The 56,695-nt window shown below is 34.2% G+C and carries 70 protein-coding genes and 1 rRNA gene (1 of these 71 cut by a window edge); 69 read left to right on the top strand and 2 right to left on the bottom strand.

Annotated features, from left to right (window positions below):
* From DWX29_RS05025 to DWX29_RS04920, 23 genes are all read left to right on the top strand, one after another.
* Positions 1–1,955, top strand: the 3' portion of a protein-coding gene (locus tag DWX29_RS05025) for a DNA-directed RNA polymerase subunit beta (protein ID WP_117908864.1). It extends 1,873 nt beyond the left edge of the window; 1,955 of the gene's 3,828 nt are visible here — the last part of the coding sequence; the start codon falls outside the window, past its left edge; it ends in the stop codon at positions 1,953–1,955.
* Between the two features lie 18 nt (positions 1,956–1,973).
* A complete protein-coding gene (gene rpoC / locus DWX29_RS05020) occupies positions 1,974–5,753 on the top strand; it encodes a DNA-directed RNA polymerase subunit beta' (protein ID WP_118565301.1) in 3,780 nt (1,259 codons plus the stop codon).
* Between the two features lie 216 nt (positions 5,754–5,969).
* Complete coding sequence (locus DWX29_RS05015) at positions 5,970–6,698, top strand: radical SAM domain protein (RefSeq protein ID WP_022089865.1); 729 nt, start codon at positions 5,970–5,972, stop codon at positions 6,696–6,698.
* A complete protein-coding gene (locus DWX29_RS05010) occupies positions 6,692–7,408 on the top strand; it encodes a queuosine precursor transporter (protein ID WP_022089864.1) in 717 nt (238 codons plus the stop codon). Before DWX29_RS05015 ends, DWX29_RS05010 begins: the two co-directional genes overlap by 7 nt.
* A 329-nt stretch (positions 7,409–7,737) precedes the next feature.
* Positions 7,738–7,884: a hypothetical protein gene (locus tag DWX29_RS12650; RefSeq protein WP_158574504.1), complete on the top strand. Its 147-nt coding sequence runs from the start codon at positions 7,738–7,740 to the stop codon at positions 7,882–7,884.
* Between the two features lie 142 nt (positions 7,885–8,026).
* Positions 8,027–8,599: a 2-oxoacid:acceptor oxidoreductase family protein gene (locus DWX29_RS05005; protein ID WP_022089863.1), complete on the top strand. Its 573-nt coding sequence runs from the start codon at positions 8,027–8,029 to the stop codon at positions 8,597–8,599.
* The gene (locus DWX29_RS05000) at positions 8,600–8,911 is read left to right on the top strand and encodes a 4Fe-4S binding protein (RefSeq protein WP_022089862.1); all 312 of its coding nucleotides are present in this window, start codon (positions 8,600–8,602) and stop codon (positions 8,909–8,911) included.
* Positions 8,904–10,097, top strand: a complete 1,194-nt coding sequence (porA, locus tag DWX29_RS04995; RefSeq protein WP_022089861.1) for a pyruvate flavodoxin/ferredoxin oxidoreductase thiamine diP-binding domain protein — start codon at positions 8,904–8,906, stop codon at positions 10,095–10,097. Before DWX29_RS05000 ends, porA begins: the two co-directional genes overlap by 8 nt.
* Complete coding sequence (locus tag DWX29_RS04990; protein WP_117908870.1) at positions 10,098–11,030, top strand: thiamine pyrophosphate-dependent enzyme; 933 nt, start codon at positions 10,098–10,100, stop codon at positions 11,028–11,030. It abuts the gene before it with no gap.
* A gap of 144 nt (positions 11,031–11,174) precedes the next feature.
* The gene (locus DWX29_RS04985) at positions 11,175–11,597 is read left to right on the top strand and encodes a hypothetical protein (RefSeq protein ID WP_022089859.1); all 423 of its coding nucleotides are present in this window, start codon (positions 11,175–11,177) and stop codon (positions 11,595–11,597) included.
* Between the two features lie 181 nt (positions 11,598–11,778).
* On the top strand, positions 11,779–13,194 hold the full coding sequence (locus DWX29_RS04980; RefSeq protein ID WP_118565300.1) for a hypothetical protein: 1,416 nt from the start codon (positions 11,779–11,781) through the stop codon (positions 13,192–13,194).
* A 113-nt stretch (positions 13,195–13,307) separates the two neighbouring features.
* The gene (locus tag DWX29_RS04975) at positions 13,308–14,726 is read left to right on the top strand and encodes a sodium:alanine symporter family protein (protein WP_243053234.1); all 1,419 of its coding nucleotides are present in this window, start codon (positions 13,308–13,310) and stop codon (positions 14,724–14,726) included.
* A 258-nt stretch (positions 14,727–14,984) separates the two neighbouring features.
* The gene (locus DWX29_RS04970; RefSeq protein ID WP_022089856.1) at positions 14,985–15,338 is read left to right on the top strand and encodes a DUF4234 domain-containing protein; all 354 of its coding nucleotides are present in this window, start codon (positions 14,985–14,987) and stop codon (positions 15,336–15,338) included.
* Between the two features lie 271 nt (positions 15,339–15,609).
* The gene (gene rpsL / locus DWX29_RS04965; protein ID WP_022089855.1) at positions 15,610–16,029 is read left to right on the top strand and encodes a 30S ribosomal protein S12; all 420 of its coding nucleotides are present in this window, start codon (positions 15,610–15,612) and stop codon (positions 16,027–16,029) included.
* 255 nt (positions 16,030–16,284) lie between these two features.
* Positions 16,285–16,755 carry a 30S ribosomal protein S7 gene (gene rpsG / locus DWX29_RS04955; protein WP_022089854.1) on the top strand — a complete coding sequence of 157 codons (471 nt, stop codon included), beginning with the start codon at positions 16,285–16,287 and terminating at the stop codon, positions 16,753–16,755.
* Between the two features lie 113 nt (positions 16,756–16,868).
* Positions 16,869–18,986: an elongation factor G gene (gene fusA / locus DWX29_RS04950; protein WP_117908880.1), complete on the top strand. Its 2,118-nt coding sequence runs from the start codon at positions 16,869–16,871 to the stop codon at positions 18,984–18,986.
* Between the two features lie 138 nt (positions 18,987–19,124).
* Positions 19,125–20,312, top strand: coding sequence for an elongation factor Tu (tuf, locus tag DWX29_RS04945; RefSeq protein ID WP_117908882.1), 1,188 nt, complete (start codon positions 19,125–19,127; stop codon positions 20,310–20,312).
* A gap of 339 nt (positions 20,313–20,651) precedes the next feature.
* A complete protein-coding gene (locus DWX29_RS04940; RefSeq protein ID WP_118565299.1) occupies positions 20,652–21,518 on the top strand; it encodes an NAD-dependent epimerase/dehydratase family protein in 867 nt (288 codons plus the stop codon).
* 31 nt (positions 21,519–21,549) lie between these two features.
* Positions 21,550–21,789: a hypothetical protein gene (locus tag DWX29_RS04935; protein WP_118565298.1), complete on the top strand. Its 240-nt coding sequence runs from the start codon at positions 21,550–21,552 to the stop codon at positions 21,787–21,789.
* A 109-nt stretch (positions 21,790–21,898) separates the two neighbouring features.
* Positions 21,899–22,051 (top strand): hypothetical protein, encoded by a 153-nt coding sequence (locus DWX29_RS12645; RefSeq protein WP_158574503.1) that lies wholly within the window; start codon positions 21,899–21,901, stop codon positions 22,049–22,051.
* A gap of 5 nt (positions 22,052–22,056) precedes the next feature.
* Positions 22,057–22,296, top strand: a complete 240-nt coding sequence (locus DWX29_RS04930) for a GNAT family N-acetyltransferase (protein WP_199663675.1) — start codon at positions 22,057–22,059, stop codon at positions 22,294–22,296.
* Positions 22,297–22,343: 47 nt separating this feature from the next.
* A complete protein-coding gene (locus DWX29_RS04925; protein ID WP_243053233.1) occupies positions 22,344–22,955 on the top strand; it encodes an HAD family hydrolase in 612 nt (203 codons plus the stop codon).
* A gap of 208 nt (positions 22,956–23,163) precedes the next feature.
* Positions 23,164–23,796, top strand: coding sequence for a helix-turn-helix transcriptional regulator (locus tag DWX29_RS04920; protein ID WP_117908933.1), 633 nt, complete (start codon positions 23,164–23,166; stop codon positions 23,794–23,796).
* A gap of 458 nt (positions 23,797–24,254) precedes the next feature.
* Here the strand turns inward: DWX29_RS04920 and DWX29_RS12780 are convergent, their stop codons facing one another.
* A complete protein-coding gene (locus tag DWX29_RS12780) occupies positions 24,255–24,941 on the bottom strand; it encodes a DDE-type integrase/transposase/recombinase (RefSeq protein ID WP_199663674.1) in 687 nt (228 codons plus the stop codon).
* A 141-nt stretch (positions 24,942–25,082) separates the two neighbouring features.
* Here DWX29_RS12780 and DWX29_RS04900 point away from each other — a divergent pair, with 141 nt between their 5' ends.
* The 10 genes from DWX29_RS04900 to DWX29_RS04855 all read left to right on the top strand — a co-directional run bounded on the left by DWX29_RS04900 (position 25,083) and on the right by DWX29_RS04855 (position 34,710).
* On the top strand, positions 25,083–25,535 hold the full coding sequence (locus DWX29_RS04900) for a hypothetical protein (RefSeq protein WP_118565294.1): 453 nt from the start codon (positions 25,083–25,085) through the stop codon (positions 25,533–25,535).
* A gap of 199 nt (positions 25,536–25,734) precedes the next feature.
* Complete coding sequence (locus DWX29_RS04895; RefSeq protein ID WP_118565293.1) at positions 25,735–26,064, top strand: hypothetical protein; 330 nt, start codon at positions 25,735–25,737, stop codon at positions 26,062–26,064.
* A 111-nt stretch (positions 26,065–26,175) separates the two neighbouring features.
* Positions 26,176–26,649: a hypothetical protein gene (locus DWX29_RS04890; RefSeq protein WP_118565292.1), complete on the top strand. Its 474-nt coding sequence runs from the start codon at positions 26,176–26,178 to the stop codon at positions 26,647–26,649.
* A gap of 9 nt (positions 26,650–26,658) precedes the next feature.
* On the top strand, positions 26,659–27,540 hold the full coding sequence (locus DWX29_RS04885) for a hypothetical protein (RefSeq protein ID WP_118565291.1): 882 nt from the start codon (positions 26,659–26,661) through the stop codon (positions 27,538–27,540).
* Positions 27,541–27,549: 9 nt separating this feature from the next.
* Positions 27,550–28,842: a DNA cytosine methyltransferase gene (locus DWX29_RS04880; RefSeq protein ID WP_118565290.1), complete on the top strand. Its 1,293-nt coding sequence runs from the start codon at positions 27,550–27,552 to the stop codon at positions 28,840–28,842.
* A 22-nt stretch (positions 28,843–28,864) separates the two neighbouring features.
* On the top strand, positions 28,865–30,109 hold the full coding sequence (locus DWX29_RS04875; protein WP_118565289.1) for a DUF262 domain-containing protein: 1,245 nt from the start codon (positions 28,865–28,867) through the stop codon (positions 30,107–30,109).
* Complete coding sequence (locus tag DWX29_RS04870) at positions 30,102–31,163, top strand: HEPN domain-containing protein (protein ID WP_118565288.1); 1,062 nt, start codon at positions 30,102–30,104, stop codon at positions 31,161–31,163. The genes DWX29_RS04875 and DWX29_RS04870 overlap by 8 nt, the downstream gene beginning before the upstream one ends.
* 824 nt (positions 31,164–31,987) lie before the next feature.
* Complete coding sequence (locus DWX29_RS04865; RefSeq protein ID WP_118565287.1) at positions 31,988–33,001, top strand: virulence RhuM family protein; 1,014 nt, start codon at positions 31,988–31,990, stop codon at positions 32,999–33,001.
* 456 nt (positions 33,002–33,457) lie between these two features.
* On the top strand, positions 33,458–33,934 hold the full coding sequence (locus DWX29_RS04860) for a DNA-deoxyinosine glycosylase (protein WP_118565286.1): 477 nt from the start codon (positions 33,458–33,460) through the stop codon (positions 33,932–33,934).
* 125 nt (positions 33,935–34,059) lie between these two features.
* Complete coding sequence (locus DWX29_RS04855) at positions 34,060–34,710, top strand: 4'-phosphopantetheinyl transferase superfamily protein (RefSeq protein ID WP_118565285.1); 651 nt, start codon at positions 34,060–34,062, stop codon at positions 34,708–34,710.
* 161 nt (positions 34,711–34,871) lie between these two features.
* On the opposite strand, the gene DWX29_RS04850 is transcribed toward DWX29_RS04855, so the two are convergent.
* Positions 34,872–35,732 (bottom strand): class I SAM-dependent methyltransferase, encoded by an 861-nt coding sequence (locus DWX29_RS04850; RefSeq protein ID WP_022088587.1) that lies wholly within the window; start codon positions 35,730–35,732, stop codon positions 34,872–34,874.
* Positions 35,733–36,236: 504 nt separating this feature from the next.
* Between DWX29_RS04850 and rpsJ the strand changes: the two genes are divergently transcribed.
* The 36 genes from rpsJ to DWX29_RS04670 form a co-directional block, all read left to right on the top strand.
* Positions 36,237–36,551 carry a 30S ribosomal protein S10 gene (rpsJ, locus tag DWX29_RS04845; protein ID WP_022088586.1) on the top strand — a complete coding sequence of 105 codons (315 nt, stop codon included), beginning with the start codon at positions 36,237–36,239 and terminating at the stop codon, positions 36,549–36,551.
* A gap of 133 nt (positions 36,552–36,684) precedes the next feature.
* Entirely contained in the window at positions 36,685–37,320 is a 636-nt protein-coding gene (rplC, locus tag DWX29_RS04840) for a 50S ribosomal protein L3 (protein ID WP_022088585.1), read from the top strand.
* Positions 37,321–37,343: 23 nt separating this feature from the next.
* Entirely contained in the window at positions 37,344–37,964 is a 621-nt protein-coding gene (gene rplD / locus DWX29_RS04835) for a 50S ribosomal protein L4 (RefSeq protein ID WP_118565284.1), read from the top strand.
* A complete protein-coding gene (gene rplW, locus DWX29_RS04830; protein ID WP_118565283.1) occupies positions 37,964–38,263 on the top strand; it encodes a 50S ribosomal protein L23 in 300 nt (99 codons plus the stop codon). The genes rplD and rplW overlap by 1 nt, the downstream gene beginning before the upstream one ends.
* A gap of 60 nt (positions 38,264–38,323) precedes the next feature.
* Positions 38,324–39,166 (top strand): 50S ribosomal protein L2, encoded by an 843-nt coding sequence (gene rplB / locus DWX29_RS04825; RefSeq protein ID WP_022088582.1) that lies wholly within the window; start codon positions 38,324–38,326, stop codon positions 39,164–39,166.
* Between the two features lie 14 nt (positions 39,167–39,180).
* Entirely contained in the window at positions 39,181–39,456 is a 276-nt protein-coding gene (rpsS, locus tag DWX29_RS04820) for a 30S ribosomal protein S19 (RefSeq protein WP_022088581.1), read from the top strand.
* 31 nt (positions 39,457–39,487) lie between these two features.
* Positions 39,488–39,874, top strand: coding sequence for a 50S ribosomal protein L22 (rplV, locus tag DWX29_RS04815; protein ID WP_022088580.1), 387 nt, complete (start codon positions 39,488–39,490; stop codon positions 39,872–39,874).
* A 10-nt stretch (positions 39,875–39,884) separates the two neighbouring features.
* Positions 39,885–40,532: a 30S ribosomal protein S3 gene (rpsC, locus tag DWX29_RS04810; protein WP_118565282.1), complete on the top strand. Its 648-nt coding sequence runs from the start codon at positions 39,885–39,887 to the stop codon at positions 40,530–40,532.
* Positions 40,532–40,969: a 50S ribosomal protein L16 gene (rplP, locus tag DWX29_RS04805; protein WP_022088578.1), complete on the top strand. Its 438-nt coding sequence runs from the start codon at positions 40,532–40,534 to the stop codon at positions 40,967–40,969. Before rpsC ends, rplP begins: the two co-directional genes overlap by 1 nt.
* Positions 40,959–41,168 carry a 50S ribosomal protein L29 gene (rpmC, locus tag DWX29_RS04800; RefSeq protein WP_022088577.1) on the top strand — a complete coding sequence of 70 codons (210 nt, stop codon included), beginning with the start codon at positions 40,959–40,961 and terminating at the stop codon, positions 41,166–41,168. The genes rplP and rpmC overlap by 11 nt, the downstream gene beginning before the upstream one ends.
* 54 nt (positions 41,169–41,222) lie before the next feature.
* The gene (gene rpsQ / locus DWX29_RS04795) at positions 41,223–41,477 is read left to right on the top strand and encodes a 30S ribosomal protein S17 (RefSeq protein ID WP_022088576.1); all 255 of its coding nucleotides are present in this window, start codon (positions 41,223–41,225) and stop codon (positions 41,475–41,477) included.
* Positions 41,478–41,508: 31 nt separating this feature from the next.
* On the top strand, positions 41,509–41,877 hold the full coding sequence (rplN, locus tag DWX29_RS04790; RefSeq protein ID WP_022088575.1) for a 50S ribosomal protein L14: 369 nt from the start codon (positions 41,509–41,511) through the stop codon (positions 41,875–41,877).
* A 13-nt stretch (positions 41,878–41,890) separates the two neighbouring features.
* Positions 41,891–42,202, top strand: a complete 312-nt coding sequence (gene rplX / locus DWX29_RS04785) for a 50S ribosomal protein L24 (RefSeq protein ID WP_022088574.1) — start codon at positions 41,891–41,893, stop codon at positions 42,200–42,202.
* A 22-nt stretch (positions 42,203–42,224) separates the two neighbouring features.
* Entirely contained in the window at positions 42,225–42,764 is a 540-nt protein-coding gene (gene rplE / locus DWX29_RS04780; RefSeq protein ID WP_022088573.1) for a 50S ribosomal protein L5, read from the top strand.
* 17 nt (positions 42,765–42,781) lie between these two features.
* The gene (locus DWX29_RS04775; RefSeq protein ID WP_022088572.1) at positions 42,782–42,967 is read left to right on the top strand and encodes a type Z 30S ribosomal protein S14; all 186 of its coding nucleotides are present in this window, start codon (positions 42,782–42,784) and stop codon (positions 42,965–42,967) included.
* A gap of 27 nt (positions 42,968–42,994) precedes the next feature.
* A complete protein-coding gene (gene rpsH, locus DWX29_RS04770; RefSeq protein ID WP_022088571.1) occupies positions 42,995–43,396 on the top strand; it encodes a 30S ribosomal protein S8 in 402 nt (133 codons plus the stop codon).
* 90 nt (positions 43,397–43,486) lie between these two features.
* Positions 43,487–44,029, top strand: coding sequence for a 50S ribosomal protein L6 (gene rplF / locus DWX29_RS04765; RefSeq protein ID WP_022088570.1), 543 nt, complete (start codon positions 43,487–43,489; stop codon positions 44,027–44,029).
* A 17-nt stretch (positions 44,030–44,046) separates the two neighbouring features.
* Positions 44,047–44,409 (top strand): 50S ribosomal protein L18, encoded by a 363-nt coding sequence (rplR, locus tag DWX29_RS04760; RefSeq protein WP_022088569.1) that lies wholly within the window; start codon positions 44,047–44,049, stop codon positions 44,407–44,409.
* Between the two features lie 18 nt (positions 44,410–44,427).
* Complete coding sequence (gene rpsE, locus DWX29_RS04755) at positions 44,428–44,937, top strand: 30S ribosomal protein S5 (protein WP_022088568.1); 510 nt, start codon at positions 44,428–44,430, stop codon at positions 44,935–44,937.
* 16 nt (positions 44,938–44,953) lie between these two features.
* Positions 44,954–45,136 (top strand): 50S ribosomal protein L30, encoded by a 183-nt coding sequence (rpmD, locus tag DWX29_RS04750; protein WP_022088567.1) that lies wholly within the window; start codon positions 44,954–44,956, stop codon positions 45,134–45,136.
* 22 nt (positions 45,137–45,158) lie between these two features.
* Complete coding sequence (gene rplO / locus DWX29_RS04745; protein WP_022088566.1) at positions 45,159–45,599, top strand: 50S ribosomal protein L15; 441 nt, start codon at positions 45,159–45,161, stop codon at positions 45,597–45,599.
* Positions 45,599–46,936, top strand: a complete 1,338-nt coding sequence (gene secY / locus DWX29_RS04740; protein ID WP_022088565.1) for a preprotein translocase subunit SecY — start codon at positions 45,599–45,601, stop codon at positions 46,934–46,936. The genes rplO and secY overlap by 1 nt, the downstream gene beginning before the upstream one ends.
* A gap of 79 nt (positions 46,937–47,015) precedes the next feature.
* Complete coding sequence (locus DWX29_RS04735; protein WP_022088564.1) at positions 47,016–47,660, top strand: adenylate kinase; 645 nt, start codon at positions 47,016–47,018, stop codon at positions 47,658–47,660.
* A 2-nt stretch (positions 47,661–47,662) separates the two neighbouring features.
* Positions 47,663–48,415: a type I methionyl aminopeptidase gene (map, locus tag DWX29_RS04730; RefSeq protein ID WP_022088563.1), complete on the top strand. Its 753-nt coding sequence runs from the start codon at positions 47,663–47,665 to the stop codon at positions 48,413–48,415.
* 23 nt (positions 48,416–48,438) lie between these two features.
* Positions 48,439–48,657 (top strand): translation initiation factor IF-1, encoded by a 219-nt coding sequence (infA, locus tag DWX29_RS04725; RefSeq protein WP_022088562.1) that lies wholly within the window; start codon positions 48,439–48,441, stop codon positions 48,655–48,657.
* A 95-nt stretch (positions 48,658–48,752) separates the two neighbouring features.
* Positions 48,753–48,866: a 50S ribosomal protein L36 gene (rpmJ, locus tag DWX29_RS04720; protein ID WP_022088561.1), complete on the top strand. Its 114-nt coding sequence runs from the start codon at positions 48,753–48,755 to the stop codon at positions 48,864–48,866.
* 329 nt (positions 48,867–49,195) lie between these two features.
* Positions 49,196–49,564, top strand: coding sequence for a 30S ribosomal protein S13 (gene rpsM / locus DWX29_RS04715; RefSeq protein WP_022088560.1), 369 nt, complete (start codon positions 49,196–49,198; stop codon positions 49,562–49,564).
* 25 nt (positions 49,565–49,589) lie between these two features.
* Entirely contained in the window at positions 49,590–49,985 is a 396-nt protein-coding gene (gene rpsK / locus DWX29_RS04710) for a 30S ribosomal protein S11 (protein WP_022088559.1), read from the top strand.
* A 17-nt stretch (positions 49,986–50,002) separates the two neighbouring features.
* Positions 50,003–50,596: a 30S ribosomal protein S4 gene (gene rpsD, locus DWX29_RS04705; protein ID WP_022088558.1), complete on the top strand. Its 594-nt coding sequence runs from the start codon at positions 50,003–50,005 to the stop codon at positions 50,594–50,596.
* A 35-nt stretch (positions 50,597–50,631) separates the two neighbouring features.
* Entirely contained in the window at positions 50,632–51,591 is a 960-nt protein-coding gene (locus tag DWX29_RS04700; protein WP_022088557.1) for a DNA-directed RNA polymerase subunit alpha, read from the top strand.
* A gap of 34 nt (positions 51,592–51,625) precedes the next feature.
* Positions 51,626–52,153 carry a L17 family ribosomal protein gene (locus tag DWX29_RS04695; protein ID WP_022088556.1) on the top strand — a complete coding sequence of 176 codons (528 nt, stop codon included), beginning with the start codon at positions 51,626–51,628 and terminating at the stop codon, positions 52,151–52,153.
* 287 nt (positions 52,154–52,440) lie between these two features.
* Positions 52,441–53,292 carry an energy-coupling factor transporter ATPase gene (locus DWX29_RS04690; protein WP_117908984.1) on the top strand — a complete coding sequence of 284 codons (852 nt, stop codon included), beginning with the start codon at positions 52,441–52,443 and terminating at the stop codon, positions 53,290–53,292.
* A gap of 9 nt (positions 53,293–53,301) precedes the next feature.
* Entirely contained in the window at positions 53,302–54,159 is an 858-nt protein-coding gene (locus tag DWX29_RS04685; protein WP_118565281.1) for an energy-coupling factor transporter ATPase, read from the top strand.
* A gap of 80 nt (positions 54,160–54,239) precedes the next feature.
* Complete coding sequence (locus DWX29_RS04680; RefSeq protein WP_118565280.1) at positions 54,240–55,076, top strand: energy-coupling factor transporter transmembrane component T; 837 nt, start codon at positions 54,240–54,242, stop codon at positions 55,074–55,076.
* 133 nt (positions 55,077–55,209) lie between these two features.
* Positions 55,210–55,950: a tRNA pseudouridine(38-40) synthase TruA gene (gene truA / locus DWX29_RS04675; protein WP_022088552.1), complete on the top strand. Its 741-nt coding sequence runs from the start codon at positions 55,210–55,212 to the stop codon at positions 55,948–55,950.
* Between the two features lie 529 nt (positions 55,951–56,479).
* A 16S ribosomal RNA gene (locus DWX29_RS04670) occupies positions 56,480–56,695 on the top strand; the annotation flags it as partial.

Here is a 56,695-nt window from a genome sequence, read left to right as displayed (position 1 = left end):
AAGAAACATCTCAGTTCCCTAAGAAGAGAATTGATCTTATGGACGTTTCTCCTAGAATGGTATTCTCTGTTGCTACATCAATGATTCCGTTCTTGCAGAACGATGATGCTAACCGTGCGTTGATGGGATCTAACATGCAGCGTCAGGCTGTTCCACTTATGACAACAGAAGCTCCTGTAATCGGTACAGGTATGGAAGCAAAAGCAGCTGTTGACTCAGGTGTATGTGTTGTCGCTAAACGTGCCGGTGTAGTTGAAAGAGCTACTTCAAAGGAAATTACTATTAAGTATGATGATAATGGAGAAAAGGAAACATATCATCTTTTGAAATTCCAGAGAAGTAACCAGGGTAACTGCTATAACCACAGAACAATCGTATTTAAGGGTGATCATGTGGAAGCGGGAGAAGTTATTGCCGATGGTGCATCAACATCTAATGGTGAAATCGCACTTGGAAAGAACCCATTAATTGGTTTCATGACATGGGAAGGTTATAACTACGAAGATGCTGTTTTACTTAGCGAAAGATTAGTACAGGATGATGTTTATACATCAATTCATATAGAAGAATACGAAACAGATGCAAGAGATACAAAACTTGGACCTGAAGAAATCACAAATGATGTTCCGGGTGTAGGTGATGAAGCACGTAAAGACTTGGATGAAAGAGGTATCATCAGAATTGGTGCTGAAGTTCGTGCCGGAGATATTCTTGTTGGAAAGGTTACACCAAAGGGTGAAACAGAACTTACACCTGAAGAAAGACTTTTAAGAGCTATCTTTGGTGAAAAGGCAAGAGAAGTAAGAGACACATCACTTAAAGTGCCACATGGTACTTCAGGTATCGTTGTAGATGCTAAAGTATTTAAGAGAGAAAATGGAGATGAATTAGCTCCTGGTGTAAACGAATCAGTTCGTATTTACATCGCACAGAAGAGAAAGATTTCAGTTGGTGATAAGATGGCCGGACGTCATGGTAATAAGGGTGTAGTTTCACGAGTATTACCAGTTGAAGATATGCCATTCCTTCCAAACGGAAGACCACTTGATATCGTACTTAACCCATTGGGTGTACCTTCTCGTATGAATATTGGACAGGTGCTTGAAATCCACTTTAGTTTAGCTGCTAAGGTATTAGGATTTAACATTGCTACTCCGGTATTTGATGGCGCGGATGAAAATGATATTATGGATACTCTCGAATTAGCTAATGATTATGCTAATATGGAATGGGGAGATTTCAAAGAAAAATATAATGATACATTACGTGAAGATGTAATGTCTTACCTTGAGGAACATCTTGACCACAGAGAAGAGTGGAAGGGTGTACCAATTTCAAGAAATGGTAAGGTAAGATTAAGAGATGGTAGAACAGGTGAATATTTTGATAGCCCGGTTACAATCGGATTCATGCATTACCTTAAACTCCATCACTTGGTTGATGATAAGATTCATGCACGTTCAACAGGTCCTTACTCACTTGTTACTCAGCAGCCACTTGGTGGTAAAGCTCAGTTCGGTGGACAGAGATTTGGTGAAATGGAAGTTTGGGCGCTTGAAGCTTATGGCGCATCATATACTCTTCAGGAAATCTTAACGGTTAAGTCTGATGATGTTGTTGGACGTGTTAAGACATATGAAGCAATTATTAAAGGTGAGAATATTCCACAGCCTGGAATTCCAGAGTCATTTAAGGTTCTTTTGAAGGAACTTCAGTCACTTGCCTTAGATGTTAAGGTATTAGATGAAAATGACGAAGAAGTAGAATTAAAGGAAAGCATTGATTATGGTGAAACAAACATAAATGCAATTATTAACAACGATAGAAACTTTAATTCAAATAAAGAAAATGCCAATGATTTTGAAAAAGCTGGTTATACAACACAGGAATTCGTTAACGAAGAACTTCAGGCAGTTGGCGCATCAGAAGATGTTTCTAGTGACGACAACGAGTAGTAGAAGGGAGATTTGATCATGACAGATAACAACATTAGTGAACAGGTGGCATTTGACAAGATTAAAATCGGTCTTGCATCACCGGAAAAGATCAGAGAATGGTCAAAGGGTGAAGTGACAAAACCAGAGACAATTAACTACAGAACTTTAAAGCCTGAGAAGGACGGATTGTTTTGTGAAAAAATCTTTGGACCTAGCAAAGACTGGGAATGTCATTGTGGAAAATATAAGAAAATCAGATATAAAGGTGTCATTTGTGACAGATGTGGTGTTGAAGTAACTAAAGCCAGCGTTCGTAGAGAGCGTATGGGTAGAGTTGAACTTGCAGCTCCTGTATCACACATTTGGTACTTCAAGGGTATCCCATCAAGAATGGGATTAATCCTTGATATATCACCAAAGGTATTGGAAAAAGTATTGTACTTCGCATCGTACATTGTACTTGATCCAATGGATACAAATCTTGAGTACAAGCAGGTTTTATCTGAAAAAGAATTCAGAGAAGCTTATGAAGAATATGCAGGAAAATTCAGAGTAGGCATGGGTGCTGAAGCTATTAAAGAATTACTTGCAGCTATAGATTTGGATAAAGAAGCTGAAGAACTTAAAGCAGAGTTATTTGAAGCAACAGGTCAGAAAAAGACTAAGATTGTTAAAAGACTTGAAGTTATGGAAGCTTTCAGAAGTTCAGGAAACAAACCTGAATGGATGATTCTTGATGTAGTACCTGTAATTCCACCTGACTTAAGACCTATGGTACAGTTAGATGGTGGTAGATTTGCTACATCAGATTTAAATGATTTATACAGAAGAATCATAAATAGAAATAACCGTCTTAAGAGACTTCTTGAATTAGGCGCTCCGGAAATCATTGTTAGAAACGAAAAGAGAATGCTTCAGGAAGCTGTAGACGCGTTAATCGATAATGGTAGAAGAGGAAGACCTGTAACTGGTCCTGGAAACAGAGCTCTTAAGTCATTATCAGACATGCTTAAAGGTAAGCAGGGACGTTTCCGTCAGAACTTACTTGGTAAGCGTGTTGACTATTCAGGACGTTCAGTTATCGTTGTAGGACCGGAACTTAAGATTTATCAGTGCGGTCTTCCAAAAGAGATGGCTATTGAATTGTTCAAACCATTTGTTATGAAAGAATTAGTGGCAAATGGAACAGCACACAATATTAAGAGTGCTAAGAAGATGGTAGAAAGATTACAGACAGAAGTATGGGATGTATTAGAGGATGTAATTAAAGAACATCCAGTTATGCTTAACCGTGCCCCTACACTTCACAGACTTGGTATTCAGGCATTTGAACCTGTTTTAGTTGAAGGTAGAGCTATTAAGCTTCATCCACTTGTATGTACAGCTTATAATGCCGACTTCGATGGTGACCAGATGGCCGTGCATCTTCCATTGTCAGTAGAAGCACAGGCAGAATGTAGATTCTTATTATTGTCACCAAACAACTTATTAAAACCATCAGATGGTGCACCTGTAGCAGTTCCTTCACAGGATATGGTACTTGGTATTTATTATTTGACAATGGATAAATATGTTGATTATTCAGATGATGAGAAACTTGTTAAGACATTAGAAAAGGCAAAAGTTTACGAAGATGAAGACAGTATCAGAAAAGAATTAAATGATGGAAAAATTGATGTTGATTCAATGATTAAATTCCATGCAGATGACAGAGTTGTAATTTGTAAAACTATTGACGTTTTAGGACGTAGCTTTAGCAATGAAAATCAGGCAATTCTCGCATATGAAAATGGAGAAATTACTCTTCACCAGAAGATTCGTGTAAAGAGAACTGTATACAACAATGAAGGTAAGGAAATTACAGGTGTTGTTGATGCGACTCTTGGACGTTTAATATTTAATGAAATCCTTCCACAGGATTTGGGATTTGTTAAGAGAGAAACAGATGAAGACTTCCTTAAATTAGAAGTTGGATTCCACGTAGGAAAGAAACAGTTGAAACAGATTCTTGAAAAAGTAATCAATAACCATGGCGCAACAAAGACTGCTGAAGTTTTAGATGATATCAAGGCTATGGGGTATAAGTTCTCAACAAGAGCTGCCATGACAGTTTCAATTTCTGATATGACAGTACCTGCAGCTAAACAGCAGATTTTAGATGATGCTGAAGAAACTGTAGAAAAGATTACAAAGAACTATCGTCGTGGTTTCTTAACAGATGAAGAAAGATACAAAGAAGTAATTACAACATGGCAGAAAGCCGATGATGAAATTACAAAAGCCCTTCTTACAGGACTTGATAAATATAATAACATCTTTATGATGGCTGACTCTGGTGCCCGTGGTTCTGATAAGCAGATTAAACAGCTTGCCGGTATGCGTGGTTTGATGGCCGATACATCAGGTAGAACTATCGAGTTGCCTATTAAGTCAAACTTCCGTGAAGGTCTTGACGTTTTGGAATACTTCATTTCAGCTCATGGTGCTAGAAAAGGTATGGCAGATACAGCGTTAAGAACAGCCGATTCAGGATACTTAACAAGACGTCTTGTTGATGTATCACAGGATTTAATTATTCGTGATGTTGACTGTTGTGAAGGAAAGGCAATTCCATTTATGGAAATCGAAGCTTTCACAGACGGCGGTGAAGTAATTGAAAGTCTTGAAGAAAGAATTACAGGAAGATATTCTGCAGAAACAATTTATGATACAGAAGGAAATATCATTGTAAAAGCAAACCACATGATTACACCAAAGCGTGCAGCAAAGGTTGTAGCTACAGGTGTAGACAAGGTTAAGATTCGTACAATTCTTACATGTAAATCACATGTAGGTGTATGTTCTAAGTGTTACGGTGCTAACATGGCTACAGGTCAGTCAGTACAGGTTGGTGAAGCAGTTGGTATTATTGCTGCTCAGTCAATCGGTGAACCTGGTACACAGCTTACAATGAGAACATTCCACTCAGGTGGTATCGCTGGAGATGATATTACACAGGGTCTTCCTAGAGTAGAAGAATTATTTGAAGCTAGAAAGCCAAAGGGTCTTGCTATTATTGCTGAATTTGGTGGAAGAGCTGAAATTAAAGAAAATAAAAAGAAACGTGAAATTGTTATTACTAATGATGAAACAGGCGAATCAAAGACATATTTGATTCCTTACGGTTCAAGAATTAAGATTCTTGACGGTGCAATCCTTGAAGCAGGTGACGAACTTACAGAAGGTAGTATAAACCCACACGATCTCTTAAAGATTAAGGGACTTCGTGCAGTTCAGGATTATATGATTCGTGAAGTACAGAGAGTTTACCGCTTACAGGGTGTAGAAATTAATGATAAGCACGTTGAAGTAATTGTACGTCAGATGCTTAAGAAGATTAAGGTTGACACAGCAGGAGATTCAGAATTCCTTCCAGGTACATCAGTTGACGTTCTTGATTTCAATGAAACAGTAGAACGTTTGCAGGAAGAAGGAAAAGAAGTTCCAACAGGTACTCAGGTAATGCTTGGTATCACAAAGGCCAGCCTTGCTACAAATTCATTCTTATCAGCAGCTTCATTCCAGGAAACAACAAGAGTTCTTACAGAAGCAGCTATTAATGGTAAGGTTGATCCACTTGTAGGTCTTAAGGAAAACGTAATCATTGGTAAATTAATCCCTGCAGGTACAGGTATGAAGAGATACCGTTCTGTAAAATTAGATACTGATGACAATATTGCAAATGCAATAAACGATGATGATGTTTTATCATTCTCAGAAGATGAAGAAATTACATCAGAAGACGTTGTTGCGGTTAGCGAAGATACAGAAGAATAAAAAAATCAAAAGCAATATACTTGCATTTGATAATATAAAAGACAGTTCGTAACCATCCTGTCTATAAACAAAACTAAGGATTTAATTTATGAAAAAAAGAGCGCCTTAGTGTGCTCTTTTTTTCGTTACGAACTATAAAACATCTGCTGTACGAGTGGTGATTATAGTTTAAATAAGTATATTATAAAGTGCTGTTTGATAAAGGAGCAATTAATTATGGTAGAAGGTTTTAATCCTGTAAGATATTCAATTATTAAAGGTAAATGTCCAAGAGAAATAGTAATGCTTGTTGGAAATGGGTGTAAATGGCGTAAATGCAGATTTTGTGATTATCATTTAGACTCAAGCCCTGACAAAGAATTTAATTATAAAATAAATAAAGCTGAACTTGAAAAAGTGACAGGAATGTTTGGTGAACTTGAAGTAATAAATTCAGGAAGTTTTGTAGATCTAGATGGAAATACAATTAAAATGATTAAGGATATTTGCGTAAATAAAAAAATAAAAAAAATTCATTTTGAATGTCATTGGATTCATAAAGATGAAGTTAAAGAATTTAAAAAGGAATTTATGGATTTGGGAGTAGAACCTGTAATTAGACTCGGATTAGAAACTTTTGATTATGACTTTAGAGAAAATTATCTTGTTAAAGGAATAGATGAAAAAAATCCGAAAATAATAGCTGAATATTTTGATGAAATTAATTTGCTTCAAGGAATAGAAGGACAAACAGCCGAATCTATGATTTGGGATATAGAAATGGGCTTAAAGCATTTTAAACGTGTATATGTAAATATTATGACAGAAAATAAAATGCCGATAAAGCCTGATAAAATGGTTATTGAGCAATTTAGAACAAAAGTATATCCACGATTTAAAGATAATGATAAAGTGGATATTCTATTAGAAAATACAGATTTTGGAGTTGGAGAGAATAAATGTTAAATGAAATTTTATTAATAGGTTCAATAATTGTAATTTATGGAATGACGCTTGTATTGTATAGAATTTTTGGAAAACAGGGATTATATACATTTACAATAATTGCAACAATAGGCGCTAATATCGAAGTTTTAATAGTTATTAATGCATTTGGAATGGAAATGACATTAGGAAATGTGTTATTTGCTTCTACATTTTTAATAACGGATATAATAAGTGAAATATATGGAAAAAAAGATGCTAAACTTGCGGTATATTTGGGTATATCTACATCAATTGCTTTTATAATTTTGTCGCAGTGGTGGCTTCAGTATATCCCTGCAGAAAGCGATTTTGCGATGCCTGCAATGAAGACAATTTTTTCAAATACACCAAGATTAATGCTTACAAGTATGATTGTATATGCCATAGTACAGCAATTTGATGTGTGGGCATATCATAAATGGTGGGAATTTACTAAAAAGAAGTTTGGTAATGAAAGAAAATATTTATGGATTAGAAACAATGGTTCAACACTTGTATCACAGTTCTTAAATAATCTATTATTTTCACTTGGTGCATTTTGGGGAATACATTCAACATCAACAATAATAAAAATTGTAATTTCCAGTTATGTGATATTTATTGTAACAAGCCTTGCTGATACACCTTTTGTATATTGTGCAAGATTGATTTATGATAAAAATAAAGAAAAAGATAAATTTAAAAAGTAAAGATTAAATGTACATGTGATGTGAGAAAAAAATAATATAATATATAAAAATGGTGCCTTATAGATTGAAAGAACTTTTAGTTTGAAACAATCTGTAGGGCATTTTTTGTGTGCTGATTATGTACAAAATTCTAAGCAATTAAAAATATTATTTTTACTGAATTACTATATGAAAGATTTTAAGCAATTAACATTAATGCTATTTTTTGATAAAAAAGAGAACTAAATATACCGACAATACAGCAACAGATTATTATTACAAAGTAACATCTTATGTAAATAATCAGGAATCAGGTTTATCAGATCCTATTTTAGAAGATTTGTTCTGTAATGCTTACAGGAAATCCTGGAATTTCTCATGTAGTAAATTATTCAGGGGGAGCTGTAACATATGTGGGACAAAGACAGATTCTTACTTCATACGGTTCAGGTTTGGCATTGCCAACTATTAAATTAATTAACAGTTTAACATATTAAAGCGTTAACTATTGAAAATAATGTGTAATTTGCTTATAATACTCTTTATATGCAGTTAGTTAAAGTGCTTTCGAATTTATTAATTCAATCCAGATAACACATAAATGCATAAAGAACAATTTATGAAAAGGAAAGAAAAAAGATGAAAGATACGCTTGAAATCAGATGGCACGGACGTGGAGGACAAGGTGCCAAAACAGCAGCTTTGCTTTTAGCAGAAGTGGCGTTTAAAACAGGTAAATATGCTCAGGGTTTCCCTGAATATGGTCCTGAAAGAATGGGTGCGCCAATTACTGCTTACGACAGAATAAGTGATTCAGAAATTCGAGTTCATTCGAATATTTATGATCCGGAATTTGTAGTTGTAGTTGATGAAACTTTATTAGAGATTGTCGATGTTACAGCAGGTCTTAAAGAAGATGGAGCAATTCTAATTAATACTGCAAAAAGTAAGGAAGAAATATTACCACTGTTAAAAGGATATAAAGGAAAAGTTTACACAGTTGATGCCAGAAAGATTTCAATGGAAACTCTTGGTAAAAATTTCCCTAATACACCAATGCTTGCAGCTATAGTAAAGGTTACAGGAGTAATCGATGATGAAACATTCTTGAATGAGATGGAAGGTTCATTCAAGCATAAATTTGCAAGAAAACCTGAAGTAATTGAAGGAAATATGCAAGCTCTTAAGGTAGCTTTAAGGGAGGTTAAATAAATGGCAAAGACAGATATAACAAAGTTAGGAACTGATGTAGCATGGCAGGATGTTACAAGAGGTAACACAGTTGTAGGTTGCGGAACAACAAAGCAGTTTGTAACAGGTGACTGGACAAATGTAGCACCTGTTATAGATGAAGAAAAATGCAAACAGTGTTTATTATGCGTACCTTGTTGCCCGGATAGCGCAATTCCGGTAAAAGATTACAAGAGATGTGCAATAGATTATGATCATTGTAAAGGATGTGGAATTTGTGTTAAAGCATGTCCATTTGGAGCAATAAAGATGGAGGTGAAGAAGAATGCCTAAGAAAGTACAGATGTCAGGAAATGAAGCAGTTGCAAATGCTTTAAGACAGATTAATCCGGATGTATTTCCAATGTTTCCGATCACACCATCAACTGAAATTCCACAGTATTTTGCAAATTATGTATCAAATGGATTAGTTGATACAGAATTTATTACAGTTGAAAGTGAACATAGTTCAATGTCAGCAGCAATTGGTGCATCAGCAGCAGGAGCGAGAGCATTGACAGCAACATCATCTGCAGGACTCGCATTTATGTGGGAAGTATTAGGTGTTGCAGCATCTCATAGAGTACCTGTCGTATTAGCAGCAGTTTGTAGAGCTCTTACAGGCCCTCTTAACATTAACTGTGATCATTCAGATACAATGGGAGCAAGAGATTCAGGTTGGATTCAGTTATATGCTGAAACAAATCAGGAAGCATATGACAATATGGTTATGGCTTACAGAATTGCAGAACATAAGGATGTTATGTTACCAATTATGATTTGCCAGGATGGATTTATTACAAGTCATGCCGTAATGAATATGGAATTACTTGATGATGATGTAGTAAAGAATTTCGTTGGAGAATATGAGCCGGAAGATTATTTGCTCAATCCAAATGAAACATATGCAGTAGGACCATATGCCATCACTGATTACTATATGGAATCAAGAAAAGCACAGGCTCATGCAATGGAAAATGCAAAGCAGGTAATTAAAGATATTGCAGAAGAATTTGAAAAAATATCAGGACGTAAATACGGTCTTATTGAAGAATATAGAATGGAAGATGCTGAATATGCAGTTGTTATTATAGGTTCAGCTGCAGGAACAACAAAGGAAGCAATCGACCATATGAGAGAAAATGGTGAAAAGGTAGGTCTTATAAAAGTAAGATCATTCAGACCTTTCCCTGGAGAAGAAATTGCAGCTTCACTTAAAAAATGTAAGGCTGTAGCAATAATGGACAGATCTGAAAGCTTTTCAACAAATGGAGGCCCATTAGGAGCAGAGACAATGCAGGCAATGTACACAGCAAGATGTACAGCTCTTACAATTGATATCATGTATGGTATTGGTGGACGTGATGTTACAGTTGATGACATGATTAATGTATATGATACATTAAAAGACATCGCAGTAACAGGAGAAACAGGTGACGTTTACAGATACATGGGATTAAGAGATAAGGAGGCAAAATAAATGGGTTACAATTTTAAAGAAACAATGAATAAGCCTGAAAGATTTGCTCCCGGTCATAGAATGTGTGCAGGTTGTGGAGCTACTATAACAGCAAGAAACGTTCTTAGAGGACTTCATGAAGGTGATAAGGCAGTTATTTCATGTGCAACAGGATGTTTAAATGTATCGTCATTTATGTATCCATATGTAGCATGGGAAGACAGTTATATACATAGTGCATTTGAAAACGCAAGTTCGACAATGAGTGGTGTTGAAGGTGCATATAAGGCTTTAAAGAAAAAAGGTAAATTAAAAGAAGATTATAAATTCATTACATTTGGTGGTGATGGTGGTACATATGATATCGGTATCCAGTCTCTTTCAGGAGCAATGGAAAGAGGAACAAATATGACGTATGTATGCTACGATAATGGAGCATATATGAATACCGGTACACAGCGTTCATCAGCAACTCCAATGTATGCGGATACAACAACAACACCTGTTGGACCAAAATGTAAAGGTAAAGCACAGTATAGAAAAGATTTAGCAGCAATACTTGCAGCACATGACATTCCATACGTTGCACAGACAACTTTACTTCAGGGATTTAAAGATATGCATGTTAAGGCTGAAAAAGCTATCTATACAGATGGACCAGCATTTTTAAATGTTATGTCACCATGTCCTACAGGATGGAAATATAAAGCTGACGAAATAATGGAAATATGTAAGTTAGGTGTAGAAACTAATTACTGGCCATTATTTGAAGTGATTGATGGCAAATGGATTTTGAATTATGAACCAAAGAAGAGACTTCCAATTGAAGAATTTTTAAGAACACAGGGAAGATTTAAACATTTGTTTAAACCTGAAAATGAACACCTGATTGAAGAATTCCAGAAGGAAGTTGACAGAAGATGGGATGATTTGTTATTCAAATGTAGCAGATAACAGTATGAAAAATGCTGTTGTAAAATTACACAAAATGGTGTAAATTAAGATAGATTAATATTGACATATAAAGGCTGCCAAAAATAGAGAATATAATTTCTGTTTTTGACAGCCGATTTTTCTGAGGGAAAGAATAGGAATAAGATGGAATTTGAATTTAATCGAGAAAAAAGCAGTTTCATAAAAGTTTTAAAAGGAAAATGCGAAAAAAATGCATTAAAGTGCAGTGTTGAAGATAATAAAATAATGATTGAAACATTTGATAATTCAGAAGGAAAGTTAGAAGATGCTATACCGGCAGTTTTTAAAGGAACAATTGAAGCTAAAGAAAATAAAACATCAATTAAAGGAAGATTTACAAACGGATTTTATTTGACAACATTAGTAGCGGTAGCAGCGATATTAATAATTGCAAGATTATCATGGTCAATATATCAGAAACAATTGGACAATATTATTATGTGTGCCATAGCTACTGCAATATTAGTAATTGTTTGTGTAGTTGTTAACATTAAAGGGAAAAAAACAAAAGAAAGAATAATAACTTTGTTGAAACAACTACAATAATGTTAATAAAGTATGAAACAAGGATGGGTATGTTGCCTTTTGAAATCTGTCTGTTATAATGATATGAAAAAAGTATTTGTTGAATTATACAAGAAATGATTTTATTGACTTATACTCGTATAAATACAAAAAATAATTTTATTGACTTATGTCCGTAGAATGGTAAAAGGAATAATTAGTAATGAATAATAAAGTAAGTTCAGCTACAAAAAATATAATAATGGTATGCTTAAGTAACGGTCTGACTATTTTAGTCGGGCTGTTCATGGGATTTATTTTGCCAAAGAATATTAGTGTTGATAGTTATGCAAATTATCAGATTTATAATTTATATATAGCGTATGCGGGGTTCTTTCATTTTGGACTTGTAAACGGAATATATATTAAGTATGGAAAATATGATTATGAAGATATTCCATACAGTAAGTTTAAAGCATTTTTTAAAAGCCTGATAGTAATTCATATAATTTCTGCATTGGCGTTGTTAGCATTTGTTATATTTGCAAGTGGTGGAAATGATATAGATCAAAGAATTGCATATCTTTTTGTAATAGTTAATATTCCGTTGATTAATATTAAATGGTTCTTTTCATCTATAAATCAATTTACAAAGAGATTTGTTATAGACAGTTATCTTACAATAACTCAGAATGTTTTAAATGTTGTAGCAGTAGGATGTATTATAGCATTTCATCTGTACACATATTTAAGTATTTTAATATTCACAACAATAATGAATTTTGTATGTATGAGTTTGTCTATATATCAAAATAAAGAAATTATACTTGCAAAATCAGGAAAAGTTCAGTTATCCGAAGTTGGTGGATTAATAAAAACAGGTTTTTTCCTGATGCTTAGTGAGTTTGTTGGAATTATTATTTTAGGAATAGACAGTATATTTGTACAACAGTTTATGCCTAAATATACATTTTCAATGTATCAGTTTGCGGTTTCAATAGTAAGTCTTGTATTTACAATGGTAACGGTTGTTACAAATCTTGTATATCCATATCTTGTTAGAGCGGATGAAAATAAATATGGATTATATTATACGATGCTTAGTGATGTGGTATCTGTTGTTTCAGCAGCAGCAATGGCGGCATTTTTTGCAGCAAAATTTATCATACAATTATGGATACCTAAATATAATGATAGCATTCCTATAGTCGCAATTTTGTTTGGAACTATAGTATTCAGAATTTTAATAATGTTGGTATGTGGAAATTATTTTAAAGTACTTAAGATGATAAAGGAATACACTGCTAACAACATTATGGCAATTACCATAGGCTTTGCGTTTGATGTAATAGCATTGATTGTGTTTAATGATTCATGGTACATTGCGTTAGCAAGTCTTGCGTCATTTATAGTATGGTATTTAATTACAGATAGAAAATTTATAAAGCATTTTAAATTGAAAGTTAAGGATTGGATGCCAAGATATTTTTATATCGTAGTAAGTTTAGGGGCATTTTATTTCTTTGCAAATCATGATTGGGTAGTAAGTATTTTTGTCTATGGAATATTTACGGTTATATTTGGAATAGCATGCTTTGCAAAATATATAAAAGTAATAAACGAGATGAGAGTAAAATAAACTTGACAATAAACGGATGACAAATTAGTATATTAGTAAGTTCCAAAGGCGGTAACCCGGAGTCGGGTTGCCGCTTTTTGTGTTTATGGTAAAAAATGAAAAAGGAAGGGAATATGCTTATGAAAGGATTTGCAAAGACACTGGGAGATGTTTTGTCAACAATTGACGGAATTGTATGGGGACCAATTATGTTATGCTTATTAGTTGGAACCGGAGTAATTTTAACTATCAGAACAAGAGGATTAGGATGGAGAAATTTAGGTTATGCCCTTAAGTCGACACTTAGTAAAGAAGCAAGAACAAAAAGTAGAGGAAGTGGAGATATTTCACCATTTTCAGCTCTGACAACAGCGCTTGCAGCAACAATTGGTACCGGAAACATCGTAGGTGTTGCTACAGCCATGGTATCAGGTGGACCCGGAGCATTAGTATGGATGTGGTTGTCGGCAGCATTTGGAATTACATCAAAATTTAGTGAATGTATGCTTGCAATTAAGTATAGAGAAGTAAATGCTAATGGGGAAATGTCAGGTGGTCCTATGTATACAATGAAAAAGGCATTTAAAAATAAAAAGATTGGAGCAGTACTTGGCTGGGTGTTTGCCTTATTCGCTGTAATAGCATCATTTGGAATAGGAAATCTTACACAGGCAAACTCGATATCAGAGTCATTAAAATCTACATGGAACATCCCGACAAATGTTGTTGGGGTAATTCTTACAATTTTAGCTTTAATTATAATTGTAGGTGGAATCAAATCAATATCAAAAGTATCACAGGTTGTAGTACCTGCAATGGCAATATTTTATGTAATAGCAGGTTTAGTGGTAATTATAATTAATATAGAAAATGTTCCCGCAGGATTGACAGCAGTTTTTCAATCTGCAATAGGGATACAGCCACTTGCAGGAGGAGTAGCAGGAACAATTACAGCTTCAATGATGAACGCAATGAGATTTGGTGTAGCAAGAGGTGTTTTTTCAAATGAAGCAGGTATGGGCTCAGCTGCCATAACTGCAGCAGCAGCTACAACAGATAACCATGTAAGACAGGGATACATAAATATGACAGGAACGTTTTACGATACAATAGTTGTATGTACTATTACAGGATTATGTATTGCAAGCTCAGGTGTACTTGGAACAACAGATGCATCAGGAGAATTAGTATCTGGAGCTGCCTTGACAATTGCAGCATTTAGTACGGCTTTAGGTAAATGGGGAGCTTACCTTGTTACAATAGGAATTGCATTATTTGCATTTTCAACAATACTTGGATGGGAGTATCATGGAGAAAAAGCATTTGAATATATTTTGGGAACACACAAATACAACATGATTTACAGAATATTATTTTCTTTAATTGCATACATAGGAGCTACAACAACATTACAGATTGTATGGGATTTCTCAGATATAGCCAATGCGCTTATGGCTATTCCGAACTTAATATGTCTTCTTGCTTTAAGCGGTGAAATTGCAAAAGATATGATAGAATTTCAAAAAGTAATTAAGGCAGAGAAAAATAAGTAATAGAATATTATTATTGAAATATGAATAAAATGCAATGTTTTGTATAATAATAAATGAAAAATAGTTTAAATTTTTTAGAAAAGAGAGATAAAAAGTAATAAAACAGGGCCAAATTTATATGCGTTTATAAAATGCAATAAATTTGGCCCTAAAATATAATAGGCATAATTTGTAAATAGATGTTTCAAATGGTATATATGTGTGTTATACTAAATGAGTGAATTTATTTACCAAAAAAGAGAAAAGGAGGAGAAAGGTATGATTCAGAGAAGAAGTATTGCAATGTGCATAATTCTTTCACTCGTAACATGCGGGATTTACGGAATATATTGGTTTGTTGTTTTAACAGACGATGCGAACACATTATTGCCGGATAACAAAGGATTGAACAATACATCAGGAGGTGTAGCATTCTTGCTTTCACTCGTAACATGTGGAATATATGGTCTTTATTGGGCTTATAAGCAGGGTGAAAAGATTGACGAAGCAAAAACAGCAAGAGGAATTATGTCAAGTAACTCAGGAATTATTTATTTGTTATTGACTATTTTTGGATTCGGAATTATTGCAGAAGCTTTAATGCAGAATGAATTAAACAGCATGGCGTTTTAATAATAAATTAAATAGTATGGTGTTTAAAAATGAATTAAATAACATGACATTTAATTTATAAAAAGTTACAATGTATGAAAATATCGAAAGAAATTAACAATTTTTACATTTTTATAAAGAAAAGTATCGAAAATTAATTTTTTAAATGATATGTTGACAAAAAAATATAACACATATATAATGGCATAGTATGCGAACAGGCATATTATGCCTTTTTGCTACAAATAAATGTGATTTACACATAATTCTAATAACAGGAGGTGAAAAAAGGATGCCTACATTTAACCAGTTAGTAAGAAAAGGACGTCAGACTTCAGTTAAGAAGTCAACTGCTCCAGCATTATTAAAGAGCTATAACTCTTTAAACAAGAAGATGAATGATACAGCTTCTCCACAGAAACGTGGTGTTTGTACAGCAGTTAAGACAGCTACACCTAAGAAGCCTAACTCAGCTCTTAGAAAGATTGCCAGAGTACGTCTTTCAAATGGTATTGAAGTAACAAGCTACATTCCAGGTGAAGGTCATAATCTTCAGGAACATAGCGTTGTACTTATCCGTGGTGGTAGAGTAAAAGATTTACCAGGTACAAGATACCATATCATCAGAGGTACACTTGATACAGCAGGTGTTGCTAAGAGACGTCAGGCCCGTTCTAAATACGGCGCTAAGAGACCAAAAGACGCTAAGTAGGAAAGGCTTTTATAAGCCAATCACAGGTTGAATGATTTTAGTGCCGGTTATTAGAATTATTACAGGGCAGAGTTTGACACGAAAGTTAAACTTTGCGGTGTTAGAAATAGAGTCTAAAGCCGTGCGCAAGGACACAACTTATGTGAGTACCGAAGATCTAATCGCAGGAGACTCACAAGTGAGGAAACCTGCAAAATCTAAATTTGTGAATATTTTAGGCAAATTTAGGAAAAATTGATTAAGGAGGGAAGTAACATGCCACGTAAAGGACATACTCAGAAAAGAGAAGTATTAGCAGATCCAATGTATAATAACGTAGTAGTTACAAAGCTTATCAACAACATTATGTTAGATGGTAAGAAAGGCGTAGCTCAGAAGATCGTATACGGAGCTTTTGATAGAGTTGCAAACCAGACTGGTAAAGATGCAATCGAAGTTTTCGAAGAAGCTATGAACAACATCATGCCAGCACTTGAAGTTAAAGCAAGACGTATCGGTGGTGCAACATACCAGGTTCCTATTGAAGTTAGACCTGAAAGAAGACAGGCTTTAGGACTTCGTTGGATTACATTGTATTCTCGTCAGAGAAGTGAAAAGACAATGGAAGAAAGATTAGCTAACGAAATCATGGATGCTGCAAACAATACAGGTTCTTCAGTAAAGAAGAAAGAAGATATGCATAAGATGGCTGAAGCAAACAAAGCATTTGCTCACTATCGTTTCTAATAAAACTGTAAGTGTTACAAGACAGGTTGCATAGCAATAACTGTTTTGTAACAAATATACAGTTTTAATTTTAAATTCATGCAAATGAACAATAAATTAAGGAGGAAAAAACCTTGGCTGGAAGAGAATATCCACTAGATAGAACAAGAAACATTGGTATTATGGCTCATATCGATGCCGGTAAGACTACATTAACAGAACGTATCTTATATTATACTGGTGTAAATTATAAAATTGGTGAGACTCATGATGGCGCTTCCACAATGGACTGGATGGAACAGGAACAGGAAAGAGGTATCACAATTACTTCAGCTGCTACAACATGCCACTGGACATTAGAAGATCATCACAAACCAAAAAAAGGTGCGTTAGAACATCGTATCAACATTATTGATACTCCCGGACACGTTGACTTTACAGTAGAAGTTGAGCGTTCACTTCGTGTATTAGATGGTGCTGTAGGTGTATTTGATGCTAAGGCAGGTGTTGAACCACAGTCAGAAAACGTATGGCGTCAGGCTGACACATACAATGTACCTCGTATGGCATTCATCAACAAGATGGATAAAATGGGTGCAGATTTCTTTTATTCAGTTCAGACAATCATTGATCGTTTGGGCAAGAATGCAATCCCAGTTCAGATTCCAATTGGTAAAGAAGACGATTTCGCCGGATTAATCGATTTATTTGAAATGGAAGCATATTACTATAAAGATGATAAGGGTGAAGATATCGAAATCACAACAATCCCTGATGACTTAAAGGATCTTGCTAATGAATGGCATGACAACCTTGTTGAAAAGATTTGTGAATTAGATGATGACCTTACATTAATGTATCTTGAAGGTGAAGAACCATCAATCGAAGAAATGAAGAAGGTACTTAGAAGGGCTACAATCGCTTGTGAAGCAGTTCCTGTATATTGTGGATCAGCTTACAAGAACAAAGGTGTACAGAAGATGTTAGACGGTGTTATCGAATACATGCCAGCTCCAACAGATATCCCTGATATCACAGGTGTTGATGAAGATGGTAACGAAGTAGTACGTCATTCATCAGATGATGAACCTTTTGCAGCTTTAGCATTCAAGATTATGACTGACCCATTCGTAGGTAAGTTAGCATTCTTCAGAGTTTACTCTGGTACAATGAACTCAGGTTCATATGTATTAAATGCTACAAAGGGTAAGAAAGAGCGTGTTGGACGTATCGTACAGATGCATGCTAACAAGCGTACAGAAATAGATAAAGTATATTCAGGAGATATTGCAGCTGCTGTAGGTTTCAAGTTGACTACAACAGGTGATACAATCTGTGATGAACAGCATCCTGTAATTCTTGAATCAATGGAATTCCCAGAACCAGTTATCGAGCTCGCAATTGAGCCTAAGACAAAGAATGACCAGGGTAAGATGGGTGAAGCTTTAGCTAAATTAGCTGAAGAAGATCCTACATTCCGTGCTCACACAGATCGTGAAACAGGTCAGACAATCATCGCTGGTATGGGTGAACTTCACTTAGACGTAATCGTAGATCGTCTTCTTCGTGAATTTAAGGTAGAAGCTAACGTTGGTGCACCTCAGGTTGCATACAAGGAAACATTTACTAAGGCAGTTGACGTTGATAGCAAGTATGCTAAGCAGTCAGGTGGTCGTGGTCAGTATGGTCACTGTAAAGTTAAGTTTGAGCCAATGGATCCAAACGGTGAAGAACAGTTTAAGTTTGAATCTACAGTAGTTGGTGGTAACATTCCTAAGGAATATATCCCGGCTGTTGGAGAAGGTATCGAAGAAGCTGCACAGTCAGGTATCATCGCAGGATTCCCAGTACTTGGTGTACATGCTACAGTATATGATGGATCATACCATGAAGTCGATTCTTCAGAAATGGCATTCCACATTGCAGGTTCTATGGCATTCAAGGATGCTATGGCTAAGGCAGATCCTGTATTGCTTGAGCCTATCATGAAGGTTGAAGTAACAATGCCTGAAGAATACATGGGTGATGTTATCGGAAGCTTGAATTCAAAGCGTGGACAGATTGAAGGTATGGATGACATCGGTGGCGGTAAGATCGTAAGAGCTTTCGTTCCATTGTCAGAAATGTTTGGTTACTCAACAGAACTTCGTTCTACAACTCAGGGTCGTGGAAACTACTCAATGTTCTTTGAAAGATATCAGGCAGCTCCAAAGTCTGTTCAGGAAAAAGTTGCTTCATCAAGAGCAAAATAATATATTGATTTAGATTATTAATTTAACTTAAAGGCTTGAAAATATTCCCATTATAAAATATAATGGGAACTAAGCCTATGTAAAGACGACCATTAGGTCAGTTATTAAAATATTTTATTATTAGGAGGATTATCAAAAATGGCAAAAGCTAAGTTTGAAAGAAACAAACCACATTGTAATATTGGTACAATCGGACACGTAGATCATGGTAAAACAACATTAACAGCTGCTATTACTAAAGTTCTTTCTGAAAGAGTTGAAGGTAACGAAGCTACAGATTTCGAAAATATCGACAAAGCTCCAGAAGAAAGAGAAAGAGGTATCACAATCTCTACAGCTCACGTTGAATATGAAACAAAGAAGAGACATTACGCTCACGTTGACTGCCCAGGACATGCTGACTATGTAAAGAACATGATCACTGGTGCTGCTCAGATGGATGGTGCTATCCTTGTTGTAGCTGCAACTGACGGTGTTATGGCTCAGACAAAGGAACATATCTTACTTTCACGTCAGGTTGGTGTTCCTAAAATCGTTGTTTTCTTAAACAAATGCGATATGGTAGACGATGATGAATTACTTGAATTAGTAGAAATGGACGTTACAGAAATCCTTGAAGAATATGGATTCGACGGAACTCCAATCATCAAAGGTTCAGCTCTTAAGGCTCTTGAAGATCCATCATCAGAATGGGGCGACAAGATCATGGAACTTATGGACACAATTGATGATTACTTCCCAGATCCACAGAGAGATACAGATAAGCCATTCTTAATGCCAGTAGAAGACGTATTCACAATCACAGGTCGTGGTACTGTTGCTACAGGTAGAGTAGAACGTGGTGTTCTTCATATGAACGATGAAGTTGAAATCGTTGGTGTTAAGGAAGAAATCCAGAAGACAGTTGTAACTGGTATCGAAATGTTCAGAAAGCTTCTTGATGAAGCTCAGGCTGGTGATAACATTGGTGCTCTTTTAAGAGGTATCAACAGAGACCAGATCGAAAGAGGACAGGTTCTTGCTAAACCAGGTTCAGTAACATGCCATAAGAAATTTACAGCTCAGGTTTACGTATTAACAAAAGATGAAGGTGGACGTCATACTCCTTTCTTCAACAACTACAGACCACAGTTCTACTTCAGAACAACTGACGTAACTGGTGTTTGTGAACTTCCAGCTGGTACAGAAATGTGCATGCCTGGTGACAACGTAGAAATGACAATCGAACTTATCCACCCAATCGCTATGGAACAGGGTCTTGGATTCGCTATCCGTGAAGGTGGTAGAACAGTAGGTTCAGGTAAGGTTGCTACAATTGTTGAATAATTAACGTTATCAATGAATAGAGCGCAAGCTCACTATAAATAAAGAAAACCACGGTCGTGTTTACACGAAACCGTGGTTTTCCTTTGTTTATAGGGCTCGCAGGCATTCTATGAATGCCGCGAGCTTATTGATTACGGAGTAATCAATAAGATATGCTTGTGTGAATGATGGGCATTCCCGAAATTTTCGGGGATGCCTTTTCTACGTCATAGAGAGAAATGAGGAGTTAATGGCGTCAAAATGGCGTCACGAGAGGAAATGTATGGTTTTATTCTTGGGAGAATGGTATAATTTTAGGGGAAGATTTGATTGATAAATATGAGTTTGTGGAGAAAAAGGATGAAAATATTAGTAATAGGTGGTACTAGATTTTTTGGAATACATATGGTAAATGAACTTTTAGAAAAGGGGCATGATGTTACTATTGCCACAAGGGGAATATCTTCTGATGAATATGGTGACAAGGTAAAGAGGATTATCCTTGAAAGGACAAATGAAGAAAGTGTAAAAGAAGCATTATCCGGCACGCATTATGACATTGTTATTGATAAAATTGCCTATTGTTCGAATGATATAAAGTATGTGATGGAAGCTGTAGATTGTGATAAATATATGCATATGTCCAGTACATCTGTATATGAACCTAAACATATGAATACGATGGAATCTGATTTTGATGGAATATCAAAAGAGCTTATTTGGTGTGACAGATTTGCTTTTCCGTATGAACAAATAAAACGGCAAGCGGAGTATGCTTTGTGGCAAAAATACTCTAGTCGCAATTGGATTGCGGTAAGATATCCTTTTGCAATAGGCAAAGATGATTATACGAAAAGATTATTATTCTATGTCGAACATGTAATGAAGTCTATTCCTATGAATATAGATAATTTGGACTATCAGATGGGCTTTATAAGTTCCGATGAAGCAGGGAAATTTATGGCTTTTCTGGTTGATAAAGAGGTCAAAGGAGCAATTAATGGAAGTGCTGAAGGAACTATTTCTATAAGAGAGATAATTGATTATGTTGAAAAGAAAACAGGTTCCAAAGCAATTATTGACAAAGGAGGGGAAAACGCTCCATATAACAGGGAACCGGAATATAGTATAAATACCGAAAAAGCACAAGCGTTGGGATTTCAGTTTTCGGTACTTCATGATTGGATATATGAACTTTTAGATTATTATATTGAAGTTACCAAATAAAAATTGATAAAACTGAAAAAGGAGATTGACTATGAAAAATTATAATCAAGTTTATGTTAAAAATAGTTTTGATGCAGCAAAAATTTATTGCAAGGCATTTGGAGCAGAGATTACTAGAGCATTTATAAACAAGAACAACACTGCTTATGAACATCGCGAGTTGAAAAAGGGTGTGGTAATGTGTGGCGATTGCCTAGACATGGAAAAATGTCAGATGGTTGGAATGATTATCTCAAATAACCCCGATGCTCTAAAAAATCTGAGGGGATAGACTACATATCAGTTTGTCGAACTGATAAAAAATTTATTTATGTGAAAAGTGTAAGCGGTGGATGGCAAGTGTAAAAAGTAAGCAATGATTTCATTGAAAGAGGAGTTAGATGGTTAATTATTATTTAAATAAGAAAATGGATGCGATGCAACTGAGCGAACTGCGTAAATTTGTTGGGTGGAATACAATGGAAAGTTCTTTAAATAATCCAAAATTACAGTGTTTTCTTTCTGTGAGTGCTTATGGGGTGACAGACTGGTAGGATATGTGGAAGTCGTATCTAATGGGGTTACTGATGCCTACATACAGGATTTGATGGTTCATCCGGAAATGCAAAATCAAGGGTTCGGAACACAGATGATGAGTATGGTAATCAAAGAGATTAGAGAACGAAATATTTATATGCTTTCAGTAATATACGGAGAAGAAAAACTAAAGGAGTACTATGAGAGATTTGGATTTTTCTCAATGCTTTGTGGACAAATGCAGTTGAGGGATGAGGAGTGAAGGGATATACTGCTTAAAATATCTATATCTCGAAAGGAAGTAAGAAAATGATTAAATGGATATTTTTTGACTTAGGATCAACTTTGATAGATGAAAGTGAATGTGCAGAATATAGAACACAAGAATTGCTAAAGCAACCTAACGCACCAAAGAGAGAGACGTTAGAACATCGCATGATAGAGCTTGCTTCACAAAATCGGTTGCCGTATAAAGATGCTGCTAAAGAATTTGGATTGGAAACGATAAAATGGCCAAAGCATTTAGAAAAAGTATATAAAGGTGTTCCTGAGCTGCTTGAAAAGTTGAGAGACAAATATCATTTAGGTATCATTGCTAACCAAAGTATGGGAACAGAACAGCGTATTATACAATATGGTATTCGCCAATATTTTGATATTATCATATCTTCAGCCGAAGTTGGAATATCTAAGCCTAATCTAGAAATATTTCAGATGGCGTTAGATAAATCAGGGTGTATTCCAGAAGAGACTTATATGATTGGAGATAGACTAGATAATGATATCGAACCAGCATCACAAATTGGAATGCATACAATATGGGTGAAACAAGGCTCTTTTGCTTATGGAAACTTAGAGCTGATACAATATCAGCCTGAACATATAGTAAATAATATTACAGAGATATTGGAACATTTATAGTTTTCGCATCAGTGATTCTATATGATGAAACGAAACATCATTAAAATTAGAATTTGTAGGTGGATCTTTGTGACAACAGGAATTATGATATGTAGTTTGATTTTTTTAGCATATATGGATGCGGTTGAGTTTAGGACAACTACTGCGTTATTGAATTCGCAAATGCACATGATATGATTTTACTATAATGAATCATCAGGAGGTTGCTATGTTATATTTACCAGAAAACTTAAAGAAATACCGTATATTAAAAAATCTTACGCAAGAGGATGTTGCAGAGTATTTGGGGATTACCCCGCAAAGCGTTTCGAAATGGGAACGTGGCGAGTCTTATCCAGATATTACACTTTTGCCGGCACTAGCAAATATATTTGAAACAAGTATTGATTTGTTGGTGGGGATGGATACGATTCGTGCGGAAACAACACGGTACAACATTCATAAAAAAGCTGTTGATTATCAGCGAAAAGGAGATTATGATTCTGCAGAAAAAACTTATCGGGATGCATTACTGATTTATCCCAATAAACCAGGGATGATTCTTGGACTAGCAAGTACATTAGCATTAAAGGGTAATACAGATGAAGCTATCGAATTAATGGAAAGAGGATTGCCTATATCAATTAATGAGAAACAGAAAGCCACTATGCGTGCAACCCTATGTTTCTTATATTTGAAAGCAGGATGCGAGGATAAAGCTAATAGACTTGCATCTGAACTTCCTCATACAAGAGAAAGTCGTGAAGTGATTCAACCACTAATCCAACAAAGTTTGTCTGAAAGTGAAATAAACGAAAATATAAAAAATATCTTGCTTGGTGATGGAAAAGGTATTTGGTGAAAAAAGTTCGTTTCAGATTATAGTGATATTTTAGATAATAAAGACAACTTCAAGTTTTCCGGATTAATGTATGTTATATCTATAGCAAGATGAAATTAGAATAAAATCAGGTAAAATAAACCTTGAGATTCTGTAGTGGTCAAGCATTTTTGTAACACTTTGTTCGATAAATACCTATCTGTAATGAGCTTCCATTGGTGTTAAATAATCATTGTACGAATGAGGACGAACATAATTATACCAATTGATATATTTCATGGTAAGTTCATCCATCATCTCCACACTTGAAAATTAGGTTACATTATAAAAATTGCTTTTAAAAGTGTTATAAAATCTTTCCATTGGAGCATTATCATAAGGACAACCGACCTTACTCATGCTCTTGGTTACATTATTATCTTTACAGAAATTCACAAAATCCCATGAGGTAAACTGTACTCCCTGATATGAATGCAGAATCACTTTAGGATAGTTTTCTTTTTTAGTGCTGTTTTAAGTGTGTTTATTGCTAAGTCCGTATTGATGTAATCACTGTTTAACGAAGCAACAGCCGACCTGTCAAATAAATCAATTATTGAACAGTTGTATCTGAATTTTCCATTTGGCTGACGCATATATGTAAAATCAGTGCACCATACTTTATTTTTGCAGTCGACAGTAAAATTTTGGTTTAAGAGATTGTCAAAGATTTTATTCTTTTTCCCAGCCTTGTATCCCGGTTTGGAATGCATGATTACGGCACATAAATTTAATTCTTTATTCATGTATTTATGCATGGTGGTATTGCTTAATTCATAGCCATAACGTTTGATGAAAATGCGCATAGCCCTATATCCTATAACACGATTATTGTTATAGTACACATATTTTATAAGTTCAAAAATGTGTTCCAAACGTTTGTGATATTCACGCTTGGCATCTTTTTTGTTAAGAAGTTGATTTAATCTTCGTATTTCCTTTGCGTCATTAGACTCGGATGTTGTATTGGTGGTATAAAGGCATTCTTCCCTGTATTCGTTAGCCCACTTGTTAACGGAACTTTTTGCAACATTGAATTCAACAGCAAGTTGATGTATTGATTTGTCGCCTGCCATATAGGCTTTAACTACTTCTTTTTTGAAGTCTTCGCTGCAACGTATTGACATAATGATGTCCTCCTTGTTTGAGTAATATTATAATATATTATTCGAATGAGGTGTTACAAATTTAGTTTACCACTACAAATCCTTAAAAAGACTGCTGAAAAACAAATCGCAGATAAGAAGCTGGAGGAAACATATAAAGAAATGAAAGAAGCTGATGTCGTGGCACAATGGGGAATAAAGGACATAAAGGAATTTGAAAATAAAGTAGCAAAAGGTCCGGAAGAGCCTAAAGGACTGATTAGTGCAAAATCTTACAGAGAAAAGATTGTTATACCGTTTCTTGCAGGTTTAAACAGAATATTTAAAAGAATAGTAAAAATGGCAAAAAGCTGCTTTGCGGAATCCATAGAACTAAAAAAGAAGCTGGAGCAGATGGATGCAGATAGGAAAACGTTGATAAGAGATAATGATGAACTTAAATGGTCTAAAGAATATCTGGAACAGGAACTTGATGAAAAGAATGAAAGGATTTATGAATTGGAAGAATCAGAGTTTATGCTTGGATTTTTTAGACGATTTGTTAAGGATGAAGACTATGAAAAGATTGTGGAGATGGGGAAGGAGGAAAGGGAAAATAACAAGTTTATACGTTAGAGATAAGAGAGTTTAATTATAATATATGTCTTTAATGTGAATACGCTTATAATAGAATTATATTTATTTAGGGGGAGTGTTATGATAAAATGTAAATGTGTTTAGAGTAAGATTATTAAGGCAATAAACAGAATGAAATCTTCAATTAATTAAAGCAAGAAGATGTATAAATTTAATATAAGATTGAAGGAGAAAAAATATGTTAGTAAAAAAAATATGTGTTGTAATAGTGGCTGTAATAGCTATTATTTTATTAATTATTGAATATATTAATCGTACTAGAAAAATGAAGAAATATGATTTAGAAAAATTATATAGATGTAAAGATATGGGAGAAGCTTTATTGAATTTTTTTAGTAGTTTATATATTCCGGCTGTGTTTTATATATTTTCATATAAGTGGAATTCAGGTAATGAATACATAAGGGGAATAATAATTGTTATTTTATTTAGTCTTTTAGTTGAGCTTAATATGAGAATATATATGTATAAAAAGAAAATAAGATATAAAGAAAAGTATGATAGGTAATTATAAAACGGTGTGTTAGTTAGTTTTAAAACAGAACTTGTGTTCGAATGCACTATGTAATATAATTATAACTAATGCAGTTGTATTTCAAAAGGAGTATAAATTTACATTATGAGAACAATGTTATTAAGCTTTAAACCTAAATGGTACAACTTAATTAAGGATGGAAGTAAGATATTTGAATATAGGAGAATATTTCCAGATGAGGAAATAATGGCTTATATGTATGTGAGTAGCCCAATGAAACAAATTGTTGGGAAGATTCATTTAGGGCGAAAGATCGATATAAATACATGGAAGGAAAAGTATAAAGATGACAGTGAAATTTGTAAAAGAATAGACGAGTATTTAATTAGACATAAATATGCAATGCCGGTGTTGTCTTTTCAAATGACTAAGGAGATTGAATTAAGAACTTTACAAGAATTTGATTCAAAATTTGTATGTCCGCAAATGTATTATTATTTAGAAAATTATCCCAAATTGTTTGAATTTATTAAGAAAAATGCTATAGAAATAGGAGAATTAAAGGTAAATTCGTTTGAAGAAATAGATAGAGATGATATATGCAGGAAGAAATATTAGGAGGTTTGTATGGGAGATTTTGGCGATGCAGAAAGAAGAATATTATCATTTATGGTAGAAGGAACCGAATTTGAGTTTGAAGATAGAAAATATGTAGTTGAATTATCAGGAAAACCAACGTGTCATAAAGGAGAGCCGAAGACAGATATTTATGTTTTGGCAAAATCATCATTAGATGAAAAAGAAATAAAAATATCATATAAAAAAGAAAATGCAGATTTTATAGAAAATAAAATGAGCGCTGAAAGAGCAGAGCAATTATTTGGAAAAAATTGGGCAAAGATTATTGAAGATTCAACCACATCTATTATGAATAGATTTGAAGAGAGAATGTTAATATACAAAAACAAATTTAAAAGAACCGAAAAAGGTGCAATAACACTAGGATGGAAATTTGAATTATTAAATAAAATTAGTGGTGATTTGTCTGGAAAAATGAAGTTAACAGAGAATCAAGTAATTGATGTTTATGCAGGGAGTAATTTAGCAGAAGACAAAAGAGATGCTATGGTTAATGGAAAAGTAATCAAGAATAGTGGTGTTGCAAATTATTTATTAATGGATGAGAACATTAATTCGGTACAGGATATAATCGATAAGATGATTCCTATAAAGGATTATGTAAAAATGCATCCTGATATTTATTTTGCTTGCAAAGCACTTAATTATAGATCATTTGCAAAAAAATGGGATGGTAATAGACCACTTTCTGTACAAGTAAATTGGAGTGCTAAACATAATAAATTAATTCCTGAGTTAAGTTTTGACCATCCTTTAACTGTTAAAGGAAATGAGGTTGCGAATAGATTAATACACTATATGAAAACGTTGAATATAGAAAATACAGATGATATTGATGAAGACAATGCAGGAACAGATAGAATAAGTTGAGGAGAAGACATGGCTGTTATTTTAGAAGAGCGTGGTAGAGGTAAATTTAAGCCTGCACCAGAGTATAATGTAAATGAAGTTAGAGAATTACTTAATAAGAAAATAGAAGAAGAGAGAGAAGCATTTGAAAATTGCAGTGAAGAAATTGAATTTGACAAACTTAGCTATGATTCTAAAAAGTGGAATTTAGTATCATTATTTTCAGGATGTGGAGGATTAGATTTAGGATTTGAACTAGCAGGATTACAAGCAGTGATGGGTAAAACTGTAATGGAAGAAGCGTTTAGAGACAAAAGAGTTTTTGATGAAAATATTGATAACAATGTCTTTAATACAATATATGTAAATGATATCTTTGACGAAGCGAGACAAACCTATGCTCAAAATGCTGGAAAATATATTTATATGGATAAAAGTGATATAAGAAAAATTAAAGAATTTCCAAAAGCGGACATTGTTCTGGGCGGATTTCCTTGCCCTGGATTTTCAGAAGCGGGTCCACGATTAGTGGATGATAAAAGAAATTTCTTATACCTTCATTTTATTCGCTGTTTGATGCAAAGTAAACCTAAAATATTTGTTGCCGAAAATGTTAAAGGAATGATGACTCTAGGAAAAGGAGAAGTATTTAAACAGATTGTTCAGGACTTTGCAGCAGCAGGGTATAAAATTTATCATAAACTTCTTAATTCAGCAGAATATGGAGTACCACAAATTAGAGAACGAGTAATTTTGGTTGGAGTAAGAAATGACATAGATTTTGAATATGTTCATCCAAAGCCAACCCATGGATATGGGGTTAATGGATTAGAAGAAGTTGTGACTTTACATGATGCAATTGGTGATTTAGAGGAAAATCCGGGAGAATATTTTGTTGGCTCATACTCAACTATTTTTATGTCGCGTAATCGAAAAAAATTATGGAGTCAGCCAAGTTTTACTATTCAGGCATCAGGACGACAGGCGCCTATACATCCGGGTGGAGAACCTATGGTAAAGGTAGGTAAGGACAAATATATATTTAGTGATGGAGAAGAGAATAATAGAAGATTGTCAGTTAAGGAAATTGCAAGAATTCAAACATTTCCAGATTGGTATGAGTTTAGTAGAGGTACAAGCAACAGAAATGCAAATTCAAAGCTTGATTTAGTTTATAAGCAGATAGGAAATGCTGTACCGGTAAGGTTGGCATTGGCAGTAGCAGAACCAATAGCAGAATTTACAAAAGAACAGTTGGAAAAGAAAGAAAAAGAATGCGCAGTTGTTCGTAATGTTGGAGAAGACAAACGAATGATGGCATAAATTGAGTTTACAAGGAGAAAATATGAATATTGAGTTATTAGATTTTGAAAAAGAAAATTTTGAAGGGAAAGAAAATAAAAAGGTTATGTTGTCTGAGGAAGAAATTAATGAAAAATATGAAATTGGAGAGGCAAGAATTGTTACAGAACAAGGAGCTATTAAATTACCGCTAGTAAAAGATGTTTTTACAAACGGTAAATATGACAGAAAACCGATATATCAAAGACGAATTACTTGGGATAATAAAAAGCGCTCTCGTCTTATCGAATCATTTATAATGAATATTCCAGTGCCACCTATATTCATATATGAAGTAGAGTATGGTAAATATGAGGTGATGGATGGTCTTCAGCGTATTTCGGCAATTATGGATTTTTATGATAATGAATATGCATTAGAAGGTTTAACGGAATGGCCAGAATTAAACACAAAAAAATATAGTGAATTACCTAAAAAAATAAAAGAAGGTATTGACAGACGACAAATATCAGTAGTGTCATTACTAAAAGAATCAGCTAAATCTCAAGAACAAGAGCAAAGAATGAAAAGGATGGTATTTGAAAGACTAAATACCGGTGGAGTTAAATTAGAAGATCAAGAGATAAGAAATGCACTATATAATGGTGAATTTAATAAATTGTGCAAGGAACTTTCGACAAATACAACATTTCGAAAATTGTGGGGAATACCGGTAAGTGTTGATGAAGATAATAATACTAAAGAACTATATCAATTAGATACAGTAGATTCATTGGATGTGGCGGATGAACTCGCTTTAAATAACTTATATATGAGAATGTATGATGTTGAATTAGTATTAAGGTTTTTTGCGATGAGACATGTTAATGAATATTCAGGGCAATTATCTGATTTTTTAGACAAGTGCATGATTTTTGGAAACACTATTTTAGAAGAAAATTCAGATAGAGGAGATGTGCTAAAAGAATTATTTATAAATACGATTGAAATAGCAAATAAAATGTTTGGAGATAAAGCTTTTTGTCAATACAAAGAAATTAGAAATCAATTTAAATGGTCAAAACCACAGAAGATGATTTATGATTCACTTATGTTGGCATTAACAAAATATGATATAAATAGTGTACCAAATAACAATAAACTAATTACACAATATATGGAAAAAGCATATAAACAAAACGAAGAAATGTTTAACGGGAAAAAACAATCAAAAACCGATATATTAAATAGAGCCGACTTTTTCGAAAAAATTGTTCAGAATATATTAGAAGGAAATATGGATGAATAGAATTAACATAAGTAAGGATGAGTATTTAAACAATTTAAAAGATATACGAAATTATATTACATGTATGGAAGAACAACATTCATTAATAGACAATTTTGATAGGGAAAATTTAGATGTGAATATTATAAAACAAAGATTTACAAAAGTGATGAGCACCCCAGTGGTTTATAATGCTGTAATCATAAGTTTGTATGGGTGCTTTGAAAACTATATTGATAAAATTGCTGATTCATTATTAGATTTTTGGGTGGAAAAAGCAGACAGGTATGTCAATTTAGCAAATGAAATTAAGCAAAAACATATAAAGAAAAGTGGAGAGTTTTTGGTGAATTCAAATAGGTTTAAAAATTTTGAAATTAATGAACTAGAGGTAATTAAAAATTTATATTCGTGTTTTGAAGAAGAAAAATTTTCACTTAATAAAGAACTTTTGTTAACGCATAGTGGCAATTTAGGAATAGATCAACTAATAGAGTTGTTTAATGATTTGGGAATAAAAAACTCTAAAGCAAAAATCTTGGGAAAAAAGAAGTTTGTCGAGTATATAAAAAATAAAAATGAATTCTCAGATGAAAAAGCAAAAGAGTACATTAACAAGAAAAAAGGTGGAGATGTTAATAGACTGTTTGAAGAATTAACACAATTAGTTGAACAACGAAATAAAGTTGCACATGGCTGGTGCGTAGATACCAGGCTATCAAATAGTGTGTTGGTCGAACAAATAATACCATTTATGGAAATGATGGGACAAGTTATTTGCGACATATTCGAGGAAGAATTAATCATAATTCTACAAACGTGCGGCTTATTAAATGAAATCGATATGATTATCGATGTGTACAATAATAATATATTATGTATTAATAGTAAAAAATCAAGATTAAAAGTAGGGGAGTATATTTTTGCGTATACGGGGAAGGATTACAATAGATTTAAAATATTGAATATTCAGCATAATGAAAAAGATATACAGAAAGTTGAAGAAGATAATATAGATGTTGGAATTTTTGTTGATGGATATATTAAAAAAAATTGGAAATATTACTATACATAATACATAACTTTGAATAAGTAAGGTGAAAATATTATTTTAATCCACTGTTGAATTTGTGCAGTCGTCAAACTGTCGTCATTTTTCTCTGCAAATAGAAATAATGACAGCACAGGCAACCAAAACAAGTAGGAAATACAACGAAAACTAAATAGAAAACACTAAGCAATGATGAGATAATTTCGTGAAGGTGGTAGAACAGTAGGTTCAGGTAAGGTAGCTACAATTGTTGAATAATTAACGTTATCAATGAATAGAGCGCAAGCTCACTATAAATAAAGAAAACCACGGTCGTGTTTACACGAAACCGTGGTTTTCCTTTATTTATGGGGCTCGTAAGCATTCTATGAATGCCGCGAGCTTATTGATTGCGTAGCAATCAATAAGAGAGGTTGATGCGGAATAGTAGGCATTCCCGAAATTTTCGGGGATGCCTAAATATTTTGTTTTCAACACTACTTAATTTTTACCCAACCATATTGAACCTAAGCGACACTATATAATTGAAAAACAAAAAAGTGCACGTTTGTTTATCATAGGAGGTTAATAGTGAATAAGGCGGATGCAGACAGATTAATAATTAAATATCAGCCGAAGGTTTTGGGATTTGCAATGTCCAAAGTTAGAAATATATCAGATGCAGAAGAATTGATTAGAGAATAAGCAACGATCAACTATAATCTTGAATTTGGTAAACAATCATGTTAATATAATCATACAATGTAAGTGTAACAAGTGTTGCACATGTGGGCTGGTCGAAAGACCCAGGTCCAACCTGATCGGCGGGGAGGCTCCCCGCCATTTATTGTATTAGAGGAGTTTGACAAATGAAAGAATTTCCATTTTTACTTTATAAAACAGAAAAGGAAGATATTTACATTAATGCTTTAATTAAAGATGATTCAATTTGGTTGACGCAGAAAGCAATGGCGGAATTGTTTGGAATAGATAAATCAGGCATTAGTCGTCATCTTGCGAATATTTTTGAAACAGGTGAATTGGATGAAGAAGTGGTTGTTGCAAAAATTGCAACAACCACTCAACATGGAGCAATAGAGGGAAAAACCCAATCTAATTCTACTAATTTTTATAATTTAGATGCAATCATTTCCGTAGGCTACAGAGTGAATTCTATTCGAGCTACTCATTTTCGTATTTGGGCAACAAACGTTTTAAAGGAGTATATGACAAAAGGATTTGTGCTGGATGATGAACGATTAAAACAGGGAAAGACTGCATTTGGTAAAGATTATTTTAAAGAATTACTCGAAAGAGTTCGTTCTATTCGTGCGAGCGAAAGAAGAATCTGGCAACAGATTACGGATGTTTTTGCTGAGTGTAGCATTGATTATGATAAAAATGCGGAGATTACACATCAGTTTTATGCAATGGTGCAGAATAAATTCCATTATGCAATTTCGGGACAGACAGCAGCAGAAATTGTTTATTATAGTGCAGACCATATAAAGGATCATATGGGGCTTACTACATGGAAGAATGCTCCTGATGGTCGGGTATTGAAATCAGATGTAACTATTGCAAAAAACTATTTGGATGAAAAGCAAATTCGTAGTTTGGAGCGTGCGGTGACAGGTTATTTTGACTACATAGAAGATTTGATTGAACGTGAAAATACATTTACGATGGAAGAATTCGCGGCAAGCATAAATGAATTTTTGGCATTTAGAAGGTATGAGATTTTACCTGATAGGGGAAAGATTTCGAGAAAGATGGCAAATGATAAGGCTGAACAGGAATACCAGATTTTTAATAGAACTCAAGTTATTGAATCGGATTTTGACAGGGAAGTGAAGAAGATGATTCAAAAGAATGATGATTGAAAAGAAACTATGTCATTTTAATTGTGGCGGTTAGCGTAGTTTTGTTATATACTAAAGGTGTCGTCAAAGTGTCGTCAAATTTTTCGAAAACTAAAAATAGTGACGATATAAGATATAGAAAAAGCCTATAAACAGGCGATTTGATAAGTCGAAAATTAAGAAAAAAAGTCAATAAGCTCCGTGAATGATGGGCATTCCCGAAATTTTCGGGGATGCCTAAATATTTTGGATAATTAGATTAGTATCATTAAATTAAAGTCGGTAATTTATCCACTAACAGAGGGCAAGTTCCCAAGATTTTTTTATTTTCATTCATTTTATTGCTCCTATAATTTATAATATTAATTGTATATATAGAAATAAAAAATATATACACGCAAATCGGGGATAGCAATGATTGACAAAACATTTTATGCTATAATAAATGATAATTAAAATAAAAAGAAAGAAGACATTATGATTACACATCCAATTGAACCAATATATAATCAAAAATCAAAAATTTTAATATTAGGTAGCTTTCCATCTGTTAAATCCAGAGAAGAAGGATTCTTTTATGGACATCCACAGAATAGATTTTGGAAAGTATTAGCTGCCATATTTAATGAAAATATACCACAAACAATTCAGGAGAAAAAAGAATTTTTGCTTAATAATAAAGTGGCAGTGTGGGATGTAATTCATTCATGTGAAATTACAGGGTCTTCAGATAGTAGCATTAAAAATGTTGAAGTGAATGATTTGACAAGAATATTAAATACAGCAGATATAAAACAGATATTTGTTAATGGAAAGAAAGCGTATTCACTTTATAACAAATATATGAAACAGATAGTGATGAAAGAAGCAATATGCCTTCCATCCACAAGCCCTGCAAATGCTGCATGGAATATAGACAGACTTGTTGAAGCATGGAAAATTATAAATGAGTGATTAAATAAGAAATATATATAGCAATAATTAGAATAGAAAGATAGCAAAATATAATTTATAAAATAATTAGAATTTGAACAAAACAATAATAAACATATAACTTGCAAAAGGGAGTAAATAATTTTATGAAAATATATTACTATAATGTAGAAAAATTATCTGATAAATCAGTATATTCAAAATATTATGAAATGATGGATGAAGATAGGAAAAATAAAATAGATAGAATAAATCAGGAAGATAAAAAAATGCAAAGTCTTGCAGCTGGAATTCTTATACAGCATATAAGAAAAACTGAAAAAGAAGACAGTAAGATATTAATTGACAAATATAACAAGCCTTCATTTGAAGATGGTAAAATTAAATTTAACATATCACATTCAAATAAGTATGCAGTAGCTGCTGTTTCTGCTTATGAAATAGGAATAGATACTGAAGATGTTAAAAGAAAGAATAAGTTTACTATGAAAGAAAGAAGGATTGTTAATACCTGCTTTGCTCCTAAAGAACAAAAATACATTTATGATATAGGAACAGAACAGGGAAAACTACAGAGATTTTTTAGGGTGTGGACTATAAAAGAAGCTTATGTAAAAATGGAAGGGACAGGAATAATAAGACCATTTTATACATTTGAAGTGGATTTCGAAGAGGAAAGGCCAAAAATTATTGCAGACAAAGAGATGATGATAACTGAAATGAAAATTGGAATAAGCAATTTAGTGTCAGTATGTCATAACATAAATGATAGTGAATATACGATAGAGGAATTATAAAATAATAGAAAATATAAAAATAAATGGCAACTAGATGGGTAATTCTTTACTGGTTATAATAGATATTAAACATAAATATATTATAGTAGGAAAATAATAAAGAATAGAAAAAAGTTGAAGTAAAGATTGTTGTAATCCTAACTTCAACTTCTTTGATAAAATTATTTACACCAACGACCAGAGGCTCCACAAGGAAGAACCAGACCATTGCCGCTTACAGGAACTCCAATTTCATCTGAAATAACAGTTCCGCCGAATTTTGATTTAACTTCAGTTGATAACATATATGTTAAAACTGAAGGCGCAAGACCTGTAGTATATGAATTAATTAAGTAAAATAATGGATCGTCAGACAAGACTTCCGTACATAATTTTACAAAATCATAAATGGAATCTTCTATTTTCCAAATTTCACCACCAGGACCACGGCCGTAAGAAGGTGGATCCATTATGATTGCATCGTATTTGTTGCCACGACGTATTTCTCTTTTTACAAATTTAGTGCAATCATCAACTAACCAACGAATAGGTGCGTCTTTTAATCCGGAAGAAACAGCATTTTCCTTTGCCCATGTTACCATGCCTTTAGAAGCATCAACGTGAGTGACAGAAGCACCCGCATTAGCAGCAGCTAAAGTTGCACCACCGGTATAAGCAAATAAATTTAATACTTTAATTGGTCGACCGGCATTTTTAATTTTTTCAGAACACCAATCCCAATTTGTTGCCTGTTCAGGAAATAAACCTGTATGTTTGAAACTAAATGGTTTAAGGTTGAATGTTAATTCTTTATAATTAATAGACCATTGTTCCGGTAAATCAAAGAAATCCCATTGACCACCGCCTTTTTTACTTCTATAATAATGCCCATTTAATTTATTCCAACGTTTATCTTTCTTTGGAGTATGCCAAATGACCTGAGGATCAGGTCTAACTAATATGTAATCACCCCAACGCTCTAGTTTTTCGCCGTCTGAAGTATCAATTACTTCATAATCTTTCCAATTGTTAGCAATCCACATAATTAATATAAAATCCTATCTTTAAAAATTTTAATCATTGTATTATAATGACCAATGGTTATATATTACAATTTGAGAAAATAAAAGTCAATAAAAGCAGAAAACTACCTATTATATATAGAAGAAAGAAATTAAAGAGTAAATTATGAGATTTAAATTTAAAAATGAATTTTGAAATGATAGTGTAGAAAAAGTATTGATAAATAGCCAAATTAGGTAAAATAAAATTTTTTGAAAAAATGGTTGCAATTTATATTTTCATGTTGTATACTAATTCATGCTGTGACATTGATAGCGTTGAAACGAGAGGTTGCTACAGTAATGTAGGTTTTCCGCGGAGCGAATGTCAAGTTAGGAAACTGGCGACAAGTCACTGTACTAAAAACGAGTCCACCATAGAAGTGGAAACACGTGGGTAAGTTGTGAATAATCACAAAACACACGGAAAGGTTGTACAGTCACCGCTTGTCGTGCTAATAGTACGAAAAGGAGGCGGCTTTTTTTATGGCACAAGTAATGAGAATCACATTAAAGGCTTATGATCACAAATTAATCGATCAGTCAGCTGCAAAAATTGTTGAAACTGCAAAGAGTTCAGGAGCAGAAGTTAGTGGCCCTGTACCACTTCCAACAAAGAAGGAAGTAATCACAATTCTTAGAGCTGTACATAAGTACAAAGACTCAAGAGAACAGTTTGAACAGAGAACTCATAAGAGACTCATTGATATTGTTACACCAACACAGAAAGCAGTAGATGCTTTGGCAAGATTAGAAATGCCAGCAGGTGTATATATCGACATTAAGATGAAGAATAAATAATTCATCGCAATTTACTTATTTTAATAGGTAAAAAACGAAATAGTGAATTATCCTTGAAGGTTTAAATAGATTGAACTGTTCTAGGATGATCGCGGTGGCGCGATCCGCTGTAGATTAACAGGAGGTAATTAATATGAAGAAAGCTATTTTAGCTACAAAGGTTGGAATGACTCAGATTTTCAACGAAGATGGAAGTTTAGTACCAGTAACCGTTCTTCAGGCTGGACCATGTGTAGTAACACAGGTTAAGACAGTAGAAAATGATGGATACAGTGCTGTACAGGTTGGATTCGGTGAAAAGAGAGAAAAGTTAGTCAACAAGCCAATGAAAGGTATGTTTGACAAAGCTGGAGTTCCTTACAAGAGATTTGTAAGAGAATTTAAGTTTGAAAATGCTGAAGAGTATTCAGTGAAAGACGAAATCAAGGCAGACATCTTTACTGCTGGAGACAAAGTTGACGCATCAGCAATTGCAAAGGGAAAAGGATTCCAGGGTGCAATTAAGAGACATGGTCAGTCAAGAGGACCTATGGCTCACGGTTCTAAGTATCATAGACATGCCGGATCAAACGGTGCATGTTCAAGCCCAAGCAAGGTGTTTAAAGGAAAGAAAATGCCAGGTCATATGGGTGCTAAGAAGGTAACAACACAGAACCTTGAAATTGTTAGAGTTGATGCAGAAAACAACTTAATCCTAGTAAAGGGCGCTGTACCAGGACCTAAGAAAGCTTTAGTAACTATTAAAGAAACATGTAAGTCTGGTAAGTAGATTTTGGAAGGAGGAACACGCAGATGGCAAAAGTATCTGTTTTAAATATGGAAGGTAAACAGGTTGATGAAATCGAATTAAACGATGCCGTATTTGGTGTAGAAGTTAAAGAAAACTTAGTGCATCAGGCAGTATTGAGTCAGCTTGCTAATGACCGTCAAGGAACACAGAAAGCTAAAACTCGTTCAGAAGTTAGCGGTGGCGGAAGAAAGCCTTGGAGACAGAAGGGAACTGGTCATGCAAGACAGGGTTCTACAAGAGCTCCACAGTGGACAGGCGGCGGAGTTGTATTCGCACCAGTTCCAAGAGATTATTCATTCAAGATGAATAAGAAAGAAAAAAGAGCAGCTCTTAAGTCAGTATTGACAGACAGAGTTAATGAAAATAAGTTTATCGTAGTTGACGACATTAAGTTTGAAGCACCTAAGACAAAAGATTTTGTAAAGATGATGAACAACTTAAACGTAAGTAAAGCATTGGTTGTATTAAAAGACAACGATGTAAATACTGTAATGTCAGCTAAGAACATCCCTACAGTAAAAACTGCTTTAACTAACACAATTAATGTTTATGACATTCTCAAATATGATGTTGTAGTTATCGATAAGGCAGCTGTAGCAACAATCGAGGAGGTGTATGCATAATGGCAGATATCAAATATTATGACGTAATCCTCTCTCCAGTAATTACTGAGAAGAGCATGAACGCTATGGCAGATAAGAAATATACATTCTACGTACACACAGATGCAACTAAGACTCAGGTTAAAGAAGCAGTTGAAAAAATGTTCGAAGGAACAAAGGTTGCTAAAGTTAACACAATGAACTTAGAAGGAAAGAAACGTAGAAGAGGAATGACAATTGGAAAGACAGCTAAGAAGAAAAAAGCTATCGTTCAGTTGACAGAAGACAGTGCAGATATTGAAATCTTCGCTGGTTTATAAGAATAATAAGTAAACGCAAGAAAAGCGTGATAACAAATTGAATTCGAAAGGAGAATAAAAATGGGAATTAAGACATTTAACCCATATACCCCTTCAAGAAGAGCTATGACTACTCTTGATAATGCAGAAATTACTAAAGCAACTCCTGAAAAATCTTTAGTAGTATCTCTCAAGAAAAATGCTGGTCGTAACAATCAGGGTAAAATTACAGTAAGACATCATGGTGGTGGTTCAAGAAGAAAATACAGAATCATCGACTTCAAGAGAAATAAAGTTGATATTCCTGCTACAGTTATTAGCATCGAATATGATCCAAATAGAACTGCAAACATCGCATTAATCAGTTATGCAGATGGTGAAAAGGCTTACATCCTTGCTCCTAACGGACTTAAGGTTGGAGCTACAGTTATGAACGGTGAAAATGCAGAAGTTAAAGTTGGTAACTGTTTACCACTTTCAGCTATCCCTGTAGGTACAGAAGTTCATAACATTGAATTATATCCAGGTAAGGGCGGACAGTTAGTTCGTGCAGCTGGAAATGCAGCGCAGTTAATGGCTAAAGAAGGAAAGTATGCAACACTTAGACTTCCTTCAGGAGAAATGAGAATGGTTCCAGTTATTTGCCGTGCAACAGTTGGTACAGTAGGTAACATTGAACATGGTCTTGTAAATATCGGTAAAGCCGGACGTAAACGTAATATGGGTATTAGACCTACAGTTCGTGGTTCTGTTATGAACCCTAATGACCATCCACACGGTGGTGGTGAAGGACGTGCGCCAATCGGACGTTCTGGCCCATGTACACCTTGGGGTAAACCAGCACTTGGTTTGAAGACTCGTAAGAAAAATAAGAAGTCTAACAAGTTAATCATTAGAAGACGTGACGGAAAGAACATGAAATAAGGAGGTAGGAACTAATGGCTAGATCATTAAAAAAAGGCCCATTCGCGGATGAGAGCTTATTAAAGAAAGTCGAAGCTATGAACGCTTCAGGTGACAAGTCTGTTATTAAAACTTGGTCACGCCGTTCAACAATTTTTCCACAGATGGTTGGACATACAATCGCTGTTCATGACGGTAGAAAGCATGTGCCAGTATATGTAACTGAAGATATGGTTGGACATAAACTTGGTGAATTTGTTGCTACTAGAACTTATAGAGGACACGGTAAAGACGAAAAGAAGGGTAGATAATACCTGTAGATTTTGAAAGGAGGTCTCATCTATGGCTAAAGGACATAGATCCCAGATAAAGAGAGAAAGAAATGCTAATAAAGATACTAGACCATCAGCTAAGTTGTCTTACGCTAGAGTGTCAGTACAGAAGGCATGTTTCGTATTAGATGCGATCAGAGGAAAAGACGTAGAGTCAGCAATCGGTATTTTAACATACAACCCAAGATACGCATCAAGCGTTATATTAAAATTATTACAGTCAGCAATTGCAAATGCTGAAAACAACAACAATATGGATGTTAGCAAACTTTATATTGCTGAGTGTTACGCAGGTAGCGCTCCAACAATGAAGAGAATTAAACCTAGAGCACAGGGTAGAGCTTATAGAATCTTAAAGAGAAATAGCCACATTACAATCGTGCTCGATGAAAGATAGGAGGCAAAGTATGGGACAGAAAGTTAATCCACATGGCTTAAGAGTCGGAGTTATTAAGGACTGGGACTCAAAGTGGTACGCTGAAGCTGATTTTGCAGACAATCTTGTTGAAGATTACAAAATCAGAGAATATCTTAAAAAGAAATTATACAGCGCAGGTGTTTCTAAGATTGAAATCGAAAGATCATCTGACAGAGTGAGAGTAAACATTTATACAGCTAAGCCTGGTATCGTAATCGGTAAGGGTGGCGCTGAAATTGAAAAAGTTAAAGCTGAAGTTCAGAAAATGACAAGCAAGAAGTTATTTATGGACGTTAAAGATATCAAGAGACCTGACAAGGACGCTCAGTTAGTAGCTGAAAACATTGCTACACAGTTAGAAAACCGTGTATCTTTCAGAAGAGCAATGAAGTCTACAATGTCAAGAACAATGAAGAGTGGAGCTTTAGGAATTAAGGTTGCATGTTCAGGACGTCTTGGTGGTGCTGATATGGCTCGTACAGAATTCTATAGTGAAGGAACAATTCCACTTCAGACATTACGTGCCGATATCGAATATGGTTTCGCTGAAGCTGATACAACTTACGGAAAAGTAGGTGTTAAGGTTTGGATTTACAACGGCGAAATACTTCCAACTAAAGAAGGGAGCGATAAATAATGTTAATGCCTAAGAGAGTTAAACATAGAAAACAGTTTCGTGGTTCTATGAGAGGTAAAGCAACAAGAGGAAATAAGATCACTTACGGTGAATTTGGTATTGTTGCAACAGAACCAGCTTGGATTAAGTCAAATCAGATTGAAGCAGCTCGTATTGCTATGACTCGTTACATCAAGCGTGGTGGTAAAGTTTGGATTAAAATTTTCCCAGATAAACCAGTAACTACAAAACCAGCTGAAACACGTATGGGTTCCGGTAAAGGAACACTTGAATATTGGGTAGCAGTTGTTAAACCAGGACGTGTAATGTTCGAAATCTCTGGTGTTCCTGAAGAAATAGCTAGAGAAGCATTACGTCTTGCTACACACAAGCTTCCAGTAAAATGTAAGATTGTTTCACGTGAAGATTTAGAAGGCGGTGATAACAGTGAAAATTAAGACATATGTAGAAGATTTAAAGACAAAATCAGCTGCAGAATTAAATGATGAATTAGTAGCTGCTAAAAAGGAATTATTTAATTTAAGATTCCAGAACGCAACAAACCAGTTAGACAACACAAGCAGAATCAAAGAAGTTAGAAAAAATATTGCTAGAATTCAGACAGTAATATTTGAAAAGACAAACGCTGCTGAATAGTTTTAGGTTAATCCAATCCACTACAGGTGGAAAGTTAAGAAAGGAGAAATTGTTGTGGAAAGAAATTTAAGAAAAACACGTACAGGTAAAGTTGTAAGTGATAAGATGGATAAGACAATCACAGTTGCTGTAGAAGATCATGTAAAGCATCCATTATACAACAAGATTGTTAAAAGAACTTATAAGTTAAAAGCTCATGACGAAGAAAACCAGTGCGGAATTGGTGATACAGTAAGAGTTATGGAAACAAGACCATTATCAAAAGATAAGAGATGGAGACTTGTAGAAATTATTGAAAAGGCAAGATAATTTGCCTGGATTATAGAAGGAGGAATACAGCATGATTCAACAGGAAAGTAGACTTAAAGTTGCTGATAACACAGGAGCTAAAGAATTACTTTGCATCAGAGTTATGGGCGGATCTACAAGAAGATACGCAAGTATCGGTGACGTAATCGTTGCTACTGTAAAAGATGCAACACCAGGCGGTGTTGTTAAAAAAGGTGATGTAGTAAAGGCCGTAGTAGTTCGTACTGTTAAAGGCGCTCGTCGTAAAGATGGTTCATACATCAGATTTGACGAAAATGCAGCTGTAATTATAAAAGATGATAAGACCCCAAGAGGAACTCGTATTTTTGGGCCGGTAGCCAGAGAATTAAGAGAGAAACAGTTCATGAAAATTGTTTCTTTGGCACCAGAAGTATTATAGGAGGTGTGCTTAGATGTCAGCTATGAAGATTAAAAAAGGCGACACTGTTAGAGTAATCGCTGGTAAAGATAAGTTTAAAGAAGGAAAAGTTTCTTCTGTAGACAAAAAGAACAATAAGGTTACTGTTGAAGGTGTCAACATGCGTACAAAGCACACAAAACCAAGTGCTCAGAACCAGAATGGTGGCATTGTAACACAGGAAGGACCAATTGATGCTTCAAATGTAATGTATGTTCATAAGGGACAGCCAACAAGAGTTGGATACAAATTTGAAGACGGAAAGAAAGTTCGTGTTGCAAAATCAACAGGCGAAGTTATTGATTAATTGAGAGAGGAGGTCCGGAAAGTTGAGTAGACTTAAGGAGACTTATAAGAATGAGATTATGGATGCCATGACAAAGAAGTTCGGTTATAAGAACGTAATGCAGGTACCTAAGCTTGATAAAATTGTAATTAACATGGGCGTTGGCGAAGCTAAAGAGAACGCTAAGATTTTAGATACAGCTGTTAAAGATCTTGAAATTATTTCAGGACAGAAGGCTGTTGTAACAAGAGCTAAAAACTCAGTAGCTAACTTCAAATTAAGAGAAGGACAGCCAATCGGATGTAAAGTTACTCTTAGAGGAGAAAAGATGTACGAATTCTTAGATAGATTAGTAAACCTTGCACTTCCTCGTGTACGTGACTTTAGAGGAGTTAACCCAAATGCATTCGACGGAAGAGGAAATTATGCTTTAGGAATTAAAGAACAGTTAATTTTCCCTGAAATTGAATACGATAAAGTAGACAAAGTTAGAGGTATGGACATAATTTTTGTTACTACAGCTAACACAGATGAAGAAGCTCGTGAATTATTGACATTATTTAATATGCCATTTGCAAAATAGTTTTAGGAGGTAAATCCATGGCTAGAACTGCTATGAAAGTTAAACAGCAACGTAAAGCTAAATTCTCTACACAAGAATACAGTCGTTGTAGAATTTGTGGTCGTCCACATGCTTATTTAAGAAAATACGGAATTTGCAGAGTTTGCTTCCGTGAATTAGCATACAAAGGACAGATACCAGGCGTTAAAAAAGCAAGCTGGTAAGAGATAAATTGATAGGAGGAAAGAAACATGACTATGAGTGATCCAATCGCAGATATGCTTACAAGAATCCGTAACGCAAACACTGCTAAACATGATACAGTTGATGTTCCTGCATCAAAGATGAAATTAGCTATCGCTGAAATTCTTTTAAATGAAGGATATATCAAGAAGTATGAAGTCATTGAAGACGGTAATTTTAAAACAATCAGAATCACATTAAAATATGGTAAAGATAAGAATGATAAAGTTATTTCAGGAATCAAGAAGATTTCTAAGCCGGGTCTTCGTGTTTACGCTAGTAAAGACGAACTTCCAAGAGTTCTTGGAGGACTTGGAATTGCAATCATTTCTACAAACAAAGGTGTGGTTACAGATAAAGTTGCAAGAAAAGAAAACGTTGGTGGAGAAGTTCTCGCTTTCGTTTGGTAGGAAGAAAATAACGTTAAGAGATGAGATAAGATTGAAGAGTTTCTCTTCTTTCTTAGTCCAACTCTTCATTATTAATAAGGAGGTAACGGCATGTCACGTATAGGAAGAATGCCTATCGCTATACCAGCAGGAGTAACTGTTGATATTGCAGAAAATAATAAGGTGACTATTACAGGACCTAAGGGAACTCTTGAAAGAGTATTACCTGCGGAAATGGAAATTAAAAAAGACGGTGAAGAAATCATCGTTAGCAGACCAAATGATTTAAAGAAAATGAAATCATTACACGGTCTTACAAGAACACTTATCAACAATATGGTTGTTGGTGTTACAGAAGGATACCAGAAAGTTCTTGAAATCAACGGTGTTGGTTACAGAGGACAGAAACAGGGAAATAAATTAATTCTTTCATTAGGTTATTCACATCCAGTAGAAATGGAAGATCCAGAAGGAATCACAGTTGAAATGGATGGACAGAATAAGATAATAATTAAAGGTATTGATAAAGAAAAAGTAGGCCAGTACGCTGCTGAAATCAGAACAAAGAGAGCACCTGAACCTTACAAAGGAAAAGGTATCAAATATGAAGATGAAGTTATCAGACGTAAAGTTGGTAAGACTGGTAAGAAATAATTAAAGGAGTGTAAGAAATGATTAGTAAGAAATCAAGAAGCGAAATTCGTGTTAAAAAGCATAACAGACTGCGTAATCATTTAAGTGGAACAACAGAATGTCCACGTTTAGCAGTTTTCAGAAGTAATAATCATATGTATGCTCAAATTATTGACGATACAGTTGGAAAGACTCTTGTAGCTGCTTCAACACTTGAAGCTAAGAAAGAGTTAGAAAAAACTAATAACGTTGATGCTGCAGCATATGTAGGTAAGCTTATTGCTGAAAGAGCAATTGAAAAAGGTATTAAAGAAGTTGTTTACGATAGAGGCGGCTTTATATATCAGGGTAAAGTTAAAGCATTAGCTGATGCAGCTAGAGAAGCTGGATTAGAATTTTAGTTGAGGAGGATAACACACATGAGACGTGAAATAATTGATGCAAGTCAGTTAGAATTAGAAGAAAAAGTAGTGTCTATCAAACGTGTTACTAAGGTTGTTAAAGGTGGACGTAATGCCAGATTCTCAGCTTTAGTAGTAGTTGGAGACAAAAATGGACACGTTGGTGCAGGCGTTGGAAAAGCAGCTGAAATTCCTGAAGCTATTCGTAAAGGTAAAGAGGATGCTATGAAGAGTCTCGTAAGCGTACCAATGGATGAAAATAAGAGTGTAACATTTGATACAATCGGTAAATTCGGAAGTGCTTCTGTATTACTTAAGAAGGCTCCAGAAGGTACTGGTGTAATCGCTGGTGGTCCTGCTCGTAGTGTAGTTGAACTTGCAGGTATTACAAACATCCGTACAAAATCTTTAGGATCTAACAATAAGCAGAACGTAGTTCTTGCTACAATTGAAGGTTTAGCTTCATTAAAGACTCCAGAAGAAGTAGCTGCACTTCGCGGTAAATCTGTTGAAGAGATTTTAGGCTAGTAGGAGGTAATTAGAAATGGCAGATAAATTAAAAATTACTTTGGTAAAATCAACAATTGGAGCAGTTCCAAAGAATAGAAAAACTGTTGAAGCTTTAGGTCTTACAAAGATTAACAAGACAGTTGAAATGCCTGACAACGCTGCAGTCAGAGGTATGATTCAGAAAGTTAGACATTTAGTAAAAGTTGAAGAAATATAATCAATAGATAGGAGGTGCGACAATGGATTTATCAAATTTAAAGCCAGCAGATGGTTCAAAGCATAGTGATAATTTCAGAAGAGGCCGTGGACATGGTTCAGGAAATGGCAAGACAGCAGGTAAGGGTCACAAAGGACAGAAAGCTCGTTCAGGAAGCCCAAGACCTGGTTTCGAAGGTGGTCAGATGCCATTATATAGAAGAATTCCTAAGAGAGGTTTTACATGTATTAATTCAAAGAAAATAGTAGGTATTAATGTAAGTGCATTAGAAAGATTTGATAATGACACTACAGTTACTGTAGAAACTCTTTTAGAAAGCGGAGTTATTAAGAATCCACGTGATGGCGTTAAGATTCTTGGTAATGGCGAATTAACAAAGAAGCTTACAGTAAAAGTTAATGCTTTTAGTGAAGGAGCAAAAGCTAAGATTGAAAGCCTTGGCGGAACATGTGAGGTGATCTAATGTTAGAAACACTTCGTAATGCTTTAAAAGTTAAAGAAATAAGAAAAAGATTATTGTACACATTTATGATGTTAGTAGTAGTAAGATTAGGTAGTCAGATACCACTTCCATTTGTAAATGGTGATACAGTTAAATCAATAACATCACAGTTTAGCGAAGGGGCTTTCAGCTTCTTCGCTGCTATTACAGGTGGTTCAATGGAAAATATGTCTATTTTCGCATTGAGTATTACACCTTACATTACAGCTTCCATCATCATCCAGTTATTAACAATTGCAATTCCTAAGTTAGAGGAAATGCAGAAAGATGGTGAAGAAGGAAGAAAGAAACTTGCAGAAATTACAAGATATGTAACAGTAGCATTAGCACTTATCGAAAGTACAGCCATGACAATTGGATTTGCAAATCAGGGATTGTTTAATACAGATACAATCACAATCTCAAATATGAGTACATTCCGTCATGTTGGTGTAATCGTTATGGGCGTTGTTGCTATGACAGCCGGTTCAGCAGCACTTATGTGGATTGGTGAACAAATTACAGAAAGTGGTGTTGGTAATGGTATTTCTATCGTGTTAGTAATTAACATTGTATCAAGAATGCCAAGTGATATTGCCGGATTATTTACAAATTATGTAACAGGAGCAAGTTCAATTGGTGGAAAGATTTTAGCGATTATTATTATAATTGCTGTAGTAGTTGGAATTATTGCTTATGTAGTATGGCTTCAGGATGGTGTTCGTCACATCGGCGTTCAGATGTCTCAGAAAGTACAGGGAAGACGTCAGGTTGGTGGACAACAGTCAACAATTCCTTTGAAAGTTAATACTGCAGGTGTTATCCCAATTATCTTTGCATCATCAATTTTGCAATTCCCAGTTGTAATTGCACAATTTTTTGGAAAAACACCTGAATGGACAAACTATTTAAGTCAGTCACATTGGTGTAATCCTGCACATATGAAATATTCAATCGGATTTGTTGCTTACATAGTAATGATTATATTCTTTGCATATTTCTATACTTCAATAACATTTAACCCTAGAGAGGTTGCTAAGAACCTTAACGACAGAGGTGGATTTATTACAGGTATCAGAAGTGGTAAGCCAACAGTAGAATATTTGACAAATATATTAAACTACATTATTTTAATTGGAGCAATCGGACTTATTATTGCAGCTTGTATTCCAATTGTAGCTTCAGGAGTTGCTGGAGCAAATGTTTCTTTTGGTGGTACATCAATAATCATCATTGTAGGTGTTATTCTTGAAACAATAACAACAGTTAAATCAATGATGACAGAACGTAAGTATCAGAATGTAAAAGGAATCTTTTAGTAGCATAGGGGGCAGTCACCAGACTAGTCCCCTTGATTGCTAGAATAGAAAAATTAAGAAGTTGTGAGGATTGTAAACTATGAAAATAATTATGTTAGGCGCGCCTGGTGCAGGAAAAGGAACACAGGCAAAGATGATCGCTGAGAAATATAATATACCACATATTTCTACAGGGGATATTTTTAGAGCAAATATTAAAAATGGAACTGAATTAGGGAAAAAAGCTAAGGAATATATTGATCAGGGACAGTTAGTACCGGATGAATTAACATTAGACTTAGTTATGGATAGATTTAAAAAAGATGACTGTAAAAACGGTTATGTATTAGATGGTTTCCCAAGAACTATTCCGCAGGCACAGGCTTTAGATGAAGCGTTAAAAGCAATTGGCGAGAAAGTTGATTATGCAATTGATGTTGATGTGCCGGATGAAAATATCGTAAGAAGAATGGGTGGAAGAAGAGCTTGCGTATCTTGTGGAGCAACATACCACGTTGTATACAACCCAACTAAGGTTGAAGGCAAGTGTGACAGATGTGGAAACGATTTAATAATAAGAGATGATGATAAACCGGAAACAGTTTTGAAAAGATTAGATGTTTATCATAAACAAACACAGCCTTTAATTGATTATTATAATGAACAAGGCGTATTAAGAAGTGTTGATGGTACAATTGACATGAATGATGTGTTTGCTGCGATAAATGATATTTTAGGAGCATAACAATGGCGGTAACAATTAAATCAGAGAGAGAAATTGAACTCATGAGACAGGCAGGCAAGTATATTGCAATGGCTCACGCAGAGTTAGAAAAAGAAGTAAAGCCTGGAATGAGTACTTATCAAATTGATAAAATTGGTGAAGAAATAATTAGAAGTTATGGTTGTATTCCTACATGCTTAGGCTATGAAGGATATCCTGCTTCATTGTGTATTTCTGTTAATGATGAAGTAGTACATGGAATTCCAAGAAAAGACCGTTTTGTAGAAAATGGTGATATTGTCAGCTTAGATTTTTGTTTAAGCTATAAAGGATATCAGTCTGATTGCGCCAGAACATTGGCAATTGGAGAAATAAGTGATGATGCAAAACAGTTAATCGAAGTGACAAAACAATGTTTTTTTGAAGGAATTAAATATGCTAAAGAAGGTTGCCATTTATATCAGATATCAGCAGCTATAAATGATTATGCTGATAAATTCGGATATGGTGTAGTAAGAGACTTAGTAGGACATGGTATTGGTAGAGAAATGCATGAAGACCCACAAATTCCAAACTTCAGACAAAGAAGAAGAGGAATGAAGTTACAGGCTGGAATGACATTGTGCATAGAACCTATGATAAATATGGGAAGAGCAGATGTAGCATTTATGGATGATGATTGGACAGTAGTAACAGATGATGGAAGTTTAGCAGCTCATTATGAAAATACAGTTCTTATTACAAAAGGAGAACCGGAAATACTTACTTTGATTTAACCGAAAAAAAGGAGGATATATAAATGTCTAAAGCAGATGTAATTGAAATAGAAGGAAAGGTAATTGAAAAATTACCAAACACAATGTTTCGTGTTGAATTGGAAAATGGACATGTAGTATTAGCTCATATAAGTGGAAAACTTCGCATGAACTACATTAAAATTTTACCAGGAGACAAAGTAACAATTGAGATGTCACCATATGATTTATCTAAAGGAAGAATTATCTGGAGAGATAAATAATATGGTTGATAAATAAATTTAAAAGTTTTTGTTGCTATATTTTGACAAGTGTGTTAATATATATAACGGACTTTTTTTGAAAGGAGGATTTTTCAATGAAGGTAAGATCATCAGTTAAACCAATTTGCGAAAAATGCAAAGTCATTAAAAGAAAGGGAAGCGTTAGAGTTATCTGCGAAAATCCTAAGCATAAACAGCGTCAGGGTTAATTTCTGACATATTGAGTGAATATTTGGTTGTATTCACTTGTTTGTGCACTTTAAGAAGTTGTGTAATATCACAACGAATTAATTTGCGGCTGCAGTAGCAATATGCTACTATTAGATATTAGTAGTAAGAGAATTTTCAAGTACGTTTTCTTACTATATTAATCAGCGAATAGCTGAGAAACAGAATGTGGATGCTTAAAAATTGCTGATTAAGCATCAAGAAACAATTTAACGTTAGGTTACATGGGTGCGCACAACATTTCAGACGTGCAAAGCACGGGCTGCGTAATTTGTGGAACTTATCAATTTAACTAATGGAGGTTATACACATGGCTCGTATTTCAGGTGTTGATTTACCAAGAGAAAAGAGAGTTGAAATTGGCTTGACTTATATTTATGGAATTGGACTTCCAAGCTCACAGAGAATTTTAGCTGAAGCTAATGTAGATCCTAACACACGTTGTAAAGATTTAACAGACGATGAAGTTAAGAAGATTAGCGAAGTTATCGATGCAAGCCAGACTGTTGAAGGTGATTTAAGAAGAGAAATCGCTTTAAACATTAAGAGATTACAAGAAATTGGATGTTACAGAGGAATTCGTCATAGAAGAGGACTTCCTGTTCGCGGTCAGAAGACAAAGACTAATGCAAGAACAAGAAAAGGTCCAAAGAGAACTGTAGCAAATAAGAAGAAATAGTACCCATAAGGGAGGTTAGTTTAAAATGGCTAAAAAAGTTACAAAGAAAGTGACAAAAAAGCGTATTAAGAAAAACGTTGAACACGGACAGGCACATATCCAGGCATCATTTAACAATACAATTGTTACATTAACAGATGCTGAAGGAAATGCCTTATCATGGGCAAGTGCTGGTGGTCTAGGATTTAGAGGTTCAAAGAAATCTACTCCTTATGCAGCTCAGATGGCAGCTGAAACTGCAACAAAAGCAGCTTTAGTACATGGCTTAAAGACAGTAGATGTTATGGTTAAAGGTCCAGGTTCAGGTAGAGAAGCAGCAATTCGTGCTTTAGCAACTTGTGGACTTGAAGTTACAAGTATCAAGGATGTTACTCCTGTTCCACATAATGGATGTCGCCCACCAAAGCGTAGAAGAGTCTAATTTAGGAGGGAATAGAAATGGCAGTAAATAGAGTTCCTGTTCTTAAAAGATGTAGATCTCTCGGTTTAGATCCGATTTATTTAGGAATAGACAAGAAATCAAATAGAAACTTAAACAGATCTAGTAGAAAAATGAGTGAATATGGACTTCAGTTAAGAGAAAAACAGAAAGCTAAATTCATTTATGGTGTTTTAGAAAAACCTTTCAGAAATTACTTCAAGAAGGCTTCAAAGATGCCAGGTCAGACAGGTGAAAACCTTATGATTTTATTAGAACGTAGACTTGATAATGTTGTATTCCGTATGGGATATGCTAGAACAAGAAAAGAAGCAAGACAGATTGTTGATCATAAGCACGTATTAGTAAACGGAAAGCAGGTTAACATTCCTTCTTACTTAATTAAAGCAGGCGATGTTATCGAAATTAAAGAAGGTTGCAAGTCATCACAGAGATACAAAGATATCGTAGAAGTGACTGGCGGAAGAACAGTTCCATCATGGCTTGAAGCAGACCAGGAAAATCTTAAGGGTGAAATTAAAGAACTTCCAAAGAGAGAAGAGATTGATGTTCCCGTAGATGAAATGCTTATTGTCGAATTATATTCTAAATAAGCTTAAGCAATTCCCAATAAAGGAGGGGCTAATTAGTGTTCGATTTTGAAAGACCAAATATAATAACAGAGAAATCAGAAGATGGTAGATATGGTAAGTTTGTTGTAGAACCTCTTGAAAGAGGTTACGGAACAACACTTGGCAATGCATTAAGAAGAATTATGCTTTCTACATTACCAGGTGCAGCTGTAAGCCAGATTAAAATTGACGGAGTTCTTCATGAATTCAGTTCAATACCAGGTGTAAAAGAAGATGTTACTGAAATAATTTTAAATATCAAACAGCTTGCTATTAAAAACAATAGTGCTACTAATGAACCAAAGGTTGCACATATTGAAGCAAGTGGAGATTGTGTTGTAACAGCAGCTGATATTCAAGTAGATTCTGATATTGAGATTTTAAACCCAGAGTTGGTTATTGCAACACTTAACGGTGGCGCAGACAGCAAGCTTAGTATGGAATTAATTATCACAAAAGGCAGAGGATACATTAGTGCTGACAAGAATAAGAATGATAGTTTACCAATCGGCGTAATTGCTGTAGATTCAATCTACACACCAGTTGAAAGAGTAAATATGTCAGTACAGAATACTCGTGTAGGCCAGGTAACTGATTTTGATAAACTTACATTGGATGTTTATACAAACGGCACTTTGGAAACAGACGAAGCTGTTAGTTTAGCAGCTAAGGTTCTCAGCGAACACTTAAAACTGTTTATTGATTTGTCAGAAAATGCAAGAAATGCAGAAGTAATCGTAGATGCTGTAGATGATGAAATCGATAAAGTGTTAGAAATGAACATTGATGAGTTGGAATTATCAGTTCGTTCATACAATTGTTTGAAGAGAGCAGGTATCAATACAGTTGAGGAATTAACAAACAAGACTCCTGAAGATATGATGAAGGTTAGAAACTTAGGCCGTAAATCATTAGATGAAGTGCTTGCGAAGTTGAAAGAACTCGGCCTTGAATTGAGACCAAGCGATGAAAACTAATATTTATTAGTTTAAATATTATGGAGGTAAGAAAATGGCAGGTTATAGAAAACTTGGAAGAACTTCAAGTCAAAGAAAAGCTTTAATTAGAGGTCAGGTTACAAGTCTTTTAAATAACGGCAAGATTGTTACTACTGAAGCAAGAGCTAAAGAAATTCGTAAAGTTGCTGAAGGTCTTATTGCATTAGCAGTTAAAGAAAAAGATAACTTTGATGAAGTAACAGTTGTAGCTAAAGTAGCTCGTAAAGATAAAGATGGCAAGAATGTTAAAGAAGTCGTAGACGGCAAGAAAGTAACAGTATATGATGAAGAACAGAAGACAATCAAGAAAGATCAGCCTTCACGTCTTCATGCTAGACGTCAGATGAACAAAGTTCTTTACGATGTAACAGAAAATGCTACAGGTAAGAAGAAAGACAGAAAGAAAGTTGACTTAACTAACAAGTTATTTGATGAAATTGCTCCAAAGTATGCAGATCGTAATGGCGGATATACAAGAATTGTAAAAATCGGTCAGAGAAAAGGTGATGCTGCAATGGAAGTATTACTTGAATTAGTATAATAAATAAAGTTTAACTTATATATAAAACGGACAAATGTTGTTGATAAGGCAATGTTTGTCCGTTTTGTTATATAGGCTTTTTGTCAAGCATGGGGTTAATCCAAATTGTAAGAAAAGATAAATAAGTAATTATATTTTGCTACGCCAAATAAAACCAATAACAAAATTTTGACTATTATAAGGTGAAATATAAAACTATATAGAAAAAATTATTGCTATAATTTCAATTATGTGCAAAAATAAAGCGTGAATAAAACTTGAAATTCAAAACAATTTGAGGATATGACATGGGAATAATTAATATAAAACATTTGGTTCATAAATTTAAAGACAATGATGAAAATGCAGAAATAATAACAGCCATTGATGGCGTAGATCTTGATGTAGAAGAAGGACAGTTTATTGCAATATTAGGTCATAATGGTTCAGGTAAATCGTCTTTGGCAAAACATATTAATGCGTTGCTTGCTCCGACTGAAGGAACAGTTTTAATATCCGGGATGAATACTAAAGATGAAAAGAAAATTTGGGATATAAGACAACAGGCAGGAATGGTATTTCAGAATCCTGATAATCAGATTGTATCGGCTGTTGTTGAAGAAGATGTAGCATTTGGACCGGAAAATCTGGGTGTTCCAACCGAAAAAATATGGGAACAGGTAAATTATGCGCTAAAAGCAGTTGATATGACTGCGTATAGACTTCATTCTCCAATGAAATTATCAGGCGGACAGAAGCAAAGAGTAGCAATAGCAGGAATAATAGCAATGGAACCTAAATGCATTATATTAGACGAACCTACAGCAATGCTTGATCCAATTGGAAGGGAAGAAGTTATTTCAACATTAGAAGAACTGAACAAGGCTAAAAATATAACAATTATCTTAATTACACATCATATGAGTGAAACTATACATGCAGATAAAATATTTGTAATGAATAAGGGAAAAATAGAATTACAGGGAACACCAAGAGAAGTTTTCTGTGAAGTTGAAAAAATGAAGGAATTAGGACTTGAAGTTCCGCAGGTTACAGAATTAGGCTTTGAATTACAAAAGGAAGGCTTAAACATAAAAAATGGGACATTAGAGATAGATGAGTTAGTAGATGAGATAGTTAGGGTATACAATAATAACTAGGAGGCCAAAATGGGAATACGACTTGAAAATGTATGCTACACATATGGCAGTGATACTACAAGTGAAATAAAAGCGTTAAATAACGTTAATTTGGAAATAAATAAAGGTGAATTTGTTGCAATTATAGGACACACAGGCTCTGGAAAATCAACATTAATACAGCATTTTAACGGATTGGAAAGACCAAAGAGCGGAAATGTATTTTATAATAATGAAAATATATATGAAAATAATTATGATTTGCGAAAACTTAGATGCAAAGTCGGGATTGTTTTTCAATATCCGGAGCATCAGTTATTTGAAGAAACAGTGCTTAAAGATGTCTGTTTCGGCCCAATGAATATGGGAATGAGCAGGGAAGAAGCAGAAAAAAAGGCTAAATTAGTGCTTGAACAGGTTGGAATAAACGAAAAATGCTATAACAAATCTCCTTTCGAACTGTCAGGCGGACAAAAAAGAAGAGTAGCAATAGCAGGAGTTCTGGCTATGAATCCAGAAATAATAGTCTTAGATGAACCAACTGCGGGATTAGATCCAAAAGGAAGGGATAAAATTTTAAATAGAATTAAAGAATTACATGATAATACAGGCATAGGAGTTATTTTGGTGTCTCATAGCATGGAAGATGTAGCAAATTATGCACAGCGCCTTATCGTAATAAATAATGGTAAGATAAAATATGATGGAATGCCAAAGGATGTATTTAAGCATTATAAAGAATTAGAAAAGATGGGACTTAAAGCACCCCAGATTACGTATATTATGCATAAGTTAAAAGAAAAAGGGTTAGATGTAGATGAGAATGTTATAACAATTGAAGAAGCACGTGAAAATATTATGCAATGTCTAAATAGAAAAGACATTTAGAACAATAGTAATAATATATAGAAAGGTATGCAAAGTCGTAATTTAATAGATACTAAAAAGACTTTGAATTAGATAGATAAATGGCAGAAATAACATTAGGACAATATTATCCTGAAAATTCAATAATTCATAAATTAGATCCTAGGGTAAAACTATTTGGCACTTTAATATTTATAATAGCTATTTTTTCAACAAATAACATTATAGGATTACTTGTAATTGTAATGTTTTTGGCAATTATAATAAAAATATCTAAAGTACCATTTGCAAAAATAATAAAAGGGATAAAAGGAATATTATTTTTACTTGTATTTACGATAGTGTTAAATATTTTATTTACCCCAGGAACACCAATCATAACATTTTGGATAATTAAAATAACTAAAGAAGGATTAATAACAGGTGGATTTTTAACATTTAGATTAACATTTTTAGTGTTGAGTACATCTGTTTTGACATTAACCACTACACCTAACGATTTATCAGACGGATTGGAAAAATCATTTGCATTTTTAAATAAAATACACTTTCCGGTACATGAAATGGCAATGATGATGTCTTTAGCCTTAAGGTTCATTCCGACTTTAGTTGAGGAAACAGAGAAAATAAAAAAAGCTCAAATGGCAAGAGGAGCAGACTTTGAAACAGGCGGACTTATGCAGCGTGTTAAAAGTTTAATACCATTGTTAGTACCACTATTTGTTTCTTCTATAAGAAGAGCGCTGGATTTAGCGATGGCTATGGAAGCGAGATGTTATCATGGTGGCAATAGAACAAAATTAAAACCACTTGTTTATAAGAAAAAGGATAAAATATCATATTTAGTATTAGTTGGCTTTTTGTGTGTGATATTAGGAGCAGGATTTGTTACGAATAATTTAGTGATGTTTAAGTTTCTGAGCATAAAAGCAAGCTAAAATATGATAAATATATTAGTAAAAATAAAATTGTATTAATAAACAATAGAAAAATAAAATAAGTTATTAATAATTTGCAAATATAATCTTGTAATATATACAATTAATCGTTTATTAGGAGAATTATAAATAAATGAAGAGAGTAAAATTAATTATAGCGTATGATGGCACAAATTATTGTGGATGGCAAATACAAATAAATGGAATAACTGTAGAGGAAGTGCTTAATAAAGCTATAAGTGAATTGACAGGAGTAGAAACAGCTGTTATTGGAGCGAGTAGAACTGATTCGGGGGTCCATGCTATGGGAAATGTAGCTGTTTTTGATACGGAATCAAAAATTCCGGGTGAGAAATTTTCATTTGCATTAAATCAAAGACTGCCTAATGATATTAGAATACAAAAATCAGAGGAAGTTCCGTTGGAATGGCATCCGAGATTTTGTAATAGTACAAAAACATATGAATATAAGATTTTAAATAGAAAATTTGATATGCCAACGCAGAGACTATATACCCACTTTGTATATATGCCCTTAAATGTTGAAAAAATGAAAGAAGCAGCAAAATATATAGTAGGAGAACATGACTTTGCAAGTTTTTGCTCATCGGGAAGTCAGGTTGAAAGTACAGTTAGAACCGTATATAGATTAGAGGTAGATAAAAATGACGATGTCATATCAATAATAATATCTGGTAATGGGTTCTTATATAATATGGTGAGGATAATTGTAGGTACTTTAATAAAAGTAGGATTGGGAGTTTATCCACCAGAATATGTAAAAGAAATAATAGAGGCAAAAGATAGAAATGCAGCGGGACCTAAAGCACCGGCATGTGGCTTAATGCTGGTTAAGATAGACTATGAGGATTGAATGAAAAAATAACTATAAACTAAAGTCTAAGAAGAAATAGAAAATATGATGATTCCACCATATAGAAGATTATTCTATATAGTGGAATTTTCTTTATTAATTGCACAAAATATTAAAGTTAGACAAATAAAGAGGGTAGAATTTAAATTTGCAAGATAACATACAAATGAAGAATGAAGAAAAATAAATAAAATTGAAAAAAAGTGTTGACAATTGTATATAAAAGTTGTATTCTATTCAAGCTGACTGTTGAGACAGCAGTTCAGACAGAAAAATTTAATTGATTCTAAGTTTTGAATAACGAAGAAAAATATAAAAAAGTTGTTGACAAAGCAGAGCAATCGTGATAATATAAACGAGTTGCTGCTGAAACGGCAACAAGCAAAACAAGAACATTGATAATTGAACAGCAACCATCCCTGAAAATGAATAAAAGATTTTCAGTGAACGTCATCAGAAATGATGAATTCCAAAACAACAGTAATTGATGGAAGAATGGCTAACGTCATTCTGAAATGGATTAAAAACTTTAAACGAGAGTTTGATCCTGGCTCAGGATGAACGCTGGCGGCGTGCTTAACACATGCAAGTCGAACGAAGCACCATGGACAGAATTTTTCGGAAGGACGACTATGGCGACTTAGTGGCGGACGGGTGAGTAACGCGTGGGTAACCTGCCCTGTACCGGGGGACAACAGTTGGAAACGACTGCTAATACCGCATAAGCGCACAGCATCGCATGATG

This window comes from Eubacterium sp. AF19-12LB, from assembly GCF_003479125.1.
GTDB lineage: Bacteria > Bacillota > Clostridia > Lachnospirales > Lachnospiraceae > Eubacterium_U > Eubacterium_U album.
The sequence above is the reverse complement of the archived record's forward strand: the minus strand, read 5'-3'. Positions and strand labels throughout refer to the sequence as shown.

What these genes read in the sequence shown, in the direction of transcription:
- rpoC (WP_118565301.1), top strand. Translation starts at nt 1,974, where the DNA reads ATGACAGATAACAACATTAGTGAACAGGTGGCATTTGACAAGATTAAA.
- DWX29_RS05015 (WP_022089865.1), top strand. Translation starts at nt 5,970, where the DNA reads ATGGTAGAAGGTTTTAATCCTGTAAGATATTCAATTATTAAAGGTAAA.
- DWX29_RS05010 (WP_022089864.1), top strand. Translation starts at nt 6,692, where the DNA reads ATGTTAAATGAAATTTTATTAATAGGTTCAATAATTGTAATTTATGGA.
- DWX29_RS12650 (WP_158574504.1), top strand. Translation starts at nt 7,738, where the DNA reads ATGCTTACAGGAAATCCTGGAATTTCTCATGTAGTAAATTATTCAGGG.
- DWX29_RS05005 (WP_022089863.1), top strand. Translation starts at nt 8,027, where the DNA reads ATGAAAGATACGCTTGAAATCAGATGGCACGGACGTGGAGGACAAGGT.
- DWX29_RS05000 (WP_022089862.1), top strand. Translation starts at nt 8,600, where the DNA reads ATGGCAAAGACAGATATAACAAAGTTAGGAACTGATGTAGCATGGCAG.
- porA (WP_022089861.1), top strand. Translation starts at nt 8,904, where the DNA reads ATGCCTAAGAAAGTACAGATGTCAGGAAATGAAGCAGTTGCAAATGCT.
- DWX29_RS04990 (WP_117908870.1), top strand. Translation starts at nt 10,098, where the DNA reads ATGGGTTACAATTTTAAAGAAACAATGAATAAGCCTGAAAGATTTGCT.
- DWX29_RS04985 (WP_022089859.1), top strand. Translation starts at nt 11,175, where the DNA reads ATGGAATTTGAATTTAATCGAGAAAAAAGCAGTTTCATAAAAGTTTTA.
- DWX29_RS04980 (WP_118565300.1), top strand. Translation starts at nt 11,779, where the DNA reads ATGAATAATAAAGTAAGTTCAGCTACAAAAAATATAATAATGGTATGC.
- DWX29_RS04975 (WP_243053234.1), top strand. Translation starts at nt 13,308, where the DNA reads ATGCTTATGAAAGGATTTGCAAAGACACTGGGAGATGTTTTGTCAACA.
- DWX29_RS04970 (WP_022089856.1), top strand. Translation starts at nt 14,985, where the DNA reads ATGATTCAGAGAAGAAGTATTGCAATGTGCATAATTCTTTCACTCGTA.
- rpsL (WP_022089855.1), top strand. Translation starts at nt 15,610, where the DNA reads ATGCCTACATTTAACCAGTTAGTAAGAAAAGGACGTCAGACTTCAGTT.
- rpsG (WP_022089854.1), top strand. Translation starts at nt 16,285, where the DNA reads ATGCCACGTAAAGGACATACTCAGAAAAGAGAAGTATTAGCAGATCCA.
- tuf (WP_117908882.1), top strand. Translation starts at nt 19,125, where the DNA reads ATGGCAAAAGCTAAGTTTGAAAGAAACAAACCACATTGTAATATTGGT.
- DWX29_RS04940 (WP_118565299.1), top strand. Translation starts at nt 20,652, where the DNA reads ATGAAAATATTAGTAATAGGTGGTACTAGATTTTTTGGAATACATATG.
- DWX29_RS04935 (WP_118565298.1), top strand. Translation starts at nt 21,550, where the DNA reads ATGAAAAATTATAATCAAGTTTATGTTAAAAATAGTTTTGATGCAGCA.
- DWX29_RS12645 (WP_158574503.1), top strand. Translation starts at nt 21,899, where the DNA reads ATGGTTAATTATTATTTAAATAAGAAAATGGATGCGATGCAACTGAGC.
- DWX29_RS04925 (WP_243053233.1), top strand. Translation starts at nt 22,344, where the DNA reads ATGATTAAATGGATATTTTTTGACTTAGGATCAACTTTGATAGATGAA.
- DWX29_RS04920 (WP_117908933.1), top strand. Translation starts at nt 23,164, where the DNA reads ATGTTATATTTACCAGAAAACTTAAAGAAATACCGTATATTAAAAAAT.
- DWX29_RS12780 (WP_199663674.1), bottom strand. Translation starts at nt 24,941, where the DNA reads ATGTCAATACGTTGCAGCGAAGACTTCAAAAAAGAAGTAGTTAAAGCC.
- DWX29_RS04900 (WP_118565294.1), top strand. Translation starts at nt 25,083, where the DNA reads ATGAAAGAAGCTGATGTCGTGGCACAATGGGGAATAAAGGACATAAAG.
- DWX29_RS04895 (WP_118565293.1), top strand. Translation starts at nt 25,735, where the DNA reads ATGTTAGTAAAAAAAATATGTGTTGTAATAGTGGCTGTAATAGCTATT.
- DWX29_RS04890 (WP_118565292.1), top strand. Translation starts at nt 26,176, where the DNA reads ATGAGAACAATGTTATTAAGCTTTAAACCTAAATGGTACAACTTAATT.
- DWX29_RS04885 (WP_118565291.1), top strand. Translation starts at nt 26,659, where the DNA reads ATGGGAGATTTTGGCGATGCAGAAAGAAGAATATTATCATTTATGGTA.
- DWX29_RS04880 (WP_118565290.1), top strand. Translation starts at nt 27,550, where the DNA reads ATGGCTGTTATTTTAGAAGAGCGTGGTAGAGGTAAATTTAAGCCTGCA.
- DWX29_RS04875 (WP_118565289.1), top strand. Translation starts at nt 28,865, where the DNA reads ATGAATATTGAGTTATTAGATTTTGAAAAAGAAAATTTTGAAGGGAAA.
- DWX29_RS04870 (WP_118565288.1), top strand. Translation starts at nt 30,102, where the DNA reads ATGAATAGAATTAACATAAGTAAGGATGAGTATTTAAACAATTTAAAA.
- DWX29_RS04865 (WP_118565287.1), top strand. Translation starts at nt 31,988, where the DNA reads ATGAAAGAATTTCCATTTTTACTTTATAAAACAGAAAAGGAAGATATT.
- DWX29_RS04860 (WP_118565286.1), top strand. Translation starts at nt 33,458, where the DNA reads ATGATTACACATCCAATTGAACCAATATATAATCAAAAATCAAAAATT.
- DWX29_RS04855 (WP_118565285.1), top strand. Translation starts at nt 34,060, where the DNA reads ATGAAAATATATTACTATAATGTAGAAAAATTATCTGATAAATCAGTA.
- DWX29_RS04850 (WP_022088587.1), bottom strand. Translation starts at nt 35,732, where the DNA reads ATGTGGATTGCTAACAATTGGAAAGATTATGAAGTAATTGATACTTCA.
- rpsJ (WP_022088586.1), top strand. Translation starts at nt 36,237, where the DNA reads ATGGCACAAGTAATGAGAATCACATTAAAGGCTTATGATCACAAATTA.
- rplC (WP_022088585.1), top strand. Translation starts at nt 36,685, where the DNA reads ATGAAGAAAGCTATTTTAGCTACAAAGGTTGGAATGACTCAGATTTTC.
- rplD (WP_118565284.1), top strand. Translation starts at nt 37,344, where the DNA reads ATGGCAAAAGTATCTGTTTTAAATATGGAAGGTAAACAGGTTGATGAA.
- rplW (WP_118565283.1), top strand. Translation starts at nt 37,964, where the DNA reads ATGGCAGATATCAAATATTATGACGTAATCCTCTCTCCAGTAATTACT.
- rplB (WP_022088582.1), top strand. Translation starts at nt 38,324, where the DNA reads ATGGGAATTAAGACATTTAACCCATATACCCCTTCAAGAAGAGCTATG.
- rpsS (WP_022088581.1), top strand. Translation starts at nt 39,181, where the DNA reads ATGGCTAGATCATTAAAAAAAGGCCCATTCGCGGATGAGAGCTTATTA.
- rplV (WP_022088580.1), top strand. Translation starts at nt 39,488, where the DNA reads ATGGCTAAAGGACATAGATCCCAGATAAAGAGAGAAAGAAATGCTAAT.
- rpsC (WP_118565282.1), top strand. Translation starts at nt 39,885, where the DNA reads ATGGGACAGAAAGTTAATCCACATGGCTTAAGAGTCGGAGTTATTAAG.
- rplP (WP_022088578.1), top strand. Translation starts at nt 40,532, where the DNA reads ATGTTAATGCCTAAGAGAGTTAAACATAGAAAACAGTTTCGTGGTTCT.
- rplN (WP_022088575.1), top strand. Translation starts at nt 41,509, where the DNA reads ATGATTCAACAGGAAAGTAGACTTAAAGTTGCTGATAACACAGGAGCT.
- rplX (WP_022088574.1), top strand. Translation starts at nt 41,891, where the DNA reads ATGTCAGCTATGAAGATTAAAAAAGGCGACACTGTTAGAGTAATCGCT.
- DWX29_RS04775 (WP_022088572.1), top strand. Translation starts at nt 42,782, where the DNA reads ATGGCTAGAACTGCTATGAAAGTTAAACAGCAACGTAAAGCTAAATTC.
- rpsH (WP_022088571.1), top strand. Translation starts at nt 42,995, where the DNA reads ATGACTATGAGTGATCCAATCGCAGATATGCTTACAAGAATCCGTAAC.
- rplF (WP_022088570.1), top strand. Translation starts at nt 43,487, where the DNA reads ATGTCACGTATAGGAAGAATGCCTATCGCTATACCAGCAGGAGTAACT.
- rplR (WP_022088569.1), top strand. Translation starts at nt 44,047, where the DNA reads ATGATTAGTAAGAAATCAAGAAGCGAAATTCGTGTTAAAAAGCATAAC.
- rpsE (WP_022088568.1), top strand. Translation starts at nt 44,428, where the DNA reads ATGAGACGTGAAATAATTGATGCAAGTCAGTTAGAATTAGAAGAAAAA.
- rpmD (WP_022088567.1), top strand. Translation starts at nt 44,954, where the DNA reads ATGGCAGATAAATTAAAAATTACTTTGGTAAAATCAACAATTGGAGCA.
- rplO (WP_022088566.1), top strand. Translation starts at nt 45,159, where the DNA reads ATGGATTTATCAAATTTAAAGCCAGCAGATGGTTCAAAGCATAGTGAT.
- secY (WP_022088565.1), top strand. Translation starts at nt 45,599, where the DNA reads ATGTTAGAAACACTTCGTAATGCTTTAAAAGTTAAAGAAATAAGAAAA.
- DWX29_RS04735 (WP_022088564.1), top strand. Translation starts at nt 47,016, where the DNA reads ATGAAAATAATTATGTTAGGCGCGCCTGGTGCAGGAAAAGGAACACAG.
- map (WP_022088563.1), top strand. Translation starts at nt 47,663, where the DNA reads ATGGCGGTAACAATTAAATCAGAGAGAGAAATTGAACTCATGAGACAG.
- infA (WP_022088562.1), top strand. Translation starts at nt 48,439, where the DNA reads ATGTCTAAAGCAGATGTAATTGAAATAGAAGGAAAGGTAATTGAAAAA.
- rpmJ (WP_022088561.1), top strand. Translation starts at nt 48,753, where the DNA reads ATGAAGGTAAGATCATCAGTTAAACCAATTTGCGAAAAATGCAAAGTC.
- rpsM (WP_022088560.1), top strand. Translation starts at nt 49,196, where the DNA reads ATGGCTCGTATTTCAGGTGTTGATTTACCAAGAGAAAAGAGAGTTGAA.
- rpsK (WP_022088559.1), top strand. Translation starts at nt 49,590, where the DNA reads ATGGCTAAAAAAGTTACAAAGAAAGTGACAAAAAAGCGTATTAAGAAA.
- rpsD (WP_022088558.1), top strand. Translation starts at nt 50,003, where the DNA reads ATGGCAGTAAATAGAGTTCCTGTTCTTAAAAGATGTAGATCTCTCGGT.
- DWX29_RS04695 (WP_022088556.1), top strand. Translation starts at nt 51,626, where the DNA reads ATGGCAGGTTATAGAAAACTTGGAAGAACTTCAAGTCAAAGAAAAGCT.
- DWX29_RS04690 (WP_117908984.1), top strand. Translation starts at nt 52,441, where the DNA reads ATGGGAATAATTAATATAAAACATTTGGTTCATAAATTTAAAGACAAT.
- DWX29_RS04685 (WP_118565281.1), top strand. Translation starts at nt 53,302, where the DNA reads ATGGGAATACGACTTGAAAATGTATGCTACACATATGGCAGTGATACT.
- DWX29_RS04680 (WP_118565280.1), top strand. Translation starts at nt 54,240, where the DNA reads ATGGCAGAAATAACATTAGGACAATATTATCCTGAAAATTCAATAATT.
- truA (WP_022088552.1), top strand. Translation starts at nt 55,210, where the DNA reads ATGAAGAGAGTAAAATTAATTATAGCGTATGATGGCACAAATTATTGT.